The organism is Nocardia sp. CA-107356 (assembly GCF_050946365.1).
Taxonomy (GTDB): domain Bacteria; phylum Actinomycetota; class Actinomycetes; order Mycobacteriales; family Mycobacteriaceae; genus Nocardia.
This window is the reverse complement of the sequence record NZ_CP191992.1, coordinates 1140883-1198553: the sequence shown is the minus strand read 5'-3', so window position 1 is coordinate 1198553 and position 57671 is coordinate 1140883. Positions and strand designations below refer to the sequence as shown.

General features: G+C 67.3%; 22 protein-coding genes and 1 pseudogene (2 of these 23 only partly in view). 9 read left to right on the top strand and 14 right to left on the bottom strand.

The features are described from left to right. Positions 1 to 454, top strand: the 3' portion of a protein-coding gene (locus ACQP1G_RS05400) for a 5-oxoprolinase/urea amidolyase family protein (protein WP_433208179.1). It extends 1550 nt beyond the left edge of the window; 454 of the gene's 2004 nt are visible here — the last part of the coding sequence; its start codon lies beyond the left edge, outside the window; it ends in the stop codon at positions 452 to 454. 11 nt (positions 455 to 465) lie between these two features. Here the strand turns inward: ACQP1G_RS05400 and ACQP1G_RS05395 are convergent, their stop codons facing one another. Next, the gene (locus tag ACQP1G_RS05395) at positions 466 to 618 is read right to left on the bottom strand and encodes a hypothetical protein (protein WP_433198947.1); all 153 of its coding nucleotides are present in this window, start codon (positions 616 to 618) and stop codon (positions 466 to 468) included. 145 nt (positions 619 to 763) lie between these two features. Further along, positions 764 to 1783 (bottom strand): NAD(P)-dependent alcohol dehydrogenase, encoded by a 1020-nt coding sequence (locus ACQP1G_RS05390; protein WP_433198945.1) that lies wholly within the window; start codon positions 1781 to 1783, stop codon positions 764 to 766. A 99-nt stretch (positions 1784 to 1882) separates the two neighbouring features. Here ACQP1G_RS05390 and ACQP1G_RS05385 point away from each other — a divergent pair, with 99 nt between their 5' ends. After that, positions 1883 to 2542 carry a TetR/AcrR family transcriptional regulator gene (locus tag ACQP1G_RS05385; RefSeq protein ID WP_433198943.1) on the top strand — a complete coding sequence of 220 codons (660 nt, stop codon included), beginning with the start codon at positions 1883 to 1885 and terminating at the stop codon, positions 2540 to 2542. An 82-nt stretch (positions 2543 to 2624) separates the two neighbouring features. Here the strand turns inward: ACQP1G_RS05385 and ACQP1G_RS05380 are convergent, their stop codons facing one another. Further along, positions 2625 to 3101, bottom strand: coding sequence for a MarR family winged helix-turn-helix transcriptional regulator (locus ACQP1G_RS05380; RefSeq protein ID WP_433198941.1), 477 nt, complete (start codon positions 3099 to 3101; stop codon positions 2625 to 2627). Between the two features lie 110 nt (positions 3102 to 3211). Here ACQP1G_RS05380 and ACQP1G_RS05375 point away from each other — a divergent pair, with 110 nt between their 5' ends. Further along, positions 3212 to 4339: a GDSL-type esterase/lipase family protein gene (locus tag ACQP1G_RS05375; protein WP_433198939.1), complete on the top strand. Its 1128-nt coding sequence runs from the start codon at positions 3212 to 3214 to the stop codon at positions 4337 to 4339. 218 nt (positions 4340 to 4557) lie between these two features. On the opposite strand, the gene ACQP1G_RS05370 is transcribed toward ACQP1G_RS05375, so the two are convergent. Continuing rightward, positions 4558 to 5169 (bottom strand): TetR/AcrR family transcriptional regulator, encoded by a 612-nt coding sequence (locus ACQP1G_RS05370; protein WP_433198937.1) that lies wholly within the window; start codon positions 5167 to 5169, stop codon positions 4558 to 4560. Between the two features lie 72 nt (positions 5170 to 5241). Between ACQP1G_RS05370 and ACQP1G_RS05365 the strand changes: the two genes are divergently transcribed. Beyond that, the gene (locus ACQP1G_RS05365; RefSeq protein WP_433198935.1) at positions 5242 to 5802 is read left to right on the top strand and encodes a peroxiredoxin-like family protein; all 561 of its coding nucleotides are present in this window, start codon (positions 5242 to 5244) and stop codon (positions 5800 to 5802) included. An 87-nt stretch (positions 5803 to 5889) separates the two neighbouring features. On the opposite strand, the gene ACQP1G_RS05360 is transcribed toward ACQP1G_RS05365, so the two are convergent. From ACQP1G_RS05360 to ACQP1G_RS05335, 6 genes and pseudogenes are all read right to left on the bottom strand, one after another. Next, positions 5890 to 6465: a Uma2 family endonuclease gene (locus ACQP1G_RS05360; protein ID WP_433198933.1), complete on the bottom strand. Its 576-nt coding sequence runs from the start codon at positions 6463 to 6465 to the stop codon at positions 5890 to 5892. Positions 6466 to 6675: 210 nt separating this feature from the next. Beyond that, positions 6676 to 44175, bottom strand: coding sequence for a non-ribosomal peptide synthase/polyketide synthase (locus ACQP1G_RS05355; protein WP_433208176.1), 37500 nt, complete (start codon positions 44173 to 44175; stop codon positions 6676 to 6678). 336 nt (positions 44176 to 44511) lie between these two features. Beyond that, entirely contained in the window at positions 44512 to 45276 is a 765-nt protein-coding gene (cobM, locus tag ACQP1G_RS05350; RefSeq protein ID WP_433198931.1) for a precorrin-4 C(11)-methyltransferase, read from the bottom strand. 21 nt (positions 45277 to 45297) lie between these two features. Next, complete coding sequence (locus ACQP1G_RS05345) at positions 45298 to 45723, bottom strand: PPOX class F420-dependent oxidoreductase (protein ID WP_433198929.1); 426 nt, start codon at positions 45721 to 45723, stop codon at positions 45298 to 45300. A gap of 106 nt (positions 45724 to 45829) precedes the next feature. Then, positions 45830 to 46447: a response regulator gene (locus ACQP1G_RS05340; protein WP_433198927.1), complete on the bottom strand. Its 618-nt coding sequence runs from the start codon at positions 46445 to 46447 to the stop codon at positions 45830 to 45832. Positions 46448 to 46875: 428 nt separating this feature from the next. Then, positions 46876 to 48033 (bottom strand): annotated as a pseudogene (locus ACQP1G_RS05335) (sensor histidine kinase); the annotation flags it as partial. 130 nt (positions 48034 to 48163) lie between these two features. On the opposite strand from ACQP1G_RS05335, the gene ACQP1G_RS05330 reads away from it, so the two are divergent. Continuing rightward, positions 48164 to 49231 carry an ABC transporter permease gene (locus tag ACQP1G_RS05330; protein ID WP_433198925.1) on the top strand — a complete coding sequence of 356 codons (1068 nt, stop codon included), beginning with the start codon at positions 48164 to 48166 and terminating at the stop codon, positions 49229 to 49231. 163 nt (positions 49232 to 49394) lie between these two features. Then, positions 49395 to 50126 (top strand): ABC transporter ATP-binding protein, encoded by a 732-nt coding sequence (locus tag ACQP1G_RS05325; RefSeq protein WP_433198923.1) that lies wholly within the window; start codon positions 49395 to 49397, stop codon positions 50124 to 50126. 104 nt (positions 50127 to 50230) lie between these two features. Here ACQP1G_RS05325 and ACQP1G_RS05320 read toward each other — a convergent pair whose 3' ends face one another. The 3 genes from ACQP1G_RS05320 to ACQP1G_RS05310 form a co-directional block, all read right to left on the bottom strand. Further along, the gene (locus tag ACQP1G_RS05320) at positions 50231 to 51172 is read right to left on the bottom strand and encodes a carboxymuconolactone decarboxylase family protein (RefSeq protein ID WP_433198921.1); all 942 of its coding nucleotides are present in this window, start codon (positions 51170 to 51172) and stop codon (positions 50231 to 50233) included. 12 nt (positions 51173 to 51184) lie between these two features. After that, on the bottom strand, positions 51185 to 51835 hold the full coding sequence (locus ACQP1G_RS05315) for a TetR/AcrR family transcriptional regulator (RefSeq protein ID WP_433198919.1): 651 nt from the start codon (positions 51833 to 51835) through the stop codon (positions 51185 to 51187). 279 nt (positions 51836 to 52114) lie between these two features. Then, positions 52115 to 53035 (bottom strand): LysR family transcriptional regulator, encoded by a 921-nt coding sequence (locus tag ACQP1G_RS05310; protein ID WP_433198917.1) that lies wholly within the window; start codon positions 53033 to 53035, stop codon positions 52115 to 52117. 140 nt (positions 53036 to 53175) lie between these two features. On the opposite strand from ACQP1G_RS05310, the gene ACQP1G_RS05305 reads away from it, so the two are divergent. Next, positions 53176 to 54606, top strand: coding sequence for an MFS transporter (locus ACQP1G_RS05305; RefSeq protein ID WP_433198915.1), 1431 nt, complete (start codon positions 53176 to 53178; stop codon positions 54604 to 54606). A 76-nt stretch (positions 54607 to 54682) separates the two neighbouring features. Next, positions 54683 to 55429 (top strand): 3-hydroxybutyrate dehydrogenase, encoded by a 747-nt coding sequence (locus tag ACQP1G_RS05300; RefSeq protein WP_433198913.1) that lies wholly within the window; start codon positions 54683 to 54685, stop codon positions 55427 to 55429. Between the two features lie 17 nt (positions 55430 to 55446). Here the strand turns inward: ACQP1G_RS05300 and ACQP1G_RS05295 are convergent, their stop codons facing one another. Beyond that, positions 55447 to 56085, bottom strand: coding sequence for an SACE_7040 family transcriptional regulator (locus tag ACQP1G_RS05295; protein WP_433198911.1), 639 nt, complete (start codon positions 56083 to 56085; stop codon positions 55447 to 55449). A gap of 93 nt (positions 56086 to 56178) precedes the next feature. Between ACQP1G_RS05295 and ACQP1G_RS05290 the strand changes: the two genes are divergently transcribed. Beyond that, positions 56179 to 57671: the 5' portion of a carboxyl transferase domain-containing protein gene (locus ACQP1G_RS05290; RefSeq protein WP_433198909.1), read on the top strand. The gene runs 109 nt beyond the window's last position; only the first 1493 of its 1602 coding nucleotides appear in the window; its start codon is at positions 56179 to 56181; the stop codon falls past the right edge of the window.

Here is a 57671-nt window from a genome sequence, read left to right as displayed (position 1 = left end):
GGCGACACCGACCGATCCGCGTCATCGGCTGGTCACCACGAAGTACAACCCGGCGCGCACCTGGACTCCCGAGAATGCCGTCGGTATCGGCGGGGCCTACCTGTGCATCTACGGTATGGAGGGCCCCGGCGGCTACCAATTCGTCGGCCGCACAACCCAGGTTTGGAACCACCGCCACCCCGGCGACGACCCCGACGACCCGCCGTGGCTGCTGCGCTACTTCGATCGCATCCGCTGGTATCCCGTCGGGGCGGATGAACTCCTCGACCTGCGCGCCGACTTCACCGCGGGCCAGATCGAGGTGACCGCCGAAGACGGTGAATTCGCACTCGCCGACTACCGAAAGTTCCTCTCCGACAACGCCGAATCCATCGACGCATTCCGCGCCATGCAATCGGAAGCGTTCACCGAGGAACGCGACTCCTGGCAGCGCGCAGGCGAACTCACCGCCTAGCCCTGCGCGAGTTACCAGCCGAAGACTTCGGCCAGATCGATGGAGTTGTCGTCCCAGAGTTCCTCGATGGTGCGGCGTTCGGCCGCGGGGAGGTCCGGGGACCATCCGCAGCTGCGCCAGAAGTCTTCTCGATGTTGCTGAGTAATCCGTCTCGGTTCACTCATGCGGCTCACCCCTGCCAACACGTCCTGCTGACATAGATTGTGGGCCTGCTCCGGCCGCGACATGCCGAAACAGGCCCACTTTTTCAGCGCAGGTCGCCGCCGAACGCATCGCCCCCACCGTGGGCGTCATCGAGGCGGTCGACGATCAGACGAGGATGACTGTTTTGCCCTGGGCGTGGCCGTCGGCTACGTGGGCTACCGCGGCGGCGGCATCGGCCAGTGGGTAGCGGCGTTCGATCAGTGGTTGCAGTAGTCCGCGGGCAGCGAGATCCGTCAGGTAGTCGAGATCGGCGGCGCGGGGGCGCATGAGCAGCGGCCGCAGGGTCTGGGTGGCGAAGATATCGGCCAGGACGACCTTTCCGATCCAGCTGACCGGGCCGAGCCAGTTGCCGCCGGGGGCACCTGCCGAGGACACGAAGACGCCGTTGGGAGTGAGGATGCGGCGGCAGTCGGCTAGGGAGCGGTTGCCGACCAGGTCGAGCAGCACATCGTAGCGGCCGCTCTGGGCGGTGAAATCCGCTGTGGTGTAGTCGATTACGTGGTCTGCGCCGAGGGCGCGGACAGCCTCGGCGTGGCGGGTGCTGCAGACGGCGGTCACTTGCGCACCGAGAGCCTTGGCGATTTGGATCGCGAAGGTGCCGACGCCACCGGATGCACCGTTGATCAGCACCGACCGACCGGCGCGCAATTGTCCGACATCGCGCAATCCCTGCAGTGCGGTCATGCCCGAATCCGGCACCGCCGCAGCCTGTTCGAATGTGAGCTCGGCGGGTTTGCGGGCGAGGGTGTCCACTGGAACGCGGACGTATTCGGCGAACGCTCCCGAGACCACCGCGCCGTACACCTCGTCACCGATTCGGAAGGCGTGCACATCGGGCCCGACCGCGACCACGTCACCCGCCAGGTCATGTCCGATCACCCGATACCTGGGGCGCCGAACACCGAAGCCCATCAAACGGATCAGATACGGCTTGCCGGTCAGCAGATGGACGTCACCGCTACACACCGCCGCCGCACGCACCCGAACCAGCACCTCGCCCGGACCAGGTTCCGGGCGATCCATCACCTCCGTCCGGAGCACCGCACTGGAACCGTATTTCGGGGCCACGATCGCGTTCATCGTCGCTACCCCGCCGCTCGACCGGACCGCCCGCGCTTGCGACATAAGACTTCCTCACCTGCGATTTCCGCTGCACTTACACTGTAAGTAGGATAGTGAGGACGGTACGCTTACAGCGTAAGTACGTCAAGAGAGAAGGGGCCGATGGCCGAAACACCCGCCAGCGCGACCCGCACGCCGCTGAACCGTGATCGCGTGCTGCGCACCGCCGTCCAGTTCGCCGACGAGCACGGGCTCACCGCACTGTCCATGCGCAAGCTCGCACAGGCGTTGGGCGTCGAGGCGATGTCGCTCTACAACCACGTCACGAATAAGGACGATCTGCTCGACGGCATCGTCGACCTGGTCGTGGCGGAGATCGAGGCCCCTGCGATCGGCGGCGACTGGAAGGCCGCGCTGCGCAAGCGCGCCACCTCGGCGCACGAGATGCTGCGGCGACACCCCTGGGCCACCGGCCTCATCGGCTCCCGGATCAATGTCGGTCCGGCCATGCTGCACTACATCGATGCCACGGTCGGCTGCCTGCTCGCGGCGGGCTTCACCTATCAGCAGGCCGACCGGGCCTGGAATGCGCTCGACAGCCATATCTACGGATTCACCCTGCAAGAGCAGAATTTTCCGCTGGAACCTGCCGAATACGCCCGCGCCGCAACGGAATTCCTGCCGCTCATCCCGGCCGAGGAGTACCCGCATATGAACGCGCTGGCCCGGCGCGTCATCGCGGGCACCCATAACGGCATCGCCGATTTCGATTTCGGCCTCGAGCTGATCCTCGACGGCTTGGAGCGGCTCAGGGACGCGTGATCAGATGACCAGCCCGGCCGTCGCACCCGAATACTGCCCGCTGCCCGGTGATCAGTTGTCCGGAGCAAACGATTTCGGTGGTCTACTCCGGTTCATATGCCGTCGCCTGCGGGCTGACCTCGTCGCGAACGATACGCAGCCCCGCGACCAAGCCGTCGAGCTGGTCGCGAGTCAGCAGACCGGTGAACCACCGCTCGACAACCTCGAGATATTCGGGCAGCACGCGCGCCAGCCTGGTCGCACCCGCCGCGGTGAGTACCGCGTAGGAGCTGCGCCGGTCCGCGGCGTCGAGCTCGCGGCGGACGAAGCCGTTGCGCTGCAGCCGGTCGACCAGTCGGGTGACACCACTGGTCGACAGATTCGTCTGGGCCGCGAGATCGGTCATCCGTAGCCGCCGCCCGGCCGAGCGGCTCAACCGCATCAGCGCGTTGGCGTCCAGACCCGATAGGCCGTGCTTCTTCCAGGTCGGCTCCAACTTCCGGAGCAGGCCGTCGTGCACCTCGTAGAGCAGGCCCATCGTGGTGAGCCTCGGGTCGTCGAAGAGGTCCGTCGCATTCACATCGGCGAGCCTAGCCGAGATAGTTGCGACGAGGATAGTTGACATGCGGAACATATGCGCTAGATTGTTGTCATCGCAATATTCCGCACCGCAACTAAATGGAGATTCAGATGACTGCCGCACCGCACTGGGTCGCAAGCTTCCGTTCCCCCCTGGTCGACCCGACCGAGCGGATCCGCCTGGTCGAGCCGCGCAACTTCGCCGATCACACGGTGCGCCAAGTGCTGCACCTGGTCGGCGGCGGCGAGCAGTTGCGGGTGCGCCTGACCAACCGCTACGGCCCCACGCCGGTGACCATCGGCGCGGCCCGTATCGCGGTGCGCAAGTCCGGCGCCGAGATCGTGACGGAGACCGATACCGGACTGCTCTTCGACGGCAAGGCGCATACGACCATTGCGGCCGGAGCCGATATCGTCAGCGACCCGGTCGATTTCGTGACGACACCCGGTACCGACCTGGTGCTGAGCGTGTACCTGCCGGAAGCGACCGGCCTGGCGCCGTTTTCGCAACTGCCGATGGAATCCAGCTACGTGGCCGAGGGCAACCAGACCGCCGCGCTCGCGCTGTCCGACGCCGAGGAGACCACCTCACGGTTCTACGTGACCGGCGTCGACGTGCTCACGACATCGGACGCCCCGATCGTGGTCGCATTCGGCGACTCCTGGTTCGAAGGCGTCGGCTCGACCTCGGGCGCCAACCGCCGCTCGGTCGACGTGCTCAATGAACGCCTCGTCGCCGGGTGGGCGCTCAACCAGGGCATCGGCGGAACCCGTCTGCTGACCGATCAGATCGGCGAGCACGGCCTGGCTCGGTTCGACCGCGACGTCCTCGCCGTCCCCGGCGTGACGCATGTGGTGCTGAACTTCGGCATCAACGACCTGATGCTCGACAACCACACCTCACCCGCCGATGACCTGATCGCCGGATTCACCACGGTTGCCGAACGTGCTCGGGCCGCTGGGCTGAAGGTCTACGCGAACACCATCGGGCCCTTTGCCGGTGTGATCTATCCGGACCTCAATGTCGCCGAGGGGCTGCGGGTTCGTACTGCCGTCAACGAATGGCTGCGCACCACAGACATCTTCGACGGCGTTTTCGATGTGGCGGCCGCCGTGGAAGATCCGGCTGATCGTGACTTCATCCGGCCCGACCTGGATTCCGGTGACGGCCTGCACCTCAATGACGCAGGCGCGCGCATCATGGGCGAAACCATGACTATTCCCGGGCTCATCCGCTGAATCACCGGCCGCTGCGGACTATTGGTCCTCGGGCGCTCGCATCGCCGCGTCCCGACCCGGTAGCGGACGCCCGCGAAATCCCCTGCGGCAGACCTCTGGCCAGCCGCACTCGTTTCGGATTATCCGCATCGGCTCGAATCGATCCCCCGCGTGGGCACACCGGGCACGCTACCGGCCCATCGGCGCCCCTTGCTCGCCGTCGACCTCCGCTCGCGGCGTTATGGGGCCAGACCGCGCAAGACGATTTCGATGCCGAGGCGGAATTCCGTTTCGGCATCGACTTTTCGGGCGTCCGTTGCGGTTTCGGTGAGGAGGGGGTAGTCGGCGGGGGTGAGTCGGGTCATGGCGGCGGTGCCCGCGCCGGAGAGCGGGCCGTAGTGCTCGTTCTGGAGGTGGCCGAGGAGGTAGGCGACAAGGGTGCGCTGGGCCAGGACTCGGCCGATGCCGGTGAAGCCCGCGGCGGTGAGGACCGTCAGCATCGCCTCGATCCAGCGCACGCTGGCAGGGGCGGACTGGCGGTGGCGCACGACGAGCGGGACCGCCGCCGGATGAGTGCAGATCGCAGTGCGCATCCGGTCCAGTAGTGCCGTGACGCGATCACGCCAGTCCGGAGCCTTCGGTGGGGTCAGGTCGATGGTGGCGAGGAGGTGGTCGACGAGCAGCACCTCCAGTTCGTCGCGGTCGGCGACATACCGGTAGAGCCCCATGGTGGCGATACGGAGTTCCTTGGCGACCGCGCGCATGGTCAGGCCGGACAGTCCGTCGCGATCGAGCACAGCGATGGCGGCGGCCGCTATGGCGGGGCTGGTCAGCGAGCGAGGACGGGGCACGGGTTGACAGCGTACAAGGTACGCGCATACTTGTTTGTAGGCGTACGACGTACACCTACGAAGGGAGTTCTCATGTCCTTGCCGACTACGGTGGCCGACCGGGCACTGGTCACCATCGCCGACAGCACAATTCACATCCCCGATCAGGATTGCCTGATACACCTGCAGTTTCGCCGCTTCGCCGGATGCCCGATCTGCAACCTGCATCTGCGCTCGTTCGCGGTGCGACACGATGAGATCCTCGCCGCGAATATCCGCGAGGTCGTCGTCTTCCATTCCAGTGCAGCCGAATTGCGCACCTACGAAGGCGACCTCCCCTTCGACCTGATCGCCGACCCGGACCGAAACCTCTACCGCGAGTTCGGCATCGAAGCCGCACCCCGTGCCCTACTCGACCCGCGCGCCTGGCCCGCCATCATCCGGGGCGTCGTCACCGCGACCCGAGCCGCGTTGCGCAAGGAAAAACCCGCTCCCCCGGGCAAACCCGAAGGCGGCCGCCTGGGCCTACCCGGCGACTTCCTCATCGCCCCCGACGGCCGAGTCCTGGCCAGCAACCTCGGCAAACACGCCGACGACCAATGGTCCGTCGACGAACTGCTCGCGCTCGCACCCAGCACAGAGGCGCGGCATTGACCATCGAGCGCCCGAAGCTCGTCACGGCATGCGGCCCTGACCCTGCTGCCGAGGAAGCAGGCCAGCGTTGCGGCGACGGTGTCCGACTCAGGGCATCAGTGACGCCGGATCCACCGTGAACTCGAAGGGACCGCGCAGGGTGACGGTGTCTCCAGCCGCCACCCGGTGCGTCCGTTCGTAGGTGTCGTCCGCGCCAAGGGCATGCGCGAACAGGACCGGCAACGTTTCGTCGCGGAGTTGGCCTTTGAACGGGTTGATCTCGACGCGCCAGTAGTTCGGGATACCGGCTGCGGCATAGAGAACAGGCTTGACCATGCGGTCCTGCAAGGTCGTTGATTTGGATACCACTTCGACGACCAGTTTCACCTGTTCGGCCGGAACACCCCGGGCGTCCCAGTCGATCGGGTCGGTAGCCACCATGACATCGGGAATCGGCTCGTCATCGCCGATCAGCACCCCGACGCCTTCCAGCACGACATACCCGGGTGGCACAACATCAACGAGTGCGCGCACCAGCCACTGAATCAGCCATTGATGTCGCGGTTTGGGAGCAGCGTTCACGACGAGCTGGCCATTCAGCACCTCGTACCGTAATCCGTCTTCGGGCATGTGATCGAGGTCCTCGGCTGTCCAACGATCGGACCTGGGAACGGGCATTGCCATTGGAACCACCTCCAACCTCGCCGCACGGGAGCGAACGATGTCCGCTGACTCCGTCCGAGTCTAGCCGGAGGAGCACGTGTCAGCGGTGCACCAGCCCGCTGGTGCATTGAGCTGAGTCAATGGTGGCTACGCCATGATCGCAACTCCGCTCGATGGTGGCACGAATCCCCGCACCTCGGGTGCGGTGCGGGGATTTCGGGCGGTAGGGCGCTACTCGACGATCACGATGCGTATGTTCTCGTCGGCCGCGTCGGTTGCCTCGTCCACCGTGACGAACCAATGGCTGACTTCGCCGTCGGCGAGATCATCGGGCACCGAATCCGCGCTCGGCAGTACCGACAGGGCACCGGCGGTTGCCGCTGCCAGGAACTCCAGCAGCGCGGCGCGGCCGGAGACCGCGGTGGTGAATGTCGTCGACTCGTAATCGATCTCGTATTCCGAGCGCACTCGATCCGCCCGCTCCAGCGCCTCGGTCTGGCTGAGCGCCTGCACCGAGCCGTCCGCCGCGAGCACCACGAAGGCGGGATGTTCCTCGGCGAGCGGGCGCACCCGATCCGCGTAGGACACCGGATGCGACGGCGCGGCGGCCAGTTCGGCCTGCACCGTCGGATCGCTCGGCACCAGCCAGGTGATCGGGCCGTCGACCGGCTCCAGGGTGATCCCGAAACCGGCTCCGGCAGCTGCCATTTCGTCGGCGGTCAGATCACCGGCGAACAAGCAGGCAGCACCGGCCTGTTGGACGGCCCAGACCGCGACCACCGCATCCACCGAACGCGGCAGTGCGATGGCGATCACATCGCCGGGTCCGGCACCGTACTCGATGAGCACCCGAGCCAGCTGCGACGAACGGCGATCCAGTACGTGGTAGGCGATTTCATCGCCGTCGACCAGCAACGCGGGCGCCTCGGGATCGGCCTCGACGACCTCGGCGAGCACCTTCGACACCGTGCGCGCACCCACCCGGCCCACCGGTTCGGGCGCGGGAACCGTTGCCGCGATACCGGATTCGACGAGCAGGCGAGCCCGCTCACCGGCGTCGAGGATATCGATATCGCCGACCAGTCCGGCCGGATCGCCGAGCAGCGCGTCGAGCACCCGGATCAACCTGGTGGACAGGGTCTCCACCTCGTCCGCCGTGAACCGGCTGAGCAGGTATTCGAGGGTGAACTCCAGGGTGGACTCCGCGGTCACCTGCAGGGTCAGCGGGTAATGCGTCGCACTGTCGACACCGACATCGGTCACCGACATGCCGTCGATCGAACTCGCGGCGGCGATCGCTTCGCGATCGATCGGATACGACTCGAACACCAGCAGGGTGTCGAACTGCGATCCGATTCCAGCGGCGCGCTGGATATCGGCGAGTCCGACGTAGTGGTGGTCGAGCAGATCGGTCTGGTCGCGCTGCAATCGCTTGAGCTGATCGTCGATGGTCGCGCGGTCGTCGATACGCACCCGGACCGGGAGCGTATTGATGAACAGGCCGACCATCGATTCCACACCCGGCAGTTCGGCGGGCCGACCGGAAACCGTCGCGCCGAACACCACATCGGCGCGGCCGGTGAGCCGGCCGAGCAGAATGCCCCACGCCGCCTGCACCAGGGTGTTCACCGTGATGCCGAGTTCGGCGCAGTGCTTGGTGAGCTGGCGGGTGCGGTCGGCGTCGATTTCGGTGACCAGTTTGGCGGTCTCGTAGGTCTCGACGGTCCGTGCCGGCGTCGCCAACTCGGTCGGCTCGGTCGCACCATCGAAGGCCTCGGCCCAGGTCCGCAGCGACGCGTCCTGGTCGCGGGTGGCGAGCCAGTCCAGGAAGTCGCGGTAAGAGGAGACGTGCGGCAGCGCCGACTGATCGCCGCGAGTCGCGTAGAGCACCAGCAGATCCCGCATGAGCAGCGGCATCGACCAGCCGTCGACCAGCACATGGTGCGTGGTGATCGCCAGCGACCACTCCTGCGCCGCGGTACGCAACAGCGTGTAGCGCACCAGCGGCGGCGCGGACATATCGAAGCGATCCGCGTGATCCGACTCGATCCTGCGCCGCAGTTCCTCGGCCCGCTCCGCCTCCGGCAGCTCGGTGAGATCCACGATCCGCCACGGCACTTCGAGCCGATCGAGCACGACCTGCCTGACCTGCCCGGTGGCGTCGGTGACGAATGCGGTGCGCAGGTTCGGGTAACGATCCAGGATCGCCTGCGCGGCCGCGTGCAGCCGTTCGACATCCACCGCACCGGCCAACTGCACCACGGCCTGCATGGTGTAGACGTCCACGGTGGCCGTGGTCATCAGCGCGTGGAAGAGCAGACCGGACTGCAGCGGCGAGACCGGCCAGACATCACTGAGGCCGGGGTACGTCTGCTCCCACAGGTCGATATCGGACTGACCGACCTGCACCAGCGACAGATCCGACGGTGTGTGACCACCCGCATCCGGTCGCTGCGCATGCTTCCCCAGCGCCGTGAGCGCGGCGACCCACAGATCCGCCAGCTCCTGCACCCGCTCCGGGGCGAGCAGACCCACCGGGAACTCGAAGGTGGCCAGCAGACGCCGACCATCGTCCGCATCGTCCACGGTGACGGTGATATCGACCGCACCGTTCGCGGGCATATCGGCACCGCGCTCGGTCTTGATCACCGCGTCGTGATACCGGAAGCTCACCTGACCCACCTGCGGCAGGTGCAGCAGGCCGTGGCCAGCGCCCTGATCCGGCACCGCGAGCAGTTGCTCCTTCACCGACTTGACGATGGCACCCGCGGCATGACCGCCGGTGAACGCATCGGCCAGATCGATATCGCCGAGATCGAGCCGGGCCGGGTAGGTCGTGGTGAAAGCACCAACGGTGCGCGACAATTCGGCGTCGCGAACCGCCGCACGCCCGTCGCCGTCGAGCCGGACCAGCACATCCGATCCGTGCTCTTCGCCGCGCCAGCGCACCAGGGCCATGGCCAAGGCCGACAACAGCCCGTCCGGTACGCCGCCGTGGAACCGCGTCGGCACGGCGGTGAGCAGGACCTCGGAGACCGCCGTCGGCACCTCGACCCGAACCCGCCGCACCGAGGCGACGGTATCCAGCGCGGGATCGAATGCGCGCGCACCCAGCAGCGGATCCGGCGTTGCCGAAACCTCATGCCAGAACGGCAGTTCGGCGGCACGGGCGCTCGCTTCATCGGTCAGACCGTATGCCCAGCGCCGCAGCGAGGTGCCGACCTCCGGCAGGGTGAGCGACCCATCCTCGACCGAATCCAGCAGGTCCGAGGTCACGACGCCGACAGACTTCGGGTCGGCCGCGAAGGCGTGCACCACGACCAGCACGAAATTGCCGCCGTCGAGCTTATCCGCGGTGATGTGCACGAACTGTGCCATCACACCGTTCGCCGGATCGAGACGATCGGCCGCGGCCGCGCGTTCGTTATCGGCGAGCCGGATGAGCTCGTCGTGGCCGTAGTCCTCGGACAGGGTGGCGTCGGCCGAAACCTCGTGCACCAGCGCATCGATATCGATGGCGCCGCGGTCGAGCGCCGCGAACGTCGCGCCCTCGCCCGCCTGACGCAGTCGCGTGCGCAGGGCGTCGTGCCGGTCGACCACTGTCGCGATCGCCACGCGCAGTGCGTCGCGATCGAGTTCGCTCGGCAGGGTCACTGTCGCCTCATGCGAGAAACGCTGGTAGGACGCGCCGAGTGCCAGCACCGCCGCGATGCTCGGCGGCAGCGGGATCTCGCCGACCCCACCACCGGGCAGCTCGGCCATCGTCGGCCGCAGATCCGCGGTCGACTTGGCGATGGCCGCAAGTCCCGCGACGCTGCGCTGATCGAAGACATCGCGCACGGAGAACACCACGCCGAGTGCCTTCGCCCGCGACACCAACTGGATCGACAGGATGCTGTTACCGCCGAGGGCGAAGAAATCGTCATCGGCGCCGATCCGCTCGATGCCGAGCACATCGGCGAACACACCGGCCACGATCTGCTCTACCGGTGAGACCGGCGCGCGGAACGCGGCATGTTCGAAGGTGGGCTGCGGCAGCGCATTTCGATCGAGTTTGCCGTTGGCATTGAGCGGCAGCGCTTCCAGCGCCAGGAAGGCACTGGGCACCATGTAGGACGGCAGCTCGGCCGCCAGCGCCGACTGCAGTGCGCGCTTGTCGAGTTCACCGGTGGCCGGGACGACATAGGCGACGAGGCGGTCACCGAGCGCCGGATCGGTATGTGCGAGCACTGCGGCCGAGGTGATCGCGGTCTGCCGCAGCAGGGCCGCCTCGATCTCGCCGAGTTCGATGCGGAAACCGCGGATCTTCACCTGGAAGTCGGTGCGGCCGCGGTATTCCAGCTCACCGTCGGCATTCCAGGCCACCAGGTCACCGGTGCGGTACATGCGCGCACCGGACTCGAACGGGTTGGCCACGAACCGCTCCGCGGTCAGATCCGGCCGTCCGAAGTAGCCGCGCGCCAATTGCGCACCGGCCAGATACAACTCACCCGAAACACCCAACGGCACCGGACGCAGACGCGAATCCAGCACGTAGACACGGCTGTTCCACTCCGGAGCACCGATCGACACCGAGACGGCATCCGCGTCGGTCACCGCATGGTTGGTGATCGACACCGCGGCCTCGGTCGGACCGTAGAGATTGAACAGCGTAGCGGCGTTGGCCGTCCGGAACCGCTGTGCGGTCGCGGCGGGCAACGCCTCACCGATCGCCAGCACCCGGCGCAACGAGTCGGGCAGGTGTCCGTCCGATTCGGTCAGCAGCGCGTCCAACATCGAGGGCACCACATGCAGTGTGGTGACACCGGTATCGCGCATCAGGGTGTTGAGGTACGCGGGATCGCGATGTCCGTCGGCGATCGCAATGACCAGTCGGCCACCGGATACCGCCGCCGACCAGAACTCCCACACCGAAAGGTCGAAGGTCGCGGCCGTCTTCAGCAGCACCGCGTCCGCGGCGCCGAGGCCGAATTCGCTGGTCTTCCACTGCAACTGGTTGGCGATCGCGCCGTGCGGCAGTGCCACACCCTTCGGCTGGCCGGTCGAACCCGACGTGAAGATCACGTACGCGGTATTCGCCGCGGTCAGGGTGCCGAGTCGTTCGTCCGCGGATACCGGGGCATCCGAGTACGGCGACAGGTCGAGTTCATCGATGGCGACGGCATCGACCGTCGCGGAGGTGAATCCCTCGCGACCGGTGGTCAGCACGCACACCGGAGCGGCGGTGCCGAGGATGTACTCGACGCGGTCGGCGGGCTGATCCGGATCGACGGGCACATACGCCGCACCGGCCTTCGCCACCGCGTACATCGCGACGACCAGATCCGCCGACCGGCGGATGGCCAGCGCGACCCGATCCTCCGACCCGACACCACGCTCGATCAGGTACCGCGCCAGTCGGTTCACCTGCGCATCGAGTTCGGCGTAGGTCAGCTCGAGTTTGCCGCCGGTGGGCACATCCGCGACCACCGCGATCGCGTCCGGAGTAGCCGCAACGGTCGCATCGAGCAGCGATACCAGCGTCGCGGTGGTATCGACCTCGTGCGCGGTGGCATTCCACTGCGTGAGGATCCGTGCGCTCTCCTGCGGCGCGAGCAGATCGATCTCGCCGACCGGCTGCGCCGCATCGGCGACGACCGCGTCCAGCACCCGCAGGAACCGGTCCGCGAAACTCTGCACCGTCGCCTCGTCGAACAGGTCGATGGCATAACCGAATTCGGTGACGATCTCGGCCGGGGTGCCGTCGTCGGCGTAGCGGTCGTAGAGCGTGACGTGCAGATCGGTCTTGGCCAGCTGTGAATCGAAGTTCACCGCGCTCACCGACAGGCCGGGCAGCGTGAAGGTGGTCTCGGCCAGGTTCTGGAACGAAAGACCGATCTGGAACAGCGGATTGCGTGCCGTCGAACGCTCCGGGTTGAGCACCTCGACCAGCCGCTCGAACGGCACGTCGGCGTTCGCGAACGCCTCGAGATCCCGTTCGCGAACATCGGCGAGCAGATCGGCGAAGGTATCGCCTGGCTGCACTCGGGTACGGAACACCAGGGTGTTGACGAACATGCCGATCAGATCGTCGAGTTCACGCTCGCCGCGACCCGCGATCGGCGTACCGACCGCGATATCGTCGGTGCCCGAGAGCCGGGCCAGCAGCACCGCGAGTGCCGCGTGCACAACCATGAACAGCGAGGTGTTATTGGCCCGCGCCAATTCGTGCAGGCGTGCGTGCTTGTCCGGCGCGATCTCGAAGCGAATCGCCTTGCCCTGGAACGACTGCGCCGGCGGGCGCGGCCGGTCGGCGGGCAGCTCCAACTGATCGGGCAGACCCGCGAGCGCGGACTGCCAGTACGCGACCTGCTGTGCGGCAAGCGATTCCGGATCGTCCTCGGAACCGAGCACCGAACGCTGCCACAGCGCGTAGTCGGCGTACTGCACCGGCAACGGCAGCCACTGCGGGATCTCACCCTGCGCCCGTGCCACATACGCCGCCATGACATCGCGGGCCAGCGGGCCCATCGACGAACCGTCGGCCGCGACATGGTGCACCGTGAACGCCAGCACGTGATCGTGTTCGGCGATCCGCAACAGCGCGACCTTCAGCGGCACCTGCACGGTGACATCGAAGGTGGTGAGCGCGAATTCGATGACCGTGCGAACCAGATCCGACTCGTCGATATCGGTGACGGTCAGCTCCGGTACGGCCTGGTCGGCGGACAGGATCACCTGGTGCGGGCCGCTGGCCGAGCTCGGATAGGTGGTCCGCAGCACCTCGTGCCGCGCGAATACGTCACCGAGCGCCTGCTCGAGCGCCGCCACGTCGAGCGCACCGGACAACCGCACCGCCAGCGGAATGTTGTCCACCGCCGAGGTGGCGGTATCGAACTGGTTGAGGAACCAGTACCGCTGCTGCGCGGGCGAGAGCGGAATACGGGCGGGCCGCTCCCCCGCGACCAGCCGCGGCCTGGTGCGGCCGGATCCGGCATTGTGTTCGGCCTTGGCGGCCAGCGCGGCGACCGTCGACGCCTCGAACAGATCGCGCACCGCGAGCTGGGTGTCCAGTGCGGCACCGATGCGCGCGGTCACCTGGGTGGCCAGCAGCGAGTTGCCGCCGAGTTCGAAGAAGTCGTCGTCCAGGCCGACCCGGGCGATGCCGAGTACGTCGCAGTAGACGCTCGCCACGATCTCCTCGATCGGAGTCGACGGTGCGCGGAACACCTTCGCCTCGAAGACGGGGGCGGGCAATGCCTTGCGGTCGAGCTTGCCAGAGGCGTTGAGCGGGAACGCATCCAGCACCACGAATGCCGTCGGCACCATATACGCGGGCAGATCGGCCGCGAGTTCGGCACGCACCGCGTCGATATCGACCGAACGGTCCGCCGCCGCGATCACGTACGCCACCAGCTGATCGCCGAGGCGATCGTCGGAGCGGACCACCACGGCCGCCTGAGCGATCGTCTCCAGCGCGGTCAGCGCGGATTCGATCTCGCCGAGCTCGATGCGCAGACCGCGCAGCTTCACCTGGAAGTCGGTACGGCCCAGGTACTCCAACTCGCCATTCGCGGGCCCACCCGTCGCCCGGCCACCACCCCTCATCGAATCGCTTCGCGATGCAGGCACCCATCGGACCAGGTCACCGGTGCGGTACATGCGCTTGCCGGTGCTGAACGGGTTGGCGACGAAGCGATCCGCCGTCAGATCCGGACGCGCCACATAGCCGCGCGCCAGCTGATCGCCCGCGAGGTACAGCTCGCCCGCGACACCGACCGGCACCGGGTGCAGCCGCGAATCCAGCACGTACACCTGGGTATTGAAGACCGGGGCACCGATCGGCACCGAGAGGGTGTCGGAGTCGGTCACCTCGTGATAGGTGACATCGACCGCGGCCTCGGTCGGGCCGTACAGGTTGTGCAGCCAGACACCGGTCAGCTCGCGCAACCGCTGTGCGGTCACGGCGGGCAGCGCCTCACCGGAGGCGAAGACGTTGCGCAGGTCGAAGCATTCGCTGGCCCGGTCATCGGCCACGAAGACCGAGAGCATGGACGGCACGAAGTGCACGGTGGTGACCTGCTCGTCGGCGATGGTCCGCACCAGGTAGGCCGGATCGCGATGCCCGTCGGGCTTGGCGATGACCAGGCGCGCGCCGACCTGCAGCGGCCACCAGAATTCCCATACCGACACATCGAAGGTGGCGGGGGTCTTCTGCAGCACCACATCGCCGCGATCCAACCCGTATTCGGACTGCATCCACACCAGACGGTTGACGATCGCGGCATGGCTGACCGCGACCCCCTTCGGTCGACCGGTCGAACCCGACGTGAAGATCACATAGGCGGTATTCGACGGCCGCAGCGGTGCAAGACGTTCCGCATCGGTCACCGGTTCGTCGGAGTACGCCGACAGATCCAGCGCCGCGATATCCAGCGCGGTCGTCGTGCCCGCGTCGAACTCGTCGGCGGCGGTGCTCAGCACGCACACCGGGTTCGCGGTGCCGAGCACATACCGGGTGCGCTCAGCCGGATGATCCGGATCCAGCGGCACATACGCACCACCCGCGACGCTCACCGCGTACATACCGATCACCAGCTCGAAGGACCGGCGCATACCGAGCGCGACCATCGAATCCGGTCCGACCCCCAGCGAGATCAGGTGCCGCGCGAGTCGATTCACCCGCGCGGTGAACTCACCGTAGGAAAGACTCGTCCCTTCGAAGGTCAGCGCGATCGCCTTCGGACTCCGGGCGGCCTGATCCTCGAACATCGAGACCAGGGTGAGTTCGGCATCAACGATATGCGCTGTGTCGTTCCACTTGTCGAGCACCTTCGTGCGCTCGGCGGCATCGAGCAGATCAATGTCACCGACCGCGACGGCCGGATCCGCGACCACGGCCCGCAGCAGACGGTTCAGGCGCTGGGCGACACCGGCGATCGTCTTCGCGTCGAACATATCGGTCGCATAGGCGAATTCGGCGGTCATGCCGTCGGCGTTCCCGGCCGCGTCCATCCGGTCCGCGAGGTTCAGATGCAGATCGAATTTCGCGGTCACCACATCGAGCGGGACGCCGGCCACCTCGAGGCCGGGCAGTTCGAAGGCCGCCTCGCCGGTGTTCTGGAACGACAGCATCACCTGGAACAGCGGATGCCGCGCCTGCGAACGGGCCGGATTGAGGATGTCGACCAGCCGCTCGAACGGCAGGTCCGCGTGGCCGAAGGCGGCCAGATCGGTTTCCCTGGCCCGCGCCACCAACTCGGCGAAGGACGCACCGGCGTCGACCGGCGTACGCAGCACCAGCGTATTGACGAACATGCCGATCGCGTCGTCGAGTACGGCCTCACCGCGACCCGCGACGGCGGTGCCGACGGCAATGTCATCGCTACCGGACAGTCGCGCCAGCAGTGCCGCGAACCCCGCGTGCACCACCATGAACAGGCTCGCACCCTGTGCGCGGGCCAGTGCGTTGAGTTCGGCCAGCAGCGCCGCGTCGATGCCGAATTCGTAGACATCACCGCGGTTGGATGCGACGGCCGGACGCGAACGATCCGACGGCAGATCCAGCTGATCGGGCAGCCCGGCCAGGCTCTCGGACCAGTACGCGACCTGCTTGGCGATCAGCGAGGCCGGATCGTCCTCGGAGCCGAGTGTTTCGCGCTGCCACAGCGCGAAATCGGCGTACTGCACCGGCAGCGGCGCCCAAGCGGGCGATTCGCCGCGGTTGCGAGCCGCGTAGGCGACCATCACATCGCGGGCCAGCGGGCGCACCGACCAGCCGTCACCGGAGATGTGGTGCACCACGAACACGAGCACGTGGGTATCGGGCAGCGAGCCGTCCATCGGCGCCTCGAGCCGGAACAGCTTGGCGCGCACCGGAACCTCGGCGGTGACATCGAAGCCGGTCAGCACCAGCTCACTGATCGAAAAGCGAATATCGGTCTCCGACACCACGACCGGGGTCAGGTCGAGGTGGACCTGACCGGCGGGCAGTACAACCTGCACGCCCTGACCGTCGGCGGTCTCCGGGTAGACGGTGCGCAGCACCTCGTGCCGATCCACCACGTCGGCGACGGCCAGTCGCAGCGCATCGGTGTCGAGTGCGCCGGTGAGCCGGACCGCGAGCGGGATGTTGTTGACGGCGGTCCGGTTGTCGAAGCGGTTGAGGAACCACATCCGCTGCTGGGCCAGCGACAGCGGAATCTGTTCCGGCCGTGGTCCGGCCACCAGTTCCCGGCGACCGCCGGTGCCCTGCTGCGCCTCCATCCGCGCGGCCAGCGCGGCCACATTCGGCGCCTCGAACAGCAGCCGCACCGGAATGCGGGTATCGAGTGCGGCGCCGAGGCGGGCGACCACCTGGGTGGCGATCAGCGAGTTGCCGCCGAGGTCGAAGAAGTCGTCGTCCAGACCGACCGCACGCCCGGCCTCACGAGTCGACAGACCGAGCACCTCGGCGAAGGTGTCGGCCACGATCTCTTCGATCGGGGTCGACGGCGCACGGAATTCCCGTGCCTCGAAGGCGGGTTCGGGCAAGGCGCGGCGATCGAGTTTGCCGTTCGGGTTCAGCGGCATGGCGTCGAGCACCATCAGCGCCGCGGGCACCATATACGACGGCAGTTGCCCGGTCAGATGCCTGCGCAACTCGTCGACGTCCACCGCGCCGCCGTTCACGGGTACGACATAGCCGACCAGCTGATCGCCGGTCCTGGCATCCGAACGCACCAGCGCCACCGCCTGCGCCACCGAATCGTGTGCGGTGAGGGCGGTTTCGATCTCACCGAGTTCGATGCGCAGACCGCGCAGCTTGACCTGGAAGTCGGTGCGGCCGAGATAGTCGATGGCGCCATCGGCGGCCCTGGCGACCAGGTCGCCGGTGCGGTACATGCGTGCGCCCGGTGCGCCGAACGGGTTGGCCACGAAGCGATCCGCGGTCAGATCGGTACGGCCGAAGTAGCCGCGCGCCAGCTGCGCACCGGCCAGGTACAACTCGCCCGCGACACCCGGCGACACCGGGTGCAGACGCGAATCCAGCACATAGGCCTGCGAATTCCACACCGGCAAGCCGATCGGCACCGCGCCGTCGACCTTTTCGGCGACGGATCCGTGGGTGGCGTGGACGGTGAATTCGGTCGGGCCGTAGAGGTTGTACAGCTCGGCCGAGCTCACCTTGCGAATGGCCTGCGCCGCATCGGCGGTGAAGGCCTCACCGGCAATGAGCAGTGCGCGCAGCGAGGCCAGGGCCGCACCGCCGACGGCAGCGTCGACACTGCCGGCGAAGACGGTCAGCATCGAGGGCACAAACGAGGTCATGGTGACCCGCTCGGCCGCAATGACTTCCGCCAAGTACTGCGGATCACGATGACCATCCGGGCTCGCCACCACGATCCGGCCACCCGTGCTCAACGGACCGAACAGCTCCCACACCGACACATCGAACGTGGCGGGAGTCTTGAACAACACCACATCATCGACACCGATACCGTATTCGCCAGTGATCCAACGGATCTGGTTCACCACCGCCGAATGCGGCACCGCCACACCCTTCGGGCGACCCGTCGAACCCGACGTGAAGATCACATACGCGGTGTTGTCCGCCCGCAGCGGTGCGATCCGCTCCGCATCGGTGACCGGCTCGTCCGAGTATTCGTCCAGATCCAACTCGTCGATGACGAGTGCGGGCAGACCGGTGCCGTCGAAGCCGTCGCGCGAGGTGGTCAGTACGCACACCGGTGCGGCCGATTCGAGCACATAGCCGATCCGCTCCGCGGGCTGGTCCAGGTCCAGCGGCACGTAACCGCCACCGGCCTCCTGCACCGCGTACGCCGCGACCACCAGGTCGACCGAGCGCCGCAGACCAAGAGCCACCAGAGTTTCCGGGCCCACCCCGGCCGCGATGAGACGACGTGCCAACCGGTGCACGCGTGCACCGAATTCGGCATACGTCAGCGTCGCACCCGTCGCCGGATCCACGATCGCGATGGCGTCCGGTGTGGCCGTCGCCTGCCTGGCGAACTCGTCCACCAGCGTGGTCACCGCACCCAGATCACGCTCGGTGGCGTTCCAACCGTGCAGCGCCAGTTCGGCTTCCCGCTCGTCGAGCAGGCCGATATCGCCGATCGCCCGATCCGGTTCGGCCGCGACGGCCCGCAGCAGCCGGTTGAACCGGTCGCCGAATTCGGCCATGGTGTCGGCGTCGAACAGATCGGTGGCGTAGATCAATTCGGCGGTGATACCCGACGGCGCGACCGTGGCACCGGCACCGTTGACGGTGCTGGTCGGGGTCGCGGTCTGCTCCGAAAGCACCAGTTGCAGATCGAACTTGGCCACATCGATGGGCAGTTCGACGCCGCTGACCGTGAGTCCGGGCAGTTCCAGGCTGTTCTGGCCGATGTTCTGGAACGAGAGCATCACCTGGAACAGCGGATGACGCGCCTGCGAACGGGCCGGGTTGAGGATCTCCACCAGGCGTTCGAACGGCAGGTCGGCGTGCCCGAACGCACCGATATCGATGCCGCGCACGGTGCGCAGCAGCTCGGTGAAGCTGGCGTCGCCGTCGATCGAGGTCCGCAGCACCAGGGTGTTGACGAACATGCCGATGAGGTCGTCGAGCGCGCGTTCACCACGCCCCGCAATCGGGGTGCCGATCGCGACATCTTCCTCGCCGGACAACCGGGACAGCAGTACGGCCAGCGCGGTGTGCGCGACCATGAACAGCGTCGCGCCCCGGGTGCGGGCGAGTTCGGTGAGCTTGCCATGGGTTTCGGCGTCGATCTCGAAGGCGTGCGTCGCACCGCGACCCGACGCCACCGCCGGTCGCGGCCGGTCGGCGGGCAGGTCGAGCTGTTCGGGCAGGCCGCGCAGGGTCTTCGACCAGAACTCGATCTGCCCGGAGATCACCGACTCCGGATCGGTTTCGGCGCCGAGTACCGCGCGCTGCCACAGCGCGAAGTCCGCGTACTGCACCTCGAGCGGCCGCCAGGCGGGTTCGCCGCCGTCGACGCGGGCGGCGTAGGCGGTCATCACATCGCGGGTGAGCGGACCCATCGAGAAGCCGTCGGCCGAAATGTGGTGCACCACAAGGGCGAGTACATGTTCGGTCGGGCTGATCTCGAACAGGCGTGCCCGGAACGGAACTTCGGCGGTGACGTCGAAGCCGCTCAGCATGACCTCCGCGAGACGCCGCGGCAGTTCGGCTTCGGTGACATCGATCGGCGACAGATCCGGGATCACCTTGCCGGTGGAGACGGTCCACTGGTACGCGGTGCCGTCGACCTCCGGGTAGTAGGTGCGCAGCGATTCGTGGCGCGCCAGCACATCGGCGACCGCGATCTGCAGTGCCTGCCGGTCCAGCAGACCGGAAAGCCGCACCGCTGCCGGGATATTGTCCACGGCCGATTCCGGATCGAAGCGGTTGAGGAACCACATGCGCTGCTGCGCCAGCGACAGCGGCACCCGCTCGGGGCGCTGCTGCGGTACCAGGGCCGCCCGCGCACCGGCACCGGCCCGCGACTCCGCCCGGGCCGCAAGTGCCGCCACCGAGGACGCCTCGAAGAGTTCGCGGACACCGAGATCGGTGTCCAGCGCGGCCGAGAGCCGGGCGGCGACCTGGGTGGCGCTCAGCGAGTTGCCGCCGAGTGCGAAGAAGTCGTCGTCCAGACCAACCCGCTCCAGGCCGAGCACATCGGCATAGGTGGCGGCGATGATCTCCTCGACCGGTGTGGTCGGCGCACGGAATACCGCGGCCTCGAAGACCGGTGCGGGCAGCGCCTTGCGGTCCAGCTTGCCGGAGGCGTTGAGCGGGAATTCGTCGAGCACGATCACGACCGAGGGCACCATGTACGCGGGCAGCTGCCGCGCCAGATCCTCGCGCACCGTCTCGATATCCAGCCGCAGGTTCGGCGTCGCGATGACGTACGCGACGAGCTGGTCGCCGGTGTGCTGATCACCGCGCACCACGACCACCGCCTGGGCGACCTCGTCCAGTGCGGTGAGCGCCTGCTCGATCTCGCCGAGTTCGATGCGCAGACCGCGCAGCTTCACCTGGAAGTCGGTACGGCCCAGGTACTCCAGCTCACCGTCGGCGGTCCAGGCCACCAGGTCGCCGGTACGGTACATGCGCGCACCCTCGGCGCCGAACGGGTTCGCGACGAACCGATCGCTGGTCAGATCCGGACGTGCGACATAGCCGGGCGCCAGCTGATCGCCCGCGAGGTACAGCTCACCCGCGACACCGACCGGCACCGGGCGCAGCCGCGAATCCAGCACGTACACCTGGGTATTGAAGACCGGCGCACCGATCGGCACGGTGTCGGTATCGGTCGCGACCACCTCGTGGAAGGTGACGTCGACCGCGGCCTCGGTCGGGCCGTACAGGTTGTGCAGCGCCGCACCGGTCAACTCGCGCAAGCGATGTGCGGGCTTGGGCGGCAGTGCCTCACCGGAGGCGAAGACCAGCCGCAGCGAATCACACCGCCCCGCGGCCGCATCGGCCACGAAGACCGACAGCATGGACGGCACGAAGTGGGTGACGGTGACCCGCTCGGCGGTGATGATCTCGGCGAGGTAGGCCGGATCGCGATGCCCGTCGGGCCTCGCGATGACCAGGCGCGCACCGATCTGCAACGGCCAGAAGAACTCCCACACCGAGACGTCGAAGGTCGCCGGCGTCTTCTGCAATACGGCGTCGGCGCCGGTCAGCCCGTAGGCCGACTGCATCCACACCAGGCGGTTCACGATCGCCGCATGGCTCACCGCCACGCCCTTCGGACGGCCGGTCGAACCCGAGGTGAAGATCACGTAGGCGGTATTCGACGGACGCAGCGGCGCACGTCGTTCCGCGTCGGAAACCGGTTCGTCCGACAGCCCGAACAGGTCGAGCAGGTCGATGCGCACCTGGGCGGTATCGATCTTCAGATCGTCGCCGGAGGTCAGCACGCAGACCGGATCGGCCATGGCGAGAATGTATTCCGTGCGCTCGGCCGGATGATCCGGATCCAGCGGCACATACGCACCACCGGCCACGGTCACCGCGTACATGCCGACGACCAGATCGATGGAGCGCCGCATACCTAGGGCCACATACGATTCCGGGCCGACACCGCGTTCGATGAGCCAACGCGCCAAACCGTAGACCCTGGTGCCGAATTCGGCGTAGGTCAGACTCGTCCCCTCGAACGTCAGCGCGGTCGCGTCGGGGGTCGCGGCGAGCTGAGCCTCGAACATCGAGACCAGCGTCTTGGCGGTGTGAGCGGAGCCTGCGGAGCGAGCCGGCAACTCGGCGTCCACGTCGTATGCGGTGTCGTTCCACCCCGACACCACCAGCTCGCGCTCGGCGGTATCGAGCAGTTCGATATCCCCAACGACCACAGCGGGTTCGGTGGTGATCGCGGTCAGCACCCGGATCAGTCGATCGGCGATGCGGCGCACCGTCTGCTCGTCGAACAGGTCGCGCAGGTAGCCCGCGCGGATCCGCAGCCGAGTGTCCAGCTGCGCGATCAGGGTCAGCGGGTAGTGCGTGGCGTCGGCGGCCTGCATATCGATGACCGCCATGCCATCGATATCGGCGGCCTGCGCCCGGATGCCATCGGCATCGACCGGGTAGGACTCGAATACCACCAGCGTGTCGAAGAGACCGCCGATACCAGCGGCGGACTGGATATCGGCAAGACCGACATAGTGGTGGTCGAGCAGATCCGCCTGCTCGCCCTGGGTCCGGGTCAGCAGCTCCCGCACCGATTCCGACGGATCGAAGCGCACCCGCACCGGAACCGTGTTGATGAACAGCCCGACCATCGATTCGACACTGGAGAGCTGAGCCGGACGCCCGGACACCGTGGTACCGAACAGCACATCGTCGCGGCTGGTCATCCGGCCGATCAGGATGCCCCAGGCGACCTGCAGCACGGTATTCGGCGTGACACCGAGCGAGGCGGCCAGTGTGGTCAGTCGCGCGGTGGCCTGCTCGTCCAGGTCGAAGAAGTATTCGCCGGACAGCGCGGTGATTTCGCGGCTCGCGTCCGGACGCGACAGCAGCGTGGGTTCGCTGACACCGCGCAGCGCATCGGTCCACGCGGCCACCGAGGCCGAATGATCCTGCTGCCTGGTCCATTCCAGGAAGTGCCGGTAGGAGCGCACCGCGGGCAGCACAGTGGCGTCGGCGTGGGCCGCGTAGAGCACCAGCAGATCCCGCATCAGCAGCGGCATGGACCAGCCGTCGAGCAGGATGTGGTGGTTGGAGACCACGAACTGCCAGCGGTTGGGCGCCACCTGGATCAAGGTGAACCGGATCAGTGGCGGCGCGGTCAGATCGAAACGCTGGGTGCGGTCCGCGGCGATGAGGTCGGTGCCGTCGCCGGACTCGATCCGGTCGTGCTCGGCCCACGCGACGCGGACGCTGTCGAGGACCACCTGCACCGGGTTGCCGTCGTTATCGGTGACGAAGGCGGTGCGCAGGTTCTCGTAGCGATCCACCAGCGCCTGTGCGGCCGAACGCAATCGGGTCGAATCCACCCGACCGGTGAGCGTCAGCACGGCCTGCGCGGTGTAGACGTCCACCGAGGTGGCGGCCAGGCGCGCGTGGAAGAGCAGACCCGCCTGCAGTGCGGACAGCGGCCAGATATCGGCCAGCGCCGGGAAGCGCTGCTCCCAGTTGTCGATATCGCGCTGGGTCGAGCGGACCAGGGCGAAGTCCGACGGCGTATGCCCACCCGCGCCGTTCGAATTGGCATGCCGGGCAACCGCTTCCAGCGCGGTGGTCCACAGCTCGCCGAATTCGCGGACCTGTGCGGCATCCAGCAGCGTGGTCGGATAGCCGATATTCGCGGTCAGCTTGTCGCCGACCACGATGGCATTGATATCCAGCGGCGCCATCGCGGGCATATCCGCGTCGTAGGCGCCGCCGAGCGCGCCGAGTTCCGCGGCCGGGATCCAGCCGAAACCGCGCAGCGCCTCGGGCACATCGCCCTCGGAGACGCGGCCCAAGTAGTTGAAGCTCACCTGGCCCGGCAGTTCGGCGGGCAGTTCGGCCGCGGTCGCCGCGTTCATATAGCGCAGCAGGCCGTAGCCGATGCCCTTATCCGGCACCGCGAGCAGCTGCTCCTTGACCGCCTTGACGGCCTTGCCGAGGGGCGGGCCGCCGGTCAGCGCGGCATCGATATCGATACCGGACAGGTCGAAGCGGACCGGGAAGATCGCGGTGAACCAGCCGACGGTGCGCGAGAGATCCGCGCCGGGCACGATGTCCTCTTCGCGGCCATGGCCTTCGAGCCGGAGCAGCAGCGCATCGTCGGTGCGGGTGCTGGTGCGGCGGGCGCGCCACTTCGCGGTCGCCAGGGCGAGCGCGGTCAGCAGACCGTCGTTGACGCCGCCGTGGAACAGCGCGGGCACTGTGGTCAACAGCGCCTTGGTGACCTCGGCGGAGACCTCGACCTGATGCTTCTCGATGACACCGGAGGTATCCACGGTCGGATCCATCGGCCGCTCGGTCAGCAGCGGATCCGCGGTGGCAACCACCGAACGCCAGTAGTCGAGTTCGGCCACTCGCTCGGCACTTCCGGCCTCGCGCGCCAACGCGTCCGCCCAGGCCCGCATCGAGGTGGCGGGCGCGACGAGCTGCGGATCCTGGCCCGCGGTGAGCTGGCCCCAGGCGGTGACGAAGTCCGGCACCAGGATGCGCCAGGAAACACCGTCCACGACGAGGTGATGTGCGGCAACGATGAGTCGACCGCCGCGGCTGCCGCCCGAGGGCTCCAGCCAGACGAACCGAACCACCACGCCCGCGGCCGGATCCAGCAGATCCAGCGAGGCATCCAGTGCGGCGGAGGCGATCTCGACCAGTCCGGCCGCGTCCACGCCCGCATCGAATTCGGTGCGGTCGATCAGCGCGTCCACGTCGATCGTGCCCGGTGCGGCGGTATCGACGATCCAGTCCTCGTCGTCGCGGGACAACCGCGCCCGCAGCATGTCGTGGCGATCGATAACCGCGCCAACGGTTTTCGCGATGCCAGCGCGGTCGATGCCGACCGGCAGCTCGAGTGCCATGGTCTGGTTGAACCGGCCGAACGAGCCCTCGCGCTCGGCCATGAACCGGATCACCGGGGTCAGCGGCATGGTGCCGATGCCGCCACCGGGCAGCTCGGCCAGCGCCTCGACGCCGGATTCGGTGCTGTCGGCGGTCTCGGCGACTGCGGCGAGTCCGGCCACGGTGCGCTGTTCGAAAACGTGGCGCGGCGTGAACACCACGCCGCGCGCCTTGGCCCGCGAGACCAGCTGGATGGAGACGATGCTGTCGCCGCCGAGCGCGAAGAACGAATCATCGACACCGACGCGGTCCAGACCGAGCACCTCGGCGAAGACCTCGGCGATGGTGTGCTCGATCGGAGTGCGCGGCGCGCGGAAGACGACCTCGGTCGCGAAGACCGGCTCCGGCAATGCCCTGCGGTCCAGCTTGCCGACCGGGGTCAGCGGAATCCGGTCGATCACCATTACCGACGACGGCACCATATAGGCGGGCAGGCGTTGTTCGACATGCCCGGTCAGCTCGGCCACGTCGATCGAATGCCCTTGCGCCGCAACCACATACGACACCAGCGAGGTCGCGCCCGCGGTGGTCTTGTGGCCGACGGTGACGGCGAAGTCGACGGTCTCGTGCGAGGCGAGCGCGGCATCGATCTCACCGAGTTCGATGCGGAAACCACGCACCTTGACCTGGAAGTCGGACCGGCCGACGTACTCGACCGCACCGCGATAGCTCCATCGGACCACGTCACCGGTGCGGTACATGCGTGCACCCGCGACATACGGATTGGCCACGAAACGCTCGGCGCTCAGCCCGGCACGCGCGTGATAACCGCGCGCCAGCTGAATACCCGACAGATACAGCTCACCTGCGACACCCACCGGCACCGGCCGCAGCTGGGCATCCAGGATCAGCGACTGCATACCGCGGATCGGCGCACCGATCACCACCGTGTCACCGGCCACCAGCGGATCGCTGATATTGGTCATGATGGTGGTCTCGGTCGGGCCGTACCCGTTGTGGAAGTTGCGGACGGACCCGTTCTCCAGCGGCACCGCCCATTTCGCGACCAGATCCGCCGGAACCGCTTCGCCACCGGCGACCAGCACCCGCAGCGAGTCGAGGCCGGCCGGGTCGAAGGTGGCCAGCGCGGCGGGCGTGATGAACGCGTGCGTGACCCGCTCGGTGCGGATCAGCTCGGACAGTTCCTCACCGCCGTACACACCGGGCGGTGTCACCACCAGCGCGCCACCCGCACCGACCGCCAGCAGCAGTTCGAGGATCGAGGCATCGAAACTCGGCGAGGCGAAATGCAGTGCGCGCGACCCGGAATCGAGGTCGTAACGCACGATCTGCTCGACACTGAAGTTCGCCAGACCCGCATGGGTGACCACCACACCCTTGGGCACACCGGTCGAGCCCGAGGTGTAGATGACGTAGGCCGGATGCGCCGGACGCAGTGGGCGGACCCGGTCGGTGTCGGTGATCGGCCCGCCGTCGAAGGCGTCCAGGTCGAGGTCCTCGAGCACCAGCCAGCGCGCCGATGCCGGCAGGCCGTCGCGGACCGCCGCGACCGTAAGGCCGACCGGGGAACCCGAATCGGTGACCATATGCGCGATGCGCTCGGCCGGGTAGTTCGGATCGACCGGGACGAAGGCCGCACCGGTCTTCGATACCGCCCAAGCGGCGAATACCGAGTCCGCGGACCGCGGCACACCGACGGCGACCAGATCCTCGGTGCCGATGCCTTCGGCGATGAGCAAGCGGGCCAAGCGGTTCGAGCGCTCGTCGAGCTCGCCATAAGAAATACGTGTGCCCCCGAACACCACCGCGGTGGCGTTCGGATCCATCGCGGCGGCCTCGGCGAGCAGCTCGGGCAGCGTGCGCGCGGGCACGGCGGTGGCGCCGGTGCGGGCGATGAGATCGGCGCGCTCCTCGGCATCGAGCACGTCGATCGCGCCGACGGCCACCGTCGGATCCGCGGCGATGGCCTCGAGCACTCGACGCCAACGCTGGATGATCTCGGCGGCGGTCGACTCGTCGAACAGTTCGGTGGCGTAGGTGAGCGCCAGCGTCATTCCGGTGGAACCGGTTTCCGACAGAGTGAACTGCAGGTCGAAGCGGGCCACGTTCTCATCGAGATCCAATGCGGACACCGAAAGACCCGGCAGTTCCAGCGAGGTGCGGTCCAGGTTCTGGAATGCGAGCATCACCTGGAACAGCGGGTTGCGCGCCTGCGAACGTTCCGGTGCGAGCATTTCCACGAGACGTTCGAACGGCACATCGGCATTGCCGAAGGCGTCCAGGTCGGTGGCACGCACCCGGTCCAGCAGTTCGGTGAACGATTCGGACTGGCTCACCCCGGAGCGCAGCACGAGGGTGTTGACGAACATGCCGACCAAATCGTCGAGCGCCTGCTCGCCACGTCCCGCGATCGGTGAACCGACGGCGATATCGTCGGTGCCCGACAAACGACACAGCAGGACGGCCAATGCGCTGTGCATCACCATGAACAGCGACGCACCGCGTTGGCGCGCAATATCTTCCAGTGCCGCGATCAGCTCGGCGGGCAGCTCGGTCTGCAAGGTCGCGCCGCGATGCGAGGCGATCGCGGGGCGCGGCCGGTCGGTGGGCAGCGGTAGTTCGTCGGGTACGCCGTCGAGCGCGTGCTGCCAGTGCGCGACCTGACGCGCCATCAGCGACTCCGGATCGTCCTCGGAGCCGAGGACCTCCCGCTGCCAGATCGCGAAGTCCGCGTACTGCACCGGCAGTGGCGCCCAGCCGGGCGCGGAGTCCTGGGTGCGCGCGGTGTAGGCGAGCATCACGTCACGGGTCAGCGGGCCCATGGAGAAGCCGTCGGCCGCGATGTGATGCACCACCACGACGAGCACATGCTCGTCGGGACCGGCGGCGAACAGCCTGGTCCGCAGCGGAACCTGTTCGGAGACATCGAATCCGGTGCTGACGAATTCGGTCACCACCGCGGTCAGCTCGGCCGGATCGACCGATACCGGCTGCAGGTCCAGCGCGATCGCGTCGGCGGGCACGATCACCTGCACCGGGGTGCCGCCGTGCTCCGGATAGCGGGTACGCAGCGATTCGTGCCTGCGCACCACATCCGCCACCGCGAGCCGCAGCGCATCGGTGTCCAATATGCCGGTCAGCCGGATGGCGATCGGCAGGTTGTAGGCCGCCGATGCGGTGTCGTACTTGTTCAGGAACCACATGCGCTGCTGCGCGAACGACAGCGGCACCAATTCGTCGGCCTTGCGCGGGCGGGCGACCAGCCGGGCCCGTGCCGCACCGTCGGCATGCGATTCCACCCGGGCCGCGAGCGCTTCCACGGTGGTGGCCTCGAACAGCGCGCGCACCGGGACCGTGGTGCCCAGGGCAGCGCCGATCCGGGATACCACCCTGGTAGCGATGAGCGAGTTGCCGCCGAGGTCGAAGAAGTCGTCGTCGACGCCGACCCGGGGCAGGTCGAGCACATCGGCGAAGACCGCGGCCACGGTCTCCTGCACCGGCGTCACCGGGGCGCGGAATGCCTTGGCCTGCACCGCGGGCGCGGGCAGCGCGCGGCGGTCCAGTTTGCCGTTGACGGTCAACGGAATCCACTCGAGCCGCACCAGTGCCGCGGGCACCATATACGACGGAAGTCGTTGCGCCGCACCGCTGCGCACCACATCGAGGTCGGGGATCACCTCGGGTTCGGCGACGACATAGGCCACGATCCGCTGATCGCCCGGCTGATCCTCGCGCACGATGACCGCGGCCTGGGCGATACCGGGCTGGGCCAGGATCGCGGATTCGATCTCGCCGAGTTCGATGCGGAAGCCGCGCACCTTCACCTGATCGTCGGCGCGACCGAGGTATTCGAGTTCGCCGAAGCGGTTCCAGCGCGCGAGGTCGCCGGAACGGTACAGGCGGGTGCCCGCCGCATCGGCGTCGGCCAGTGGGTTCGCGACGAAACGGGTGGTGGTCAGATCGGGGCGGCCGAGGTAGCCGCGGGCCAATTGCGGTCCCGCGACATACATTTCGCCCGCGACGCCGACCGGTACCGGCCGCAGCCGGTTGTCGAGCACGTACACGCGCAGACCCGCGATCGCGCGACCGACCACACTGCCGGAGGCAGCGGCGATGGTCGCCGCATCCAGCGCGCGGTAGGACACGTGCACCGTGGTCTCGGTGATGCCGTACATGTTGACCAGCAGCGGACTCGCCACCGCGGAGCGTGCGGGGCGGTCCTTTGGTCCGGCGCCGTGTCGGGCGACCCAATCCGCGAGCCTGCGCAGTTCGAGGGCTTCACCGCCGAACACCACGTAGCGCAGTGCGAGCGGTTCGGCGTCCGGCGCGGCATTGCGATCCGCCTCGGCCAGTTGGTAGAACGCGGACGGCGTCTGGTTGAGCACCGTGACCTGCTCCACCCGCAGCAGTTCCAGGAACTGTTCGGGCGAGCGCGAGGTGTAGTAATCGACGACCACCAGCGTGCCGCCGAACAGCAGCGGACCCCACAGCTCCCACACCGAGAAGTCGAAGGCGTAGGAGTGGAACAGGGTCCACACATCGCCGGAGCCGAAGCCGAAGTCGCGATCGGTATTGGCGAACAGCCGCACCACATTCCGGTGCGCGACCGCGACCCCCTTCGGGCGTCCGGTCGAACCGGAGGTGTAGATCACATACGCCACATTGTCCGGGGTGAGCGCCGCGAGGCGGTCCGCATCGGTGATCGGGGCGTCGTCGGCGTCCTCGACATTGCCGGTCTCGACCGCGAATCCATCGAGGACGACGGTCGGCAGTTCGGCGGGCACGCTCACCTGGACCGTGGAATCGAGGATCACGCTGGTCGGACGCGAATCCGCGAGCACGTAGGCGATGCGGTCGGCCGGGTAGGTCGGATCCACCGGCACATAGCCCGCACCGGTCTTCACCACCGCGAGCAGCGCGACCACCAGGTCCAACGAGCGCGGCAGGATCACCGCGACCAGCGACTCCGGACCGGCGCCGTCGGCGATCAGCCTGCGCGCCAGCACATTCGCACGTCGATCGAGTTCGGCGTAGGTCAGCGATTCGATGCCGAACTTGGCCGCGGTGTTATCCGGATGCGCGGCCATCGCCTGCTCGAACAGGTCGACCAGCGTGGTTTCGGCAGCGGTGAAACGCTCAGTGCTCCTGCTGATTTTGGCACTCGCGGGGCCCTCCGTGCGCGCGTATGCCTTGCCCAGCGCTGTCTCGACGGCCCCGAGCTGTATACGTGCCGCTTCCGTGCCCGTCGCTCGCGCCAGGCTGTCGAATCCGGAGGATACCCAGCGCTGCGACACATTCAGCCGCTCGGCCTCACCGAGCAGATCGATATCGCCGATGACGATCTCGGGATCCTCGACCACGCTCTGCAGAATCCGGACCAGACGATCGGCGAAGGATGCCACCGTCTCCGGATCGAACAGTTCGGTGGCGTAGTTCCACGACATGCCCAGCGCACCGTCGGCGGCCGCACCGACGGTCAGCTGCACATCGAATTTGGCCGTGCCCGGATCGAATTCGACCACCGACAGCTCGACACCGGGCAGGGCGATGGTGCCCATATCGGCGGCCGAGGCGGCCTCGAAGGTCAGCGCCACCTGGAACAGCGGGTGGTGTGCCTGTGAACGGGCCGGACTGTGTCTACCCACCCCGGCCGCTGCGCCGCTTTGCCGCCCCCAGATCACATCGACCAGCCGCTCGAACGGCACATCGGCATTGGCGAAGGCCGCCAGATCGGTGCGGCGCACCTGCGCGAGCAGATCGCTGAACTTGGCGCTCGGATCGACCTCGTTGCGCAGCACCAGCGTATTGACGAACATGCCGACCAGGTCGTCGAGCGCGCGTTCACCGCGTCCGGCGATCGGGGTGCCGATGGCGATATCGGTGCTGTTGGACAGCCGGGCCGCCCAGGCCGCCAGCGCGGCATGGACGACCATGAACAGCGTGACCCCGCGGGCACGGGCGAGTTCGGCCAGCGCGGCGTGCAATTCGGCGTCGACCGAGAAGCCGTGGGTGCCACCGGCATTGGAGGCGATCTCGGGCCGCGAGCGGTCGGCGGGCAGCTCGATCTGATCGGGCAGATCGGCCAACTGTCCGGTCCAGTACGCGAGCTGCTGTGCCGCGACGGATTCCGGATCGTCCTCGCTGCCGAGCACCTCGCGCTGCCACAGCGCGTAGTCGGCGTATTGGACATCCAGTGGCGCCCACACGGGCACCTCACCGCGGCTGCGCTCGGTGTAGGCCAGCACTACATCGCGCAGCAGCGGGCGCAGCGAGAAGCCGTCACCGCTGATGTGGTGCATGACGAGCACCGCGATGTGGTTGTCGTCATCGATGCTGAGCAGGGTGGCCCGGAACGGCACCTCACTGGTCACATCGAAGTGCACGCTCGCCAGTTCGACGATGCGCGCGGGCACGGCGGCGGCGGCGATCGCCTCGGCCGCCAGCTCGAAGCGCACCTCGTCGGTGTGCAGAATGCGCTGGTAGCCGGTGCCTTCCAGCTCCGGGTAGATGGTGCGCAACGCCTCATGGCGGGCCAGCACATCGCCGATGGCAGCGTTCAACGCGGCAATATCGACATCGCCGGTGAGCCGGACGGCGACCGGAATGTTGTTGACCGCGGTGCGGTTGTCGAAGCGGTTGAGGAACCACATCCGCTGCTGGGCCAGCGACAGCGGGACCAGCTCCGGGCGCGCCTGTGCGGTCAGCGGCGCCCGGCCGCCCGCTCCGGCGGCCGATTCCACGAGTGCGGCCAGCGCCGCGACATTCGAGGCCTCGAACAGCGCGCGCACCGGGATCTGGGTGTCCAGCGCCGCGCCGAGCCGGGCCGCCACCTGGGTGGCGATCAGCGAGTTACCGCCGAGGGCGAAGAAGTCGTCGTCCAGGCCGACGCCGTGGCCGACGCCCTGCAGACCGAGTACCTCGGCGAAGGTGCCCGCGACGATCTCTTCCACCGGGGTGGTCGGTGCGCGGAATACCTTGGCCGCGAATGTCGGCGCGGGCAGCGCCTTGCGATCCAGTTTGCCGGAGGCGTTGAGCGGGAACGCGTCGAGCACCATATAGGCCGAGGGCACCATGTAGGCGGGCAACTGCTCGCCCAGCGTGTTCTTCATGGTGTCGATGTCGATGGCGCGGTCCGGGTTCGCGACCAGATAGGCGACCAACTGATCGCCGGTCCGCTCATCGGAATGCACCAGCACGACCGCCTGCGCCACCGCGTCCTGTGCGGTGAGCGCCGACTCGATCTCACCCAGTTCGATACGCAGACCGCGCAGCTTCACCTGGAAGTCGGTGCGGCCCAGGTACTCCAGCTCGCCACGCGCCGTCCAGGTGACGAGGTCGCCCGTGCGGTACATGCGTTCCGCGTCGCCGAACGGGTTCGCGATGAAGCGGTCGGTGGTCAGGTCGGGGCGGCCGACGTAGCCGTGCGCCAGCTGCGCGCCCGCCAGATACAGCTCACCCGGGACACCAGCCGGCACCGGGCGCAATCGCGAATCCAGCACGTACACCTGGGTGTTGAACACCGGTGCGCCGATCGGCACCGAGTTCACATCGGCATCGGTCACCTCGTGGAAGGTGACGTCGACCGCGGCCTCGGTCGGGCCGTACAGATTGTGCAGCCGCGCGCCGGTCAGCTGACGCAGGCGCTGCGCCGCCACCGCGGGCAGTGCCTCACCGGAGGCGAAGACATTGCGCAGACTGGTGCATTCGGCCGCGCGATCCTCGGCGACGAACACCGAGAGCATGGACGGCACGAAGTGCACCGTGGTGACCTGCTCCTCGACGATCAAGCGCGCCATATAGGCGGGATCGCGGTGGCCGTCGGGCTTGGCGACGACCAAACGCGCGCCGACCTGCAACGGCCAGAAGAACTCCCACACCGACACGTCGAAGGTCGCCGGAGTCTTCTGCAGCACGACATCATCGGCCGCGAGACCGTATTCGGCGTGCATCCACACCAGGCGGTTCACGATCGCGGCGTGACTCACCGCGACACCCTTGGGGCGACCGGTCGAACCCGAGGTGAAGATCACGTACGCGGTATTGCCCGGCCGCAGCGGCCGATGCCGATCCGCGTCCGTCAGCGGCTCGTCCGAGAACTCGGTGAGGTCGAGTTCATCGATGCGCACCTGCCGCGACACCGTGGTCTCCAGATCGGTACCGGAGGTCAGCACGCATACCGGGCGCGCGGTGTCGAGGATGTAGTCGATGCGCTCGGCCGGATGATCCGGATCCAGCGGCACATAGGCACCACCGGCGACATTGATCGCGTACATGCCGACGACGAGGTCGATCGAACGCCGCATACCAAGGGCGACATACGATTCCGGCCCAACACCGTTGCGCTTGAGCCAGCGCGCCAAACGGTGAACCCGGTTTCCGAACTCGGCATAGGACAGACTGGTCCCCTCGTAGGTGACCGCGTACGCGTCCGGGGTCCGCACCAGCTGCGCCTCGAACAGCGAAACCAGCGTCGCCGCCGCATCGCCCACCGGCGAGGTCAGTGCCGCATCCACCGGGAACTTCGTATCGTTCCAAGTGTCGAGCACCAGGGCCCGCTCGGTGTCGTCGAGCACGTCGATATCGCCGACCGCGATCGCCGGTGCCGCGGTGATACCACGCAGCACCCGGACGAAGCGTTCGGCGAAGGTGTCCGCGAACCGATCGTCGAACAGATCGGTGGCATAGAGGAGTTCGGCATCCATCTCGGATTCCGCGCCCTCGCTCAGCGTGAGCTGCAGGTCGACCTTGGCGGTCGGCTGGTCGATGCCGAGTTCGGAAACCGCGAGGCCCGGCAATTCGAGCGAGGTGCGGCCGAGGTTCTGGAACGACAGCATCACCTGGAACAGCGGATGCCGCGCCTGCGAGCGGGCCGGGTTGAGCACCTCGACGAGTCGCTCGAATGGCACATCGGCGTGTGCGAAGGCCTGCAGATCGCGTTCACGCACCTGGCCGAGCAGTTCGGTGAACGATTCGGCCGGGTCGACCTGGGTGCGCAGTACCAGCGTATTGACGAACATGCCGACCAGGTCGTCGAGCACCTGCTCGCCACGACCGGCCACCGGGATGCCGATGGCGATGTCATCGGATCCGCTCAGGCGCGCGAGCAGGGTCGCGAAGGCGCTGTGCACCACCATGAACAGCGTGGTGCTGTGCTCGTGCGCGACGCGGTTCAGTGCGTCGACGAGTTCGCCGGGCAGCCGGAATCGGTGTGTCCGCGCCTGATACGACGCGACGACCGGCCGCGGCTTCGGCGAAAGGCGCAGTTCTTCGGGCAGTGCGGCCAGGGTTTCGCGCCAGTAGCCGAGCTGTTGAGAGATCAGCGCGGTCGGATCGTCCTCGGAGCCGAGTGTTTCGCGCTGCCACAGTGCGTAATCCACGTACTGCACCGGGAGCGGCGCCCAGACCGGCGCGGATTCGGAGCTGCGCGCGATATAGGCCGACATGAGGTCGCGGACCAGCGGACGCATCGAGAAGCCGTCCGCCGCAATGTGATGCACGACGACCGCGAGCACGTGATCCTGCGTGTTGTCGCGCCACTTCTTACTGCTCAGCGGTGCGCGCTCGACCTGGTAGAGCCGAATCCGCACCGGGGACTCGGTCGTCACGTCGAAGCCGCGACCGATGAATTCGTAGAGGGCGCTGCCCATATCGCTTTCGGCGACCGGGACGATCTCCAGTTCCGGCAGGGCACGCGCGGCCGAGAGCACCTGCTGGTAGGCCACACCCTCATGGGACGGGTAGATCGTGCGCAGCGATTCGTGCCGGGTGATCACATCGGCGATGGCGGCGCGCAGCGCGGGCAGGTCGAGATGTCCGTGCAACCGCACCGCCACCGGAATATTGTCGGCGGCCGAATCGGCGTCGAAGCGGTTGAGGAACCACATCCGCTGCTGCGCGAGCGACAACGGCGGGTACTCCGGGCGCGGACGCGCGGTCAGCGCCTGGCGGCCGCCGGCTCCGGCGTTGGCCTCGATGCGCGCGGCGAGCGCGGCCACGGTCGGCGCCTCGAACAGCAGCCGCACCGGAACCTGGGTATCCAGTGCCGCACCGAGCCGTGCCACCACCTGGGTCGCGACCAGCGAGTTGCCACCCAGATCGAAGAAGTTGTCGTCGATGCCGATCCGTTCATGGCTCAGCACATCGCTGAAAATGCCGACGACGATCTCTTCGATCGGCGTCGACGGCGCGCGGAATTCCTTGGCCTCGAAGACGGGTTCGGGCAGTGCGCGCCGGTCCAGCTTGCCGTTGGGGTTCAGCGGCATGGCATCGAGCACCACAATGGCGGCGGGGACCATGTACGAGGGGAGCTGCTCGGTCAAGTGCGCGCGCAGCTCATCGAGGTCGACCGTGCCGCCGTTCGCGGGCACCACATAGGAGACCAGCTGATCACCGGTCCTGGCATCCGCACGCACCAGGGCGACCGCCTGGGCCACCGAATCGTGTGCGGTGAGTGCGGTTTCGATCTCGCCGAGCTCGATGCGCAGACCACGCAGCTTGACCTGGAAGTCGGTGCGGCCCAGGTACACGATCGAACCGTCGGCATTGCGGGTGACCAGGTCACCGGTGCGGTACATCCGGGAGCCGGACGCACCGAAGGGGTTGGTCACGAAACGATCCGCGGTCAGATCGGTACGGCCGAAGTAACCGCGCGCCAACTGCGCACCGGCTAGATAGAGCTCACCCGCGACACCCGGCGCTACCGGATGCAGGCGGGCATCGAGCACATACGCCTGGGCATTCCAGACGGGCAGACCGATCGGCACCGCACCGACCAGCCCCTGCGCCACCGGACCATGCGTCGCGTGCACCGCGAATTCGGTGGGGCCGTAGAGGTTGTAGAGCTCGGCGGAGCTGACCCGGCGGATGGCCGCGACCGCGTCGCCGGTGAAGGCCTCACCGGCAATGAGCAACGCGCGCAACGACTCCAGCGCCGCGCCACCGGCGGCATCCACACTGCCCGCGAAGACCGTCAGCATCGAGGGCACGAACGAGGTCATGGTGACCCGCTCGGCCGCGATCACCTCGGCCAGATACTGCGGATCGCGATGACCATCCGGGCTCGCCACTACGATCCGGCCACCGGTGCTCAACGGGCCGAACAATTCCCACACCGACACATCGAACGTGGCCGGTGTCTTGAACAGCACAACATCATCGACACCGATGCCGTATTCACCCGTGATCCAACGGATCTGGTTGACGACGGCCGCATGCGGCACCGCCACACCTTTGGGCCGACCCGTCGAACCCGATGTGAAGATCACGTACGCGGAGTTCTGCGCGCGCAGCGGTGCGATCCGCTCCGCATCGGTGACCGGCTCGTCCGAGTATTCGGACAGATCCAGCTCATCGATGGACAGCGTGGGCAGCCCGCCGCTTTCGAAGTTGTCGCGCGAGGTCGTCAGCACGCATACCGGTGCCGCCGATTCGAGCACATAGCTGACCCGCTCGGTCGGCTGATCCAGGTCCAGCGGCACGTAACCGCCGCCCGCCTCCTGCACCGCATACGCCGCGACGACCAGGTCGACCGAGCGCCGCAGACCAAGGGCGACAAGCTTTTCCGGGCCCACCCCGGCCGCGATGAGCCGACGCGCCAACCGGTGCACGCGCGCACCGAATTCGGCATACGTCAGTGTTGTGCTCGTCGCCGGATCCACGATCGCGACCGCATCCGGTGTGGCGGCGGCCTGCGCGGCGAACTCACCCACCAAGGTGAGCGCGGCCCCGGAAGCCCGGCGAGCGCCGGAACGGCGAGGGGTGCGGCCGGGCTGACGACGCGGCAGCAAATTGCGCTCGGTGTCGTTCCAGCCGACCACCGCCAGCGCGGTTTCCTGATCGTCGAGCAGCTGGATATCGCCGACCGGCACGGTCGGATCGGCGATGATGGCCGCCAGGATCCGATCCAGGCGCCGGGCGAACGCCGCCACCGTATCCTCGTCGAAAAGATCCAGCGCATAGGAGAATTCGGCCGACATACCGGCCGCCTGGCCCAACTCCTGGGTTTCCTGCAGGGTCAGCTGCAGGTCGAACTTGGCCAGCCTGGCGTCGTAGTCGATGCCGTTGACCGACAGTCCGGGCAGTTCGAGATTGGCCTGCCTGGTGTTCTGGAAGGCCAGCATCACCTGGAACAGTGGATGCCGCGCCTGCGAACGAGCCGGGTTCAGGATCTCGACCAGCCGCTCGAACGGCAGGTCCGCATGGGCGAAGGCGTGCAGATCGGCTTCCCTGGCCTGCGCGAGCAGATCCGCGAAGCTTGCCGAGCCCTGCACACTGGTCCGCAGCACCAGGGTGTTGACGAACATGCCGATCAGATCGTCGAGCGCGGCCTCACCACGACCGGCGGCCGGGGTGCCGACCGCGATATCACCGGTGCCGCTGGCCCGCGCCAACAGCACCGCGAGCGCACTGTGCATGACCATGAACAGCGACGCATTGTGCTTGCGCCCCAACTCGATCAGCGCGCGCTGGGTCTCGGCGGAGATCACGAATGCGTAGGTGCCGCCCCGGTAGGAGGCGACGGCCGGACGCGGACGATCCGATGGCAGCACCAATTCGTCGGGCAGATCGGCGAGTTCGTTGGTCCAGTAGCGGATCTGGCTGGCGATCAACGAGTTCGGATCGTCCTCGGAGCCGAGCACCTCGCGCTGCCACAGTGCGTAGTCGGCGTACTGCACCGGCAGTGCGGACCACGCGGGCGATTCCCACGAGGTGCGCGCGGCGTAGGCCACCATGACATCGCGGGCCAGCGGTCCCATGGACCAGCCGTCGGCCGAAATGTGGTGCACCACCATGCCGAGCACATATTCGGATTCGCTGATCTCGAACAGCCGGGCATGCAGCGGCACCTCATCGGTGACGTCGAAGGCCATGGAGGCCAGGTCGACCAGATGCTCGACCAGCGTCTCCTCGGTGACCCGGTACGGCGTCAGGTCGGGAACGATCTGTGCCGCATCGAGAATCCGCTGCACCGGACCGTTCTTGGTCTCCGGGAATACGGTGCGCAGCGATTCGTGCCGGTCGATCACGTCGATGACCGCGACCTGCAGCGCGGCGACGTCGAGGTCGCCGGACAGCCGGATCGCGACCGGAATGTTGTTGACCGCCGATTCGGTGTCGAACCGGTTGAGGAACCACATGCGCTGCTGTGCCAGCGACAATGGCACCTGCTCGGGCCGCTGCCTGGCCACCAGCGCCTTGCGCGCGCCGTCACCGGCATGCGATTCCACCCGAGTGGCCAGCGCCGCGACGGTGGACGCCTCGAACAGCATCCGCACCGGCACCCGGGTGTCGAGCGCGATGCCCAGGCGCGAGGCGACCTGGGTGGCGATCAGCGAGTTGCCGCCGAGTTCGAAGAAGTCGTCGTCGACGCCGACCCGGGAGACGCCGAGCACCTCACCGAAGATCTGGGCGACGATCTCCTCGATCGGCGTTGTCGGCGCACGGAATTCGCGCACCTCGAAGACCGGGGCGGGCAGCGCCTTGCGATCCAGCTTGCCGGAAGGGTTGAGCGGGAACGCATCCAGGCCGACGATCGCCGAGGGCACCATGTACGAGGGCAGGGTGCGGTGCAGCGAGTTCTTGATGTCGTCGATATCGGCGGCGCCACCCGGGGTGACGACATAGGCGACCAACTGATCGCCCGCGACGGTATCCATGACGAGCACGACGGCCTGGGTGACCGCGGTGTGTTCGAGCAGCGCGGTCTCGATCTCGCCGAGTTCGATGCGCTGGCCACGGAACTTCACCTGGAAGTCGGTGCGGCCGATGTACTCCAGCACACCGGCGGTCCCGGTCGCCGCATCCTTGGGTGCGGTCCAGCGGACCAGGTCGCCGGTGCGGTACAGGCGGGCGCCGGGCGCGCCGAACGGATCGGCGACGAACCGCTCGGCCGACAGATCGGGGCGGCCGTGGTAGCCGCGGGCCACCTGGACACCGCCCAGGTACAGCTCACCGGGCACCCCGATCGGAACCGGGTTCAGGCCCGCGTCGAGCACGTAGGTCTGGGCATTGCGCACCGGGCGGCCGATCGGCACCGTGGTAGGCGCGGCCTCGTCGATATGCCAGGCGGTGGCGTGCACGGTGAATTCGGTCGGACCGTACAGGTTGTGCACGGCGGCGCTGGAGAACTGCCGGAATGTGGCTACCGTGGCCGGGGGCAGCGCCTCACCGGCGACGAGAACCGTACGCAGCGAAGCGCACTCGTCCGCGGACGCGGCTCCGGCGAAGACCGAGAGCATCGAGGGCACGAACGAGGTCATGGTGACCCCGTGCCGTCCGATGATCTCCGAGAGGTACATCGGATCGCGGTGACCGTCCGGCGCGGCGATCAGCATGCGCGCGCCGACGGCCAAGGTGCCGAACAGCTCCCACACCGACACGTCGAAGGTGACCGGTGTCTTCTGCAGGATCACATCGTCGGCGCCGATGCCGTATTCGCCGGTGATCCAGGCGATCTGGTTGACAACACCGGCGTGGCCGACCGCGACACCCTTGGGTCGGCCGGTCGAACCGGACGTGTAGAGCACGTAGGCGGTATTCGAAGCGCGCAGCGGCGCAAGGCGTTCCGCGTCGGTGATCGGTGCGTCGTCGAAGTCGGTGAGGTCGAGGGTGTCGAGCAGGAGCACCCGATGGTCACCGTCGGCGGCGACATCGTCGGCGGTCGTGGTGAGCACGCAGACCGGATTCGAGCTGGCGAGTACGTATTCGGTGCGTTCGGCCGGATGATCCGGATCGATCGGCACGTAGCCGCCACCCGCGGCCATGGTCGCGTAGATGGCGACGAGCATGTCCACCGAACGGCGAATACCGACGGCCACCAGCGATTCCGGGCCGACGCCCTCGGCGATCAGCTTGCGGGCCAAGCGGTTGACCCGCGCCGAGAATTCGGCATACGACAGCGTCGCGTAGCGACTCGATGAGGGGTGGTGGTCGGGCGACGGGTGGGCGAGTTCGGTCTGCGGTCCGAACTCACCTACGCTGCGGGTACCGCCGTCGAAGACGACGGCGATCTCGTTCGGACGCTGCCGCACCTGCTCGTCGAACAGGTCGAGAACGGTGGCGGCGGGCACCGCGTCGGCGGTGCGGTTCCAGTCGCGCAGCACCGTCGCGCGCTCCGCATCGTCGAGGATGTCGATATCGCGGACCGCGGACTCCGGTGCGGTGACGGCGGCTTCGAGCACGCGCAGGAAACGGCGGCCGAATTCGGCCACGGTTTCCGCGTCGAACAGATCGGTGGCGAAGGACACCACGGTCGACATACCGGCGGGTTCGCCGTGCGCGCCGCGTTCCTCGGTGACCGTCCATTGCAGGTCGAATTTGGCGATATCGACCTCGAGCTCATCGGCGGTGACCGACAGGCCGGGCAGCTCCATCGAACCGTGCGAGAGTTCCTGGAACGAGAGCATCACCTGGAACAGCGGATGCCGCGCCTGCGAACGGGTCGGGTTGAGCACCTCGACCAGCCGCTCGAACGGCACATCGGCATAGGCGAATGCGGCGAGGTCTCCCTCGCGGGTACGTGTCAGGAAGTCGGCGAAGGCCTCGCTGCCGTCGACCTCCGAACGCAGCACAAGGGTATTGACGAACATGCCGATCAGATCGTCGAGCGCCTGCTCACCACGACCGGCCACCGGGGTGCCGATGGCGATATCGCTGGTGCCGGACAGCCGAGACAAGAGCACGGCGAGCGATGCGTGCAGCACCATGAATACGCTGACGCCCTGGGCGCGCGCGAGTGTGGTCAGTCGCTCGTGCAGTTCGACATCGATATCGAAGCCGACCCGGCTACCGCGGAAGCTCTGCACCGGCGGGCGCGGCCGATCGGCCGGTAGATCGAGCTGGTCCGGCAGACCGGCCAAAGCCCTACGCCAGTAGGCGATTTCGCGAGCCGCCATGGAACCGGGATCGGACTCCGCGCCGAGCAGTTCGCGCTGCCACAGCGTGTAGTCGCGATACTGCACCGGCAGCGGCGTCCACTCCGGGATCTCGCCGGCGGCCCTGGCCAGATAGGCGGTGGCGACGTCGCGGGCCAGCGGACCGAACGAAAAACCGTCCGCCGCAATGTGATGCACGACGAACGCGACGGCGTAATCGGGGGTTCCGTTGCCAGAATGGCCGGTAACCCGGTAGACCCGCACCCGGATCGGCAGTTCGGTGGAGACATCGAATCCGGTGGCAGCGAATTCGACCAGCACGCCGTGCAATTCGGCGGCATCGATCGCCTGCATCTCGATCCCGAGATCGACCTCGTCCATCGGCAGCACCTGCTGATAGCCGCCGTCACCGGACTCGGGGAAGATCGTGCGCAACGACTGCTGGCGCGCCATCACATCGGTCAGCGCCGCCTGCAGCGCGTCGACGTCGGCATGGCCGCGCAATCGCACCACGAACGGCAGGTTGTAGGCGGGCACCGTGGAGTCGAACTGGTTGATGAACCACATCCGCTGCTGTGCCAGCGACAGCGGCACCCGATCGGGCAGCTGCTGGGCGACCAGCGGCGGGCGGGCGGCATCGGCGGGACGTGCGGTTTCGGCGTGGGCGGCGATACCGGCCACCGTCGGGGTCTCGAACAGCGCCCGCACCCCGATCTGGGTGCCGAACGCGGTGCCGATCCGTGACACCACCTGGGTGGCGACCAGCGAGTTGCCGCCCAGCTCGAAGAAGTTGTCATCGATGCCGACGCGTTCCTGGCTGAGCACATCGGCGAAGATGGCAGCGACGATCTGTTCGGCTTGGGTGCGCGGAGCGCGGAATCCGGCCGCGTCCGCACTGAAGACCGGCTCCGGCAGGGCCTTTCGGTCCAGTTTGCCGGAGGTGTTGAGCGGGAACGCGTCCAGCACCATGATCGCCGCGGGCACCATATAGCTCGGCAGCTTCTCCGCGACGAAGCGGGTGAGTTCGGCCGATTCGATGGCCTGTCCCGGCGCGGGCACCACATACGCGACCAACTGCTGGCCGGTGACGGTATCGACCACCAGCACCGCGGCCTGGCTCACGGCCGGATGGGCGAGCAGATCGGTTTCGATTTCACCGAGTTCGATGCGCTGACCACGGAACTTCACCTGGAAGTCGGTGCGGCCGATGTACTCCAGCGTGCCAGCGGCATTCCAGCGCACCAGGTCACCGGTGCGGTACATGCGTTCGCCGCCGGTGCCCAAGGGATTGGCCACGAACCGATCCGAGGTCAGATCGGGACGGCCACGGTAACCGCGCGCCAGCTGACGCCCACCCAGGTACAGCTCACCGGGCGCGCCGACGGCCGCGGGCCGCAGTCGCGAATCCAGCACGTAGACCTGAACATTCCACTCCGGGATGCCGATCGGCACCGTCACCGCGTCGGCGGCGGTGGCCTCCCAATAGGTGACCGAGACCGCGGCTTCGGTGGGGCCGTAGAGGTTGTGCAAACCGGCGGAGGTGATCGCCCGGAAACCTGCGGCGGTTTCCGGCGGCAGCGCCTCGCCGATCACGAAAACCGCACGCAGCGTGGCACATTGGGTGGTGCTGGCGTGCGCGACGAACACTGTCAGCATCGACGGCACGAAATCGGTCACGGTGACTTGGTGCCGCTCGATCATATCGGCGACGTACAGCGGATCACGATGCCCGTCCGGCGAGGCGATCACCAGCTTCGCACCGACCATCAACGGCAGGAAGTAACCCCACAGCGATACATCGAAGGTGGTCGCGGTCTTCTGCAGGTACACATCGTCGGCACTGAGGCGGTACTCGTCGAGCATCCACAGTTGCTGGTTGACGATCGCATGATGGGTGACCGCAACGCCTTTGGGGCGGCCGGTCGAACCGGAGGTGTAGATGACGTAGGCGGTGTTGTCCGGGCGCAGCGGTGCGAGCCGATCCGCATCGGTGACCGGCGCATCGTCGTAGGCGGAGATATCGAGGGTGTCGATCTCGACGCGGCGCACCGCCTCCGGCAGCTCGAGCTCGTCATCGGAGACCGTCAGCACGCAGACCGGTGCCGCACTCTCGAGGATGTAGGCGGTGCGATCGGCCGGGTGATCCGGATCGATCGGCACATACGCGCCACCGGCCTTCAGCACCGCATGCATGCCGACGACCAGCTCCAGCGAACGCCGCATACCCAGCGCGACAAGCGATTCCGGGCCGACACCGTCGGCGATCAGGAACCGGGCCAGGCGGTTGACCCGCGCGGCGAATTCCGCGTAGGTCAGCTGAGCACCATCGAAATCCACCGCGACGTTGTCCGGAGTCAGCTCGATCTGCGCGTCCAGCAACGCCGACAACGTGGTATCCGGGACATCCTGCTCGGAGTCGTTCCACTCCAACAGGGTCAGTTCACGCTCGTCCTCGGTGGTGGCATCGAGCTCCCACACCACCGCATCGGCATCGGCGGCCAGGAATCGGGCGAAGAACTCCAGGAACCGCGAATGATGCTGCGCGGCTTCGGCTTCGGAATAGAGATTCGGATTGGTCTCGAAGTCGATATGGGAGCGGGTGCCGCCGACCGACTGATAAAAATTGACACCGAGGTCTTCGATACTGCCGGTGGAGAGCACATTGAAGCTGCCGACCATATCGCCGAGCACGATCTCGTTGTGGAACAACATGATGTTGATCCACGGGCCGAAGAACTGCGCGCCGACACCAGTGTCGATATTCGATCTGCCCGCGCTGTCGCGGCGGATATCCTCGTGGCGATAGCGCTGATGACGCAGCGCGCCCGACACCTCCACCGTCACCGAACGCAGCAGTTCCGCGACGGTCGTGTCGTAGCCGACCCGCAACCGCAGCGGCACGATATTCGACGTCACGCCGCCGGAACGGCGCATCGCGGCCGTGGTGCGCGCGGTCACCGGCAGGCTCAGGATCACTTCTTCGGCACCGGTCCACTGCGCCAAATAGGCGGCAAAACCGGCGATCAGCAGGCCCGCGGGCGAGTTGTCGTGCCGCGCCACCGCATCGGCGAGCAGCACGTCCTGCTCCGGCGACAGCGCCGCGCTGGCCACCCCGTTGAGCGGTGCGGGCGGCGCGGACCGGCCCGCCAGGCTCGTCCCATCCTCCAACCCGGCGACCCGCTGGGCCCAGTGTTGCTTATCGGACTGGAATCGAGTGCTGTCGCGGTAGGAGATCTCCTGGTCGTAGAGGGTCCGCAGATCAGTGACCTTGGACGGAGACGCTTCGACGCCGTTCTTCGCCGCGGTATACAACTCGGCGGTGCGCTGCATGTAGGTCATCGCGCCGAAACCGTCGAGCACGATGTGGTGCACCCGGGCGTACCAGTACCAGTGCTGGTCCGCCAACTGGAGTGCGGCGAGCCGGATCAGCCGATCGGACACGATATTCAACGGACGGCTGTATTCCGCGCGCATCCAGGCCATCGCGGCCGCCTCGGGATCATCGGCGTCGCGCAGGTCGACGTAGACGATCTCGTCACGATCGGGAATCGTCGGATCAATGAACTGCTGCGGCTCACCGTCGCGTTCGACGATGCAGAGGAAGCCAGAGCCGAACTCGTTCGAGGCGTCGATACTGGCCTGCCGCAGCACCGCGCGATCCAGGTCACCGTGCAGGTCGATGTACTGGGCGATGTTGATCGGAACCTGCGGGTCCACGTGCTGCGCGTACCAGATGCCCAGCTGTGCTGGCGACAGCGGGAAGTACTCCGCGCCAGCCTGCGCAGCGCCCGCCCGTGTGTTACCAGTTTCGCCGTTTCCGCCGAAATCCAGCCGGTCCAACCCGTAACCTCGCTTCCGGAACACCACGCAAGCGCTCCCCGACGAACACCGGGACAGGACGCGCACCTATCCGAGCGTGGCGTCTGCGTTCCCGCGTTCAGTTCTCATCAATCAAGCAAAAATGTTCATTGGCACTATCTGCCCGCCAGGCCGACCTTGTTACATGGGCGCGACCATGCCCGCCGCCCACCGACCGGCTCCGCCGGGAAGTTCACTGCTGATCACCGAAACAATCTACCGTCGCCCCCGCCGCCCGACCAATCAGCTCCCATAGCTGGGAAACATCACCCCAGGCAGCGGGGTCATCGCAAGTTTGCTCGGTGACTGTCACCCATCTCACACTGCTTGCGAAGTTCGGTGCCGGTCGCGAGCCGGATCGTACAGGTGCGATTGCGCGCAGGACAGCTTCGGTGCGAGCGCGCGGCCGACGAGGATGACGGCGGCTTGGCGCAGGCCCGCGGATTCGACCTGGTCGGCGATGTCGGTGAGGGTGCCGCGCAGGATCAGTTGGCCAGGTTGGCTGGCTCGATAGACTACCGCGATCGGGCAGTCGGGGCCGTAGTCCGGGATAAGTTCGGCCGCCAGCGCGCGGATTCGGGTGATGGCCAGGTGCAGGACGAGGGTGGCACCGGTGTCGGCGAAGTTGGTGAGGGCTTCGGACTCCGGCATCGTGGTCGAACGGGCCCGGGTGCGGGTGAGAACCACTGATTGGACCAGCTCAGGGACGGTGAGTTCGGTGCCGAGCAGGGCGGCCGCCGCCGCGTAGGCGGGAACGCCGGGGGTGACGTCCCATGCGACGTTGTGCGCGTCGAGGCGGCGGGTTTGTTCGGTGAGCGCCGAGTAGATCGAGGGGTCCCCCGAGCACAGGCGGGCGACATCCCTACCGGATCGGTCGGCGCGCACCAGGTGCTCGGTGATCTCATCGATATCCAGGTGCTGGGTGTCGACCAGTTCGGTCTCGGGGGCGCAGTGTGCCAGCACCTCGGGGTCCAGGTAGGTGCCCGCGTAGAGGCAGACCGGGGAGGCGCGCAGGAGTTCGACCGCGCGGACGGTGAGCAGATCCGCCGCGCCCGGCCCGGCCCCGATGAAGTGCACGGTCATGCGGGTGAGTCTAGGGAGCGGTCAGGCCGTCGCGTCGAAGTGGGCGATCACCTTGGTCGGACGCACTCGGACCACCAGTTCGCCGGGGACGCCATTGCGCTTGCCGAATTCCTCGGCGCGGTCCGCGCCCACATAGCGGCCGGCGATCTCGGTGGCGGTGCGCAGGAGTTCGGCGGGATCCTCGGACAGGGTTACCGTGCCCTGGACCTGAACCGAAGGGTAGGGGCCCGCCTCCACGTCGACGACTATCGCGATGCGGTTGTCCCTGGCGAACGCCTTGCCCTTCGCCGCGGTCTTGCCGGTATTGAACACCAGTTCGTCACCCTCCAGGACGAACCAGACCGGCGTCACGACCGGGCGTCCGTCGCTGGCCACGAATGCGACCTTGGCGGTTCGTGTGCCTTGGGACAGGAATTCGCGCACTGCGGGATCCGAGAGTGAGGCCATCCCCCAACCCTAGTTCCATCCCGCACGAGTCATCCCGCGTCGACGGCCCGCATGTCGCCGCCCCTTTGTGTGCATCCCCCAGAAGTGCGGATCTCGGCAAGGATGTTCAGATGGCGCCCTGTTCGCGGGCACGGGCGACGGCGGAGGTGCGGGAGCGGACGCCGAGTTTGGCGTAGATGTGCACGAGGTGGGATTTGACGGTGGTCTCGCTCAGGAAGAGTTCCTTGGCGATCTCGCGGTTCGAACTGCCGTCGGCCACCAGCCGCAGCACCTCGATTTCGCGCGGACTCAAGGTGGTGTCGGCGCGGCGCACCCGGGTCATCAGTTTGGAAGCCACGGCGGGTGAGAGCACGCTGTCCCCCGCGGCCGCCGACCGCACCGCCGCGAGCAATTCGACCGGTGGGGTGTCCTTGAGGATGTAGCCGCAAGCTCCGGCCTCGATGGCGCCGAGAATATCGGCATCGGTGTCGTAGTTGGTGACGACCAGGACGTTGGGTGGCTGTGGGAGAGTACGCAATTCGGTGGTCGCGTCCACACCGGAGCGGCCGGGACCGAAGCTGAGATCCATCAGCACCAGATCGACCGGTGTCGTGGTGCAGAAGGCCACCGCAGCCTCGGCGGTCGGTGCGTCGCCGACGACGGTGATGTCCTCATTGCTCTCCAGCAGCGCCCGCAGACCAGCGCGCACGATGGCGTGGTCGTCCGCCAGTAGTAGGCGAATCATGCGTGGTTCTCCCGGTCGGTCGAATTCGTCTCGTGTGGGGCGGGTTCGAGTGATCGCGAATTGGATTGCGCTGAGGACGGGCCGGATTCGCTCGGCTCGGGCACGGAACCCGCTGCGCTGCGTTCCGCTGCGGGCCGATCGAGTTCTCCTGCGAACCGGTCGGGCTCCGCTGCCGACCTGCCGGGCTCCGCTGCCGACCTGCCGGGCTCCGCTGCCGACCTGCCGGATTCCACTGCCGACCTGCCGGATTCCACTGCCGACCTGCCGGATTCCACTGCCGACCTGCCGGATTCCACTGCCGACCTGCCGGATTCCACTGCCGACCTGCCGGACTCTCCTGCGGGCTGGCCGGATTCCCTTGCGGGCTGACCTGGCCCCACTGCGGACAGGCCGGAATCGGCTGCGGCGGAGCCGGATTCCGCGGTGGCGGATGCGGGCTCGAGGGGGAATGAGACGGTGACCGCAGTGTGGCCCGGTTCCGACTCGACCGCCATTGTGCCGCCCTGCTGTTCGACGCGACTGCGCATGGCGCCCAGTCCGAACGTCCCCGACGGTGCGCGATTCAGCACCACCGGATCGATGCCCATCCCGTCGTCGACAACGTCGAGATACACCTCGGTGTCGGAGTAGGTCAAGGTCAAGCGCATCCGGCTGGCCCCAGCGTGGCGGACCACGTTCGAGACCGCCCCCTGCGCGATCCGGACCAGGGCCGCCTCGATCGGCATCGGCAGTCGCTCCGGCGTGCCCTCGACCACCATCTGGGTGATCAGTCCTGGCGCCTCGGCACGCAGGCAGATGCGTTCCAGCGCCTGCGCGAGGCTCTGCCCTTCCAGCGCGGCCGGGGTCAATTCCGCTATGAGCCTTCGAGTTTCGGCCAGATTCTCCGCCGCGGTCTCGCGTGCCAGTCGAATCTGTTGCAGCGCCGAATGATCCGGTGCGGACTGCTCTGCGGCGTGCAGCAGCAACTGAATGCTGCTCAGCCCCTGGGCGACGGTGTCGTGGATCTCCTGCGCCAGTCGTTCACGCTCGGCCAGCTTGCCCGCCGTGCGTTCCTGCTCCGCGAGTGTCGCACGGGTGCTGAGCAATTCGTCGATCAGGCGCTGACGTTCGGCGGATTCCCGGAACAGTGCCGCATAGCCGAGCCCGATCCCCACCGCGACCGCCGCGCCGAGCATCGGCCCGATCGCACCCGCCACCGACCAGCCGCGGTGCACCCCGAAACCGATCACGGCCACCGCCGTGGCCGCGCCGACCGCGAGAAAACCCCACGGGCGCGGCAGCAGGTGCAGGTACAGGAAGAACAGGCCGAATGCGAGATATCCGGCGTCGGGCGCGAGCACCACCAGACCGAGCCACAGCACGGTCAGTGCCGCCAGCCAGAAGCGGATGCCCGCCGGGGGGCGGCCGACCAGCGCACCGGTGAAGTACACGGCCAGGAATGCCGCGGTCAGCGTGACGACGGCGAGCGGATGTCCGGCTCCGGGCAGCAGCGCACGCACCGCTACCACCACCGCCAGCGTCGTCACCAGCACATGCAGCCCCAACCGCAATGTGGTGAAGACAGGGGTGAACGGCGACGAATGCACGCTGCCAGCTTATGTGCGGCTACCTGGGCGGCATCCATCGAAAGATGTAAAACGCCGCCCAACCTTCGATCGGGGTCCATTCCTCCGCGTGCGCGATGGCGAACGCGTGCGATCGCGGCAGGGTGAAGGCATGTTCGTCGCACTCCGGGATCTGCGGGCCGCACGCGGCCGTTTTCTGCTCATCACGTTGGTCGTCACCCTGGTGGCACTGCTGGTGAGCTTCCTCAGCGGTCTCACCGCCGGGCTCGCGCACCAGAGCATCTCCGCCATCGAAGCGATCCATGCCGATGCCATCGTCTTCACCGATAACGGCGCGGATCCCACCTTCGACGCCTCGGCGCTCACCCAGCAGCAGGTCCAGAGCTGGCAGGCGGCCGCTGGATCGACCGGCACCGTCGATCCGATCGGCATCGGCAGGACGGCGGGCGCGGTATCGGGTCACGGCGAGACCAAGCCCGCACAGATCGCGCTGTTCGGCGCCACCGGAACAGCATTTGGCAACCGCGTCGCAACCGAAACCGGCACGGTGGTGCTCAGCACCGGCGCGGCCAAGGCCCTCGCTGCCAGTGTCGGTGACAGCGTCACGCTCGGCGCGGGCACCTTCCGGGTGGCCGCGGTGCGGGGCGACGACTGGTACAGCCATACCCCCGTCGTCTGGATGACACCCGCCGACTGGCAGTCGGTGACCCCGCGTGGCGGCGCCGCCACGGTGCTCGCGGTGTCCGGGATCTCGAATATGGCCGCTGTCAACGCATCCGCGCATACGACATCGACCAGTGTCTCCGGATCGCTGTCGGCATTGAGTTCCTACACAGCCGAAAACGGTTCGCTGACACTGATGACGGTGCTGCTGTTCGCCATCTCGGCCCTGGTGATCGGCGCGTTCTTCACCGTGTGGACGGTGCAGCGCATGCCGGATATCGCGACCTTGAAGGCGCTCGGCGCGACCTCGGGCTCCCTGGTCCGCGACGCCCTCGCACAAGCGGCGATCGTCTTGATCGCCGGGGTCGCGGTCGGTCTCGGAATCACCGTCACCGCAGCCACATTCATGGGCGACGCGCTGCCGTTCGTCCTGGGCCCCTCGACCACGCTGCTGCCCGCGCTGGCCCTGATCGCCCTCGGCCTACTCGGCGCGGCGTTCGCGCTGCGCTTCCTGTTCACGACCGACCCGCTCACCGCGCTCGGTGCGACTCGATGATCACCGCATCCGGAACCCCCACCACAGACGGATCCCTGCATCCGCGAGCCGAACTCCGTCCGCGCACGGGCCGACCCGAACGCCGATCCGTCTCGCACGCCGATCCAACCCGTCTCGCAGGCCGATCCAACCACGCACGCCGATCCAACGGAGTACCGAAACCATGACCGCAACCGCACTCACCGTCACCGACGCGACCCTGACCTACCCGGACGGCATCGGCCGACTCACCGCCCTCGACCACGTGCACCTGCATGTCACCGGCGGCAGCATCGCCGCCATCACCGGCCCCTCCGGCTCCGGCAAATCCAGTCTGCTCGCGGTGGTTTCGACCCTGATCCGCCCGGACTCGGGCCGCATCGAACTCGAAACCGCCGATGCCACAGTCGATCTCGCGACCCTCACCCGCCGTGAGGGCGCCGCCCTACGCCGCTCGTCCATCGGCATCGTCTTCCAACAGCCGAACCTCATCCCCGCCCTCACCGCCCTCGAACAATTAGAGGCCATGTCACACCTCGGCCAGCGCTTCTTCACCTCACCGGTCCAACGCCGCGAAACCCGCACCAGGGCAATGGAATTACTGGACGTCGTAGGCTTGGCCGACCAACAGGCCAAGCGTCCCGCCCAACTCTCCGGCGGCCAACGCCAACGCATCAATATCGCCCGCGCCTTGATGAACGCCCCCACCCTCTTGGTCATCGACGAACCAACCAGCGCCCTGGACACCGAACGCGGCGCCGCAGTAATCGACCTGATCCTCACCGTCGCCCGCACCCGTGGCGCCGCCACCCTCCTCGTCACCCACGACCGCACCCACCTGCACCGCATGGACGCCGTCTACCGCATGGTCGACGGCACCCTGTCCCTCGAACACCCCGCCCACGCCGCAGCCTGAAACCTGCTCGCTTGCTCGGACTTTCCGGGCGGTAGCCGCCGAGACCGTGCCCGGATGCCCAGCGTCCTGCACGAAGTGGTGATCGACCTGTTCCGGCAACGCCCCTAGGCTCCGGCGTTCCCGATCTCTCGGCGGACACCGTCGAATGGGAATACTCCGCCTGCGACGGTGACCTCGCCCGCGATCGAATTCCCCGTCACGGTGGCCCGCCAGTCGGTTTCGATGCGGATGGGTTCGGTCGTCAGGGTCCGGCAGGAGATCCGGCTGCCGTCGACCGTCCCGGAGGTGATCTCCGCGGTGATCCCGTTCGCCTTGTTGGTCGCCGAACCGGTGACGTCGTCCTCGCCCGCGGTGATGACCAGGGTGAGTTCCTGGGCGCCCGCCGGATGCCGCATGGTGACGTCCCACGTCCCCTCCGGCGAGCCGAACCCCTCGGCGTCGGGATCCGGGCGGTCGGCCGCCGGCGGCGGGGCGAGATCGGGCAGCTCACCCAGCGGGGCCCGGCCCGGTTCGGGCTGCACTCCTGCCGAGTTCAGGAAGCCGGCCATCATCTGGTAGTGGCCCACGACGTAGATGATTTCGATGATCTCGTCATCGGTGTAGGCCTCGCGCAGCGCCGTCCACGTGTCGTCCGATATGCAGTAGTCCGAGCACAATTCGTCGGCCGCGCGCAGCAGTGCGGCATCCCCCGCGGACCAGGTCGCGGATTCGTCGGCGACCGCGGCGATCTCGCTCTCGGAGGCGCCGCCGGCGAGGGCAGCCAGGACGTGGTTGCCCCATTCGTATGTCGATCGCGTGCGTAGCGCGACCCGCAGGATGGCCAGTTCCCGATCGCGAGCCGACAGTTGTCCCGCGGTCAGCAGCATCGCGCCGATCGGCCCGATCGCCTCGAGGATGTCCGCGCGGCGCACGAGAGTGCGGATGACGGTCGGGGCCCCGATCCCGGCAAGGCGGCGTTGGGCATCGGTCAGCGAGGTCGGGTCGAGCTGGGGGATACGCGGTTCGGTGGGCCGGGTGATGTCGCCGAATTGTGTTGGTGTAGTCACGGTTTTCCTTTCTCAGGGGGTTGCGGGGCGTTGTGGTCGAGTGCGATTACCGGGTCGGTACGGCGCCAGGAGCAGATCCGCCGCGTCGACGAGTTCGTCGCCGATCGGTCGGCGCCCGGATACCGGCCAGGCCAGCGAGGCGCCGAGCAGGCAGTAGTGGAGCTGGCGCGCCAGCTCGGCCGCGTCGGCACCCGCGATCTCGCCCTGGTCGAGGGCGTGCTCGAGTAGTGCGGTGGAGCGGTCGATCGCGAGCGTGAAGCGTTCGTCGAGGATCCGGCGCAGGTCCGGGTCCTCCCCGATCTCGGTGAAGACCGACATCGAGTTGACGATCTGCGTCGGGGTCCGCACGAATGCCACGGATTCGCGGATCATTTCGCGCAGTGCGTCGAGGGCCGATCCGTCCGGCGCGGGCTGCCCTGCGGAGATCTCCCGGATCTGCCGGGTGCCCCAGGCGTGGAAGGCGGCAAGCAGTTCGCGCTTGGAGCCGAACCGCTGGCGCAGCGCCGCCGGCGTGACCCCGACCTCCTCCGCGACCAGGTTGACGTTCAGCCGTGCGAGACCGACCCGCATCAGTACTGTCGCCATCGCGGCGAACACCGCGTCGTCCTCTACCCGCCGTGGACGCCCCAGTTTCGCTGCGGCAGTGTCCGAGTGCTCCGTCATCCCCACCTCGCCATTATTTCTACCTCTCTAGGTAGATAGTAATCTAAACGACGGGAAAAGCGACCGTTTTACACGGGTGAGGCCGCCCGGTAGCGCTGAGCCACCGATCTATCGGTCCGGATCGCTACCGTCGAGCGACTAGGGCTGGCCGCTGAAGTACGCGATGCCCGCGTCGATCAGGGGTTGGCCGCCGACGGCGAGGAAGCCGATGCCCGCGCCGATGGCGGTGGTGGCGATGGGGATCGGGAAGAGGATGATGCCACGGAGGGGGGCCGATGATCAGGCCGACAAACCGAGCAGCACATTCCGCTGCTCCCGAACGCGGATATGGATCGCATCCACCACCGCCGCCACCTCGGGCCTGCGCAGCGTCTCGGTGCGGGTGACCAGCCAATAGCCGAGCCGAACCGAGACCTCCTTGCGGAGCACCCGGATCAGGTCGTCGTGGCGATCGGCCATAAAGCACGGCAGCAGACCGAGACCGGCGGCCGCGCGGGTCGCCTCGACGTGTACGAAAACATTGGTAGACGTGACGGATTCGCGCATGGCGGGCGCGAAACTGGAGGCCAGGTCCAGATCGTCCACCTGGAGCATGGAATCGATGAAGTAGACCAATGAGTGCCGCGCGAGATCGCCGATGGCCGTTGGCGTTCCATGTTCGCGCAGATAGTCGCGCGAGCCATACAGACCGAGGCAATAGTCGGCCAGGCGAATGGCCTTGGCACGGTGGACCTGTGGTTCACCGACCACCACTTCGATATCGAGGCCCGAACGTTGCTGGGACGCTCGGCGGGTCGCGGCGACGATCTCGACGGAAATCTTCGGATGCCGCCGCTGCACCTCGGCGGCGGCCGGTGCGGCCAGATAGGCACTGAATCCGTCGGTCGCCGAAATCCGGACCACACCTTCCAGCACGCGAGTGCCATCGGCATCGGTCGCCAACGATTTGACCGCCGATTCCACGACCTCGGCTGCCGCGAGCGCTTCGCGGCCGAGATCGGTGAGCTCCCAGCCGCCGGTCACCCGGGTGAGCACGCGGCCGCCCAACGTCTGCTCCAGCGCGGCGATGCGGCGGGAGATGGTGGTGTGATTGAGACCGAGTTCCTCGGCGGCGGTGACGAAGCGGCCGGAGCGCCCGACGGCGAGCAGAACCAGCAGATCATCCGCGCTGGGGTGGGTGGGGCCCGAGACGGGAGTCATATCTGCATTCTTGCAGATGCGCACTGCACAACTGGTTATTGCGGCCGAAGATATGTGCACGAATACTCGTCCTGACCACGAAATGTGGGGGCCGTCACATTCTTGACATGATGTGGCCCCGGTCATGAAGGAGATGTTCGATGAGCGAGCGCAGTGCAGTGCGGCCGACCGGTGATCCCGGCGGTATACCGGCCGGTCTGAGGCGGGTGGTGGCCGCGTCCATGGCAGGCACCGTGGTCGAGTGGTACGAGTTCTTCCTCTACGGCACGGCTGCGACGCTGGTCTTCAGCAAGGTGTTCTTCGCCAAGGGCACCAGCGATCTCGACGCGATCCTGGCAGCGTTCATCACCTACGCGGTCGGCTTCGCCGCACGTCCGCTCGGCGGCATCGTCTTCGGACATTTCGGCGATAAGTACGGCCGCAAGACGCTGCTGCAATTCAGCCTCGTGCTGGTCGGAGCCGCGACCTTCCTGATGGGCTGTCTGCCGACCTTCGCCCAGATCGGATACTGGGCGCCGGCACTGCTGGTCGTGCTCCGGTTCATCCAGGGCTTCGCGGTCGGCGGCGAATGGGGTGGTGCCGTGCTGCTGGTGGCCGAGCACAGTCCGAGCCGCAGTCGCGGTTTCTGGGCGAGCTGGCCACAGGCGGGTGTGCCGGTCGGCAATATGCTGGCGACGGTCGCACTGCTGGCACTGACCTCGACACTGTCGGATGCGGCCTTCCTGAGCTGGGGTTGGCGCGTCGCGTTCTGGTTGTCCGCGGTGGTCGTGCTGGTCGGCTACTACATCCGCACGAAGGTCACCGACGCACCCATTTTCGTTGCGGCACAGCAGGAAATAGAACAGATCAAGGCGAACTCACTGAGCGTCGTCGAGGTGCTGCGGCGCTATCCGCGCGGCGTCCTCACCGCCATGGGTCTGCGGTTCGGCGAGAACATCCTCTATTACCTGGTGGTCACCTTCACCATCACCTATCTCAAGGTGCAGGTGCACGTCGACACCAAGGTCATCCTCTGGTGGCTGCTGGCCGCGCACGCCGTGCATCTCGTGATGATTCCGTTGGCGGGCAACCTCTCCGATCGTTTCGGCAGGCGGCCGGTCTATCTGGTCGGCGCGCTCACCGCCGGCACCTGGGGCTTCTTCGCCTTCCCGATGATGGACAGCGGCCACAACGCGATCATCATGTCCGCGATCATCATCGGCCTGGTGTTCCACGCCTTCATGTACGCGGGACAGCCCGCGATCATGGCCGAGATGTTCCCCACCCGCATGCGGTATTCCGGCGTCTCCCTCGGCTATCAGGTCACCTCGATCGTCGCCGGATCGCTCGCACCGATCATCGCCGTCCGCCTGCTCAATACCTACAAGTCCGCGGTGCCCATCGCCATATATCTGGCCGCGGCGGCCGCCGTCACCGCCATCGCCGTGCTGTTCGCCCGCGAGACGAGAGGTATCACGCTGGAGAGCATCGACACCGCGGACGCGGAGACCCTCGCCGCCCAGCCCTCTTCGTCAGCCATCCCGGTAGCGCCGGTCGCACAGACCGACGCAATGCGAGCGGAGCTCACATGAACGAGTGCAGCGAGCGAACAATCACGACAGCTGACATGTCGGTCATGACGGAGCTGAGCGCCGGCGAGGCGGAGTCATGAGTGACCTGACCGGACGTACCGCACTCGTCACCGGCGGCGCGAGCGGCATCGGCGCCGCCTGCGCCAGGGAACTCGCGGCGCGCGGCGCCACCGTCACCATCGCCGATATCGATGATGTCGGCGCGAAGGCACTGGCCAGCGAGATCAACGGAAAGGCCTGGGCGGTAGACCTTCTCGACGTCGCCGCACTGGAGAACCGCACCTTGGATGTGGACATCCTGGTGAACAACGCCGGTGTGCAGAGCATCAACCCGATCGAGGATTTCCCGCCGGACCGGTTCCGGAACCTGATGACCCTCATGGTCGAAGCGCCGTTCCTGCTCATCCGCGCGGCACTGCCGCGGATGTATGAGCGCGGTTTCGGCCGGATCATCAACCTGTCCTCGGTACACGGGTTGCGCGCATCCGAATACAAGGTCGCGTATGTGACCGCCAAGCACGCACTGGAGGGCCTGTCCAAGGTCACCGCATTGGAGGGCGGCCGCCACGGCGTCACCAGCAATTGCGTCAATCCCGGCTATGTCCGAACACCGTTGGTGGACAAGCAGATCGCCGACCAGGCCAAGGCGCACGGCATCGACGAACAACAGGTGCTGGAAAAGGTGCTGCTCACCGAAAGCGCGATCAAACGTCTCGTGGAGCCGGAAGAGGTCGCGTCACTGGTCGGTTGGCTCGCCAGCGCGAATGCGGGCATGGTCACCGGCGCGTCCTACACCATGGACGGTGGGTGGACCGCGCGGTGATTCCGGCGGGCCCGCGCCTAGCCCAGCGCAGCCTGGCCCAACGCCTCCTGACCCAACGCCTCCTGGCCCAACGCGGACAGCGCCATGTGACGCAGGACCGGCCGGGCCCGGGTGGCGGTGGCATTGGTGGCACTGTGCGGGGTGGAGTTCATCAACCCGAAGCCCGCGTGGGCCTGCACTCGCGCGGTCTCCTCCGGCAGTTGCGGATGCAACTCCCGCAGCACCGCCACCCAGATCTCCACATACTGACGCTGGGTGCGACGCAGTTCGCGCCTGGCGCCGGTCGGGACGTTCTCGAGGTCGCGGTCCTGGATCCGAATGAGTTCGGGCTCGCCGAGTGCGAAGTCCAGATGGAAGTCGACCAGCCCGGCCAGCGCATCCTGGGCGGACTCGGTCCGCGTCACCACCGCCTTCCCGCCGTCGAGCAGCCGCTGGCTGACTCCGACGAGCAGTTCGACCAGCAACGCCTCCTTATTCGGGAAGTGCCGGTAGACCGCGGGCCCGCTGATCCCGACCGCCGCCCCCAGGTCGTCCAGGCGCATGCCGAGGAAGCCGCGATCGGCGATGAGCCGGGCCCCCGCATCCAGCAGCTGCGCCCTTCGCTGCAGTTTCAGTTGCTCCCTGCGGGTGAGCGCGACCGGGTCTACGCTGGTCACACGCGCTCCTTTCAGCACACCTGGACATCTCGGTTAATCAACATTAACCTGAATTCCAGTTATCGGCGACTAACTGGATGGCAGGACGGCGTGATGACGGTGACCGAACAGGTCGGAGTCGACAACCGCACGGCGCATGGGGCGCTGCTCGAAGAGCTGCGCGCCCGGCTGGCCACGGCGGCGCTCGGCGGGCCCACGAAGGCGCGTGAGCGGCATGTGGCCCGCGGCAAGCTGCTGCCTCGGCAGCGGGTGGATCAGCTGCTCGATCCGGGCAGCCCGTTCCTCGAACTCTCGCCGCTGGCCGCGACCGGGATGTACGACGACGAATCCCCCGGTGCGGGGATCATCACCGGCATCGGCCGGATCTCCGGGCGCGAATGCGTGATCGTGGCCAATGACGCCACGGTCAAGGGCGGCACCTACTACCCGATGACGGTGAAGAAACATCTGCGCGCCCAGGAAGTCGCGCTGCAGAACCAGCTGCCCTGCGTATACCTCGTCGACTCCGGTGGCGCGTTCCTGCCGCGCCAGGACGAGGTATTCCCGGATCGGGAGCATTTCGGGCGCATCTTCTACAACCAGGCGACCATGAGCGCCAAGGGAATTCCGCAGATCGCCGCGGTCCTCGGCTCGTGCACCGCCGGTGGCGCCTACGTTCCGGCGATGAGCGACGAGGCGGTGATCGTGCGCAATCAGGGCACGATCTTCCTCGGCGGACCGCCGCTGGTGAAGGCGGCGACCGGTGAGGTGGTCACCGCCGAAGAGCTGGGCGGCGGCGAATTGCATTCGCGCACTTCGGGAGTGACCGATCACCTGGCCGAGGACGACCAGGACGCGCTGCGCATCGTGCGCCGCATCGTGGCCACCCTCGGCCCCCGCCCGGCGAGCCCCTGGGAGGTGACGCCGACCGTCGCGACCGCGAAGCCGGAGTCCGAGCTGTACGACGTGGTCCCGGTCGATCTGCGCACGCCCTACGACGTCCGCGAGGTCATCCATCGACTGGTCGACGGTGGTGCCAACGGTGACAGCGGATTCCACGAATTCAAGGCCGAATACGGTAAGACCCTGGTCACCGGATTCGCCCGCATTCACGGACATCCGGTCGGCATCATCGCCAATAACGGTGTGCTGTTCAGCGAATCCGCCATGAAGGGCGCACATTTCATCGAACTGTGCGATAAGCGCAAGATTCCGCTGCTGTTCCTGCAGAACATCACCGGTTTCATGGTCGGACGTGACTACGAGGCGGGCGGTATCGCCAAGCACGGCGCCAAGATGGTCACCGCGGTGGCGTGTGCGCGGGTGCCGAAGCTCACCGTGGTGATCGGCGGATCATATGGCGCGGGCAACTATTCGATGTGCGGGCGCGCGTATTCGCCGCGCTTCCTGTGGATGTGGCCCAATGCGCGCATCTCGGTGATGGGTGGCGAACAGGCCGCCTCGGTGTTGTCGACGGTGCGCGGGGATCAGCTCGACAGCAGCGGAGCGCCGTGGTCGGCCGCGGACGAGGAGGCGTTCAAGGCCCCGATTCGGGAACAGTACGAACATCAGGGCAATCCGTACTACTCGACCGCGCGGCTCTGGGA

Excerpts from the sequence above, each read along its gene's own strand:
- ACQP1G_RS05395 (WP_433198947.1), bottom strand. The coding sequence starts at position 618 with ATGAGTGAACCGAGACGGATTACTCAGCAACATCGAGAAGACTTCTGG.
- ACQP1G_RS05390 (WP_433198945.1), bottom strand. The coding sequence starts at position 1,783 with ATGTCGCAAGCGCGGGCGGTCCGGTCGAGCGGCGGGGTAGCGACGATG.
- ACQP1G_RS05385 (WP_433198943.1), top strand. The coding sequence starts at position 1,883 with ATGGCCGAAACACCCGCCAGCGCGACCCGCACGCCGCTGAACCGTGAT.
- ACQP1G_RS05375 (WP_433198939.1), top strand. The coding sequence starts at position 3,212 with ATGACTGCCGCACCGCACTGGGTCGCAAGCTTCCGTTCCCCCCTGGTC.
- ACQP1G_RS05365 (WP_433198935.1), top strand. The coding sequence starts at position 5,242 with ATGTCCTTGCCGACTACGGTGGCCGACCGGGCACTGGTCACCATCGCC.
- ACQP1G_RS05360 (WP_433198933.1), bottom strand. The coding sequence starts at position 6,465 with ATGGCAATGCCCGTTCCCAGGTCCGATCGTTGGACAGCCGAGGACCTC.
- cobM (WP_433198931.1), bottom strand. The coding sequence starts at position 45,276 with ATGACCGTGCACTTCATCGGGGCCGGGCCGGGCGCGGCGGATCTGCTC.
- ACQP1G_RS05345 (WP_433198929.1), bottom strand. The coding sequence starts at position 45,723 with ATGGCCTCACTCTCGGATCCCGCAGTGCGCGAATTCCTGTCCCAAGGC.
- ACQP1G_RS05340 (WP_433198927.1), bottom strand. The coding sequence starts at position 46,447 with ATGATTCGCCTACTACTGGCGGACGACCACGCCATCGTGCGCGCTGGT.
- ACQP1G_RS05330 (WP_433198925.1), top strand. The coding sequence starts at position 48,164 with ATGTTCGTCGCACTCCGGGATCTGCGGGCCGCACGCGGCCGTTTTCTG.
- ACQP1G_RS05325 (WP_433198923.1), top strand. The coding sequence starts at position 49,395 with ATGACCGCAACCGCACTCACCGTCACCGACGCGACCCTGACCTACCCG.
- ACQP1G_RS05315 (WP_433198919.1), bottom strand. The coding sequence starts at position 51,835 with ATGACGGAGCACTCGGACACTGCCGCAGCGAAACTGGGGCGTCCACGG.
- ACQP1G_RS05310 (WP_433198917.1), bottom strand. The coding sequence starts at position 53,035 with ATGACTCCCGTCTCGGGCCCCACCCACCCCAGCGCGGATGATCTGCTG.
- ACQP1G_RS05305 (WP_433198915.1), top strand. The coding sequence starts at position 53,176 with ATGAGCGAGCGCAGTGCAGTGCGGCCGACCGGTGATCCCGGCGGTATA.
- ACQP1G_RS05300 (WP_433198913.1), top strand. The coding sequence starts at position 54,683 with ATGAGTGACCTGACCGGACGTACCGCACTCGTCACCGGCGGCGCGAGC.